The 57671-nt window shown below is 72.1% G+C and carries 21 protein-coding genes and 2 pseudogenes (2 of these 23 running past the window's edge); 15 read left to right on the top strand and 8 right to left on the bottom strand.

From position 1 onward, the window contains the following. Together AC4BEG_RS00655 and AC4BEG_RS00650 are read left to right on the top strand one after the other, a co-directional pair. A protein-coding gene (locus AC4BEG_RS00655; protein WP_490703936.1) for a class I adenylate-forming enzyme family protein crosses the window boundary here: on the top strand, positions 1 to 1344 show its 3' portion. It extends 138 nt beyond the left edge of the window; only the last 1344 of its 1482 coding nucleotides appear in the window; its start codon lies off the left edge, out of view; its stop codon occupies positions 1342 to 1344. A gap of 168 nt (positions 1345 to 1512) precedes the next feature. After that, positions 1513 to 1824: pseudogene (locus tag AC4BEG_RS00650) on the top strand (enterobactin synthetase); the annotation flags it as partial. Positions 1825 to 1985: 161 nt separating this feature from the next. Here the strand turns inward: AC4BEG_RS00650 and AC4BEG_RS00645 are convergent. The 5 genes from AC4BEG_RS00645 to AC4BEG_RS00625 all read right to left on the bottom strand — a co-directional run bounded on the left by AC4BEG_RS00645 (position 1986) and on the right by AC4BEG_RS00625 (position 29849). Beyond that, positions 1986 to 2786 carry a thioesterase II family protein gene (locus tag AC4BEG_RS00645; RefSeq protein ID WP_490703935.1) on the bottom strand — a complete coding sequence of 267 codons (801 nt, stop codon included), beginning with the start codon at positions 2784 to 2786 and terminating at the stop codon, positions 1986 to 1988. After that, positions 2783 to 3859, bottom strand: a complete 1077-nt coding sequence (locus AC4BEG_RS00640; protein WP_490703934.1) for an NAD-dependent epimerase/dehydratase family protein — start codon at positions 3857 to 3859, stop codon at positions 2783 to 2785. Before AC4BEG_RS00640 ends, AC4BEG_RS00645 begins: the two co-directional genes overlap by 4 nt. 172 nt (positions 3860 to 4031) lie before the next feature. Next, positions 4032 to 11387 carry an SDR family NAD(P)-dependent oxidoreductase gene (locus tag AC4BEG_RS00635; protein ID WP_490703933.1) on the bottom strand — a complete coding sequence of 2452 codons (7356 nt, stop codon included), beginning with the start codon at positions 11385 to 11387 and terminating at the stop codon, positions 4032 to 4034. Between the two features lie 86 nt (positions 11388 to 11473). Continuing rightward, positions 11474 to 15742: a type I polyketide synthase gene (locus AC4BEG_RS00630; RefSeq protein ID WP_490703932.1), complete on the bottom strand. Its 4269-nt coding sequence runs from the start codon at positions 15740 to 15742 to the stop codon at positions 11474 to 11476. After that, positions 15735 to 29849, bottom strand: coding sequence for an amino acid adenylation domain-containing protein (locus tag AC4BEG_RS00625; RefSeq protein WP_490703931.1), 14115 nt, complete (start codon positions 29847 to 29849; stop codon positions 15735 to 15737). Before AC4BEG_RS00625 ends, AC4BEG_RS00630 begins: the two co-directional genes overlap by 8 nt. Positions 29850 to 30307: 458 nt before the next feature. On the opposite strand from AC4BEG_RS00625, the gene AC4BEG_RS00620 reads away from it, so the two are divergent. From AC4BEG_RS00620 to AC4BEG_RS00610, 3 genes are all read left to right on the top strand, one after another. Continuing rightward, positions 30308 to 30835, top strand: coding sequence for an RNA polymerase sigma factor (locus tag AC4BEG_RS00620; protein WP_490703930.1), 528 nt, complete (start codon positions 30308 to 30310; stop codon positions 30833 to 30835). Positions 30836 to 30936: 101 nt separating this feature from the next. Further along, a complete protein-coding gene (locus tag AC4BEG_RS00615; RefSeq protein WP_490703929.1) occupies positions 30937 to 32328 on the top strand; it encodes an NsdA family TPR-like regulatory protein in 1392 nt (463 codons plus the stop codon). Between the two features lie 141 nt (positions 32329 to 32469). Beyond that, positions 32470 to 34683 carry a serine/threonine-protein kinase gene (locus AC4BEG_RS00610; RefSeq protein WP_490703928.1) on the top strand — a complete coding sequence of 738 codons (2214 nt, stop codon included), beginning with the start codon at positions 32470 to 32472 and terminating at the stop codon, positions 34681 to 34683. A 22-nt stretch (positions 34684 to 34705) separates the two neighbouring features. Here AC4BEG_RS00610 and AC4BEG_RS00605 read toward each other — a convergent pair whose 3' ends face one another. The 3 genes from AC4BEG_RS00605 to AC4BEG_RS00595 all read right to left on the bottom strand — a co-directional run bounded on the left by AC4BEG_RS00605 (position 34706) and on the right by AC4BEG_RS00595 (position 47975). Further along, positions 34706 to 35242, bottom strand: coding sequence for a hypothetical protein (locus tag AC4BEG_RS00605; RefSeq protein WP_490703927.1), 537 nt, complete (start codon positions 35240 to 35242; stop codon positions 34706 to 34708). Positions 35243 to 35386: 144 nt separating this feature from the next. Then, on the bottom strand, positions 35387 to 41236 hold the full coding sequence (locus AC4BEG_RS00600; protein WP_490703926.1) for an SDR family NAD(P)-dependent oxidoreductase: 5850 nt from the start codon (positions 41234 to 41236) through the stop codon (positions 35387 to 35389). After that, complete coding sequence (locus tag AC4BEG_RS00595; RefSeq protein ID WP_490703925.1) at positions 41229 to 47975, bottom strand: type I polyketide synthase; 6747 nt, start codon at positions 47973 to 47975, stop codon at positions 41229 to 41231. Before AC4BEG_RS00595 ends, AC4BEG_RS00600 begins: the two co-directional genes overlap by 8 nt. A 504-nt stretch (positions 47976 to 48479) precedes the next feature. On the opposite strand from AC4BEG_RS00595, the gene AC4BEG_RS00590 reads away from it, so the two are divergent. The 10 genes and pseudogenes from AC4BEG_RS00590 to AC4BEG_RS00545 all read left to right on the top strand — a co-directional run. Continuing rightward, positions 48480 to 50192: an AMP-binding protein gene (locus AC4BEG_RS00590; RefSeq protein WP_490703825.1), complete on the top strand. Its 1713-nt coding sequence runs from the start codon at positions 48480 to 48482 to the stop codon at positions 50190 to 50192. Then, a complete protein-coding gene (locus AC4BEG_RS00585; RefSeq protein WP_490703824.1) occupies positions 50189 to 51055 on the top strand; it encodes a ferritin-like domain-containing protein in 867 nt (288 codons plus the stop codon). The genes AC4BEG_RS00590 and AC4BEG_RS00585 overlap by 4 nt, the downstream gene beginning before the upstream one ends. Beyond that, positions 51052 to 51582: a PaaI family thioesterase gene (locus AC4BEG_RS00580; protein WP_490703823.1), complete on the top strand. Its 531-nt coding sequence runs from the start codon at positions 51052 to 51054 to the stop codon at positions 51580 to 51582. Before AC4BEG_RS00585 ends, AC4BEG_RS00580 begins: the two co-directional genes overlap by 4 nt. Next, the gene (locus tag AC4BEG_RS00575; RefSeq protein WP_490703822.1) at positions 51579 to 51854 is read left to right on the top strand and encodes an acyl carrier protein; all 276 of its coding nucleotides are present in this window, start codon (positions 51579 to 51581) and stop codon (positions 51852 to 51854) included. Before AC4BEG_RS00580 ends, AC4BEG_RS00575 begins: the two co-directional genes overlap by 4 nt. Next, entirely contained in the window at positions 51851 to 52720 is an 870-nt protein-coding gene (locus AC4BEG_RS00570; protein ID WP_490703821.1) for an SAM-dependent methyltransferase, read from the top strand. The genes AC4BEG_RS00575 and AC4BEG_RS00570 overlap by 4 nt, the downstream gene beginning before the upstream one ends. Further along, positions 52717 to 53586, top strand: a complete 870-nt coding sequence (locus AC4BEG_RS00565) for an acyl-ACP desaturase (RefSeq protein WP_490703820.1) — start codon at positions 52717 to 52719, stop codon at positions 53584 to 53586. The genes AC4BEG_RS00570 and AC4BEG_RS00565 overlap by 4 nt, the downstream gene beginning before the upstream one ends. Before the next feature lie 64 nt (positions 53587 to 53650). After that, a complete protein-coding gene (locus AC4BEG_RS00560; protein WP_490703819.1) occupies positions 53651 to 54847 on the top strand; it encodes a cytochrome P450 in 1197 nt (398 codons plus the stop codon). Between the two features lie 52 nt (positions 54848 to 54899). Continuing rightward, positions 54900 to 55528, top strand: a pseudogene (locus tag AC4BEG_RS00555) (methyltransferase domain-containing protein). Positions 55529 to 55879: 351 nt separating this feature from the next. Then, positions 55880 to 56542 carry a hypothetical protein gene (locus tag AC4BEG_RS00550; protein ID WP_490703924.1) on the top strand — a complete coding sequence of 221 codons (663 nt, stop codon included), beginning with the start codon at positions 55880 to 55882 and terminating at the stop codon, positions 56540 to 56542. A gap of 341 nt (positions 56543 to 56883) precedes the next feature. Beyond that, positions 56884 to 57671: the 5' portion of a DUF8017 domain-containing protein gene (locus tag AC4BEG_RS00545; protein ID WP_490703923.1), read on the top strand. It continues 49 nt past the right edge of the window; only the first 788 of its 837 coding nucleotides appear in the window; it begins with the start codon at positions 56884 to 56886; the stop codon falls past the right edge of the window.

Below are 57671 nucleotides of genomic sequence, written 5' to 3'. Positions count from 1 at the left end.
GGCGTACGGCCCGGCGACCGCGTGGCGGTGCTCTCGCTCGACCGGGTCGAGGTCCTGGAGACCTACTTCGCGCTCGCCCGGCTCGGCGCGCTGTTCGTCCCGCTCAACCACAGTCTGATGCCCGACGAGGTGACGGGCATCGCCGAGCGCACCGAACCGGCCGCGGTGGTCGGTGAGGCCGAACTCCTCGCCCGCCACCCGGACCTGCCCGCGCGCCTGCGGATCGCCCTGGACGGCGAGGAGTTCGCCGCGCTTGCCGAGGGAGACGGTGAGGGGAGGGAGGTGGAGCTGCCGGACGTCGCCGACGACGCACCGGCCGCGATCCTGCACACCTCCGCCACCACCGGCCGGGCCAAGGGCGTCACCGTCGACCACGCCTCCTTCCGGGCCATCGCCCTCGGCTGGCTCGCATCGGCCCGTCCCGCCGACGACATGGTGCTGCTCAACTGCTGTCCCCTCTACCACGGCAGCATGGTGGTGTCGCTGACCTACATGGCGGCCGGTGCCACCGTTGTCCTGCTGCCGGGCTTCAAGCCGCAGACGGCGCTGGCCGCGATCGAGGAGCACCGCGCCACGCACATCTGGCTCGTTCCGCAGATGCTGCGCTTCCTGCTCCAGGCCAAGGCCGCCGAGACGGCCGACCTGTCCTCGCTGCGCGAGGTGCTCTACGGCGCCGCGCCCATGCCCGTCGACCTCTACGCGACGGCCGTGTCCCGGCTGGGCTGCGGCTTCCGGCAGGTCTACGGCATGACCGAGGTCGGCGGCCCGTTCGTCACCCTCGGCCCCGAGGAGCACCCCGCGCCGGACGCCGTGGCCGAGCGCCTCCCCAGCGGCCGGGTCATCCCCGGCATGTCCGTGCGCGTCCTCGACACGGAGGGCCGTGCGGCCGAGCGGGGCGCCATCGGGGAGATCTGCGTACGCGGGCCCGGCGTCATGCGCGGCTACTGGCGCGACGAGCAGGCCACCGCCGAGATCACGGTGAACGGCTGGACCCGCACCGGCGACCTCGGCTTCCTCGACGCGGAGGGCCGCATCCACCTCGTCGACCGCAGCAAGGATCTGATCATCCGCGCCGGGCTGAACGTCTACCCCACGGAGATCGAACAGGCCCTGCGCGCACACCCGGCCGTGCGCGACGCCGCCGTGGTCGGCATCCCGGACGACGACTACGGCGAAGTGCCGCTGGCGTACGTCGTCGCCGACGAGGGGACGAGCGCCGCCGAACTGCTGCGGCACACCGCCGGGCAACTCGCCCCGTACAAGCGCCCCCGCCGCGTCGAGTTCATCGACCAGGTGCCGAGGAACCCCGCCGGAAAGATCCTCAAGAAGCTGCTGCGGGCCTGACCGTTGCCCAGCGCGAAGCCGTCGGGAAGCGACCGGATACGCACCGCCGTCGCTCTCCTCGCCCTCCGGTCGGCCCTCGCCGCCGATGGGGTCGGCCTCGGCATCGCCGCCGTCGGCGACCCCGCGGCACGCCCGGCCGGGCCGGACGAGCGGCGGCGGGCGGACACCATGCCGCCGGCCCGCCGCCGCGACTTCCTGGCCGGACGCCACGCCGCCCGCCGCGCCCTGGCCGCCGCCGGACAGCCGACGGGAGACATCGGCTGTGCCGGCCGGCGTCCCGTGCCGCCCGCCGGAACCACCGTCTCCATCAGCCACTCCGGCGGCCTGGCCGTGGCCCTGGCGGCCCCCGCGTCGCCGGGCCGTGCCCTCGGCTGCGACCTGGAACTGCGCGGTCTGCCGCTCCCGGCCGCGCATCTTGTGCTGCATCCCGATGAGGAGAGCTGGGTAGGTGCCGCGGGCGGTCCGGCGGCGGCCGAGGCCCGTCTGCTCGCCCTCTTCTCTGCCAAGGAGGCGGCGTTCAAGGCGTTCGGCGTGCTGCTGCCCGCCGAACGCGCGCCCACGACCCTGCTGGGCATCACCGCCGCGCCGGTGCCGGGCGGTTTCCTCGCCCGGCACCGGCCTGGTCGGCGGGAGGCAGCCGGTCAGGCGCTCCGGATCGGTGTGGTCCCGGCGGGGCCGGGCGTGTTCACCTGGACGGCCGGGGCCACGGAGCGGACCGCCGAGACGATCCGGCCGACCAGCGGCGCCGGGTCCGGCTGGAAGTAGAAGTGACCACCCGTCAGCACCTGGGCGCCGCAGAAGCGGATGCTCCGCTCGGCCCAGGTGTGCATCAGGTGCCAGGGCGCGATCGGGTCGGCGTCCCCGGCGAAGACCGACAGCGGCACCGTCAGCGGGCCCGTGCCGTACCGGGGCTCCCAGCGCTCCGCGATACGCAGGTCCGCGCGGAGGACGGGCTCGATCAGCGCCCACATCTCCGGGTCCTCCAGCACCTCGCGCGCGGTGCCGCCCATGACGGCCAGCCACGCGCGCAGTTCGTCCTCGGGCAGGTCGAAGTGCGGCTCCGCACGCGGGTGGTGCTCGGGCGGGCTGACGGCCGACAGGCCCAGCCAGCGGGGCAGCGGTAGCCCGCGGTCGCGCAGCGCGAGGGTCAGCTCATAGCCGGCGACGGCGCCCATGCTGTGCCCGAACAGGGCGTACGGCCGGTCGGCCCAGGGCTGGACGTCGGCCACGTACGCCTCGGCCAGTTCGGCCGCCGTCTCGCGGAGCGGACCGGGGCGGCCGCCCCGGCCCGGCGCCTCGACCAGGCACAGCTCCCAGTCCGCCGGCAGATGGGCGGCCCAGGGGCGGTACGGGACATGTGAAGCGCCGGAGTGGTGCAGGACGAACAGCCGCAGCGACGGCGCGTCCACGGGCCGGGGACGGATGATGGACACAGGGCTCACCGGGTGCGGCTTCCTTCGGGGCGGGCTTCCGGGGACGCTTCCGCGCTGCCGGATCCTTCGGGGCGGGACGTCGCCCACGCGTCGAGCACCGCCAGCTCCCGGGCCCGGTCCAGTGCCGGGGCGGGCTGGTCCGGGCGCTGCGGCGGGTCGGTCAGCGGGCGGAGCCAGCGCCAGGTGTCGGCGGCGGTCTCGTGCGCCGGGCGGCAGACGAGCCCGGCGCCCCGGGCCCGCTCGGTGGAGAATCCCCACACCGAGCGCTCCGGGACGCCCCCGGGCGCCCACAACGGCAGGTCCAGCCACGGCCGCAGCCCCTGGGCGAGCAGGAAGTCGTCCGGCACCCACACCGTTTCCCCGCCGCCGGTGGCATCACGGCAGGCGGTCAGCCAGGCACCGTAGTCCAGGCCCCGCGGCCCGGCCACGTTCCACGCGCCGCCCTCGGCGGCGCCCTTGACCAGGGTCAGGCCGAAGCGCGCCACGTCGCGCGCGTCGACCAGCGGCAGCGGGGCCCGGGGGCTGCCCGGGGCCAGCACCGGCCCGCCGTCCGCGAACCGGCGCAGCCAGTAGGCGCTCATCCCGGTGTCCTCGTGCGGGCCGACCACCGCCCCCGGGCGCAGCAGCTGCGTCCGGCCGGCGAAGTGCCGCCGGACGGCGCGTTCGCAGCCCGCCTTGAGCACCCCGTAGTGCCCGCCGTCGGGACCCGCGTCGTCCGGGCAGTCGTGCAGGGGCGCGCTCTCGTCGCCGTCCAGCGGGTCGAAGGGGCCGTTCCGCCGGTAGGCGGCGACGCTGGAGACGAACAGATACGTGTCCGCGAGTCCGGACAGGGCCGCCGCCGAGGCGCCCACCACCCGCGGGACGTAGCCGCAGGTGTCGACGACCGTGTCCCAACTCCCGCCCGCCGCCAGCGCGGACAGGTCGGCGGCCACCGTGCGGTCGCCGCGCACGCTCTCGACGCCGGGTATGTCCGGCCCGGTGCGGCCCCGGTTGAAGGTGGTGACGGTGTGCCCCGCGGCGAGCGCCTCGGTGGCGAAGGCGCGGCCGAGGAACGCGGTTCCGCCGAGGATCAGAAGCCTCATGCCGCCTCCCCTCGCGAACCGGGGGCGGTGTGCGCGGTGCGCCGGCCGCCCGGCACGGGCGTGAGGCCCGGCCGGGGACAGGGCTGTCCGCGGCCGTCGGCCAGGAACCGGACCTCGGGGTCCGTCCCGTCGTTCCGGTCCATGGGACTGTTCCGGTCCATGATGATGGGGGTCACGAAGATCGCCCTTCCCTGGTGGTGGGTGAGCCGCCGCCCGGGGCGAGCCGGGCGTTGAGCGGCGCGGCGATGAACGGAAGCTGCGCGGGGCGCAGGATCTCCTGGTGGAGAGAGTCCAGAACGTGGTCGGTCACCTCGCCGGTCATATGCGGCCGCCAGCGCTCGGCGGGCGGCGGCGCGTCCGCGGCGTGGCTGCGGCGCGCGGTGAAAACCAGCAGGTCGCCGTCGACCGTGCCGGGCGTGTGCCCGGCGACCAGCCCGGTGTTGTGCCGCATGACGTCCACCATGCGGCCGAGTTGGGCCTCGTCGATTCCGGCCAGGGCGCTGCCGCTGCTCCGCAGTGCGGCCACCGCGGCGGCCCGGTCCGGCGGGGCCACGCCAGGGGCGGGAGCCACCCCCGCGCCGTCCAGCAGCAGACCCAGCAGGATGCCCTCCAGTTCCTCGGGCGCGGGCAGCGACCCCAGGTCCTCCTGCCGCAGCGGGAAGCTGTCGAGGACGGCGAGGAGTTCGACGCGCTCTCCCACCCGCTGGAGCCGTTCGGCCACCGCGTGCGCGACGAACCCGCCGAGCGACCAGCCGAGCAGCGCATACGGCCCGGACGGGCGCAGCTCACGGATCCGCCGCGTGTAGTCGTCGGCCATCTCCTCGATGGAGCCCGGCAGCGCCGCCGGGTCCGTGAGGCCCGGCGACTGCACGCCGTGCACCGGAACCGCCCCGTCGAGGTGGGCGAGCAGCGGGGCGAAGGGCCAGCAGATGCCTCCGCCGGGGTGGAAGCAGAACAGCGGAGTGGCGCTGCCCTCGGGCCGCAGCGGCAGATGCGGGGCGAACGGGGACGCGCCGGTCGACCGTCCCTCCAGATGCGCCGCGAGCCCCGCCACCGTGGGGTGTTCGAAGAGGGCGGCGACGCCGACGGGGTGGCCGAGCACCGTACGGATCCGGCTGACCAGGCGGGTCGCCAGCAGTGAACGCCCGCCCAGGTCGAAGAAGTTGTCGTGGCGGCCGACCCGGTCGACGTCGAGCACGGAGCACCACAGGTCGGCGAGCGCCCGCTCGGTCCCGTCGCGCGGGGGCTCCCCGCCGCGAGCCGCGCCGCCGGGGGCCATGACGCCACCGGCCCCGGCCCGGCGCAGCCGTTCGCGGTCCACATCGCCGTCCGCGGTGAGCGGCAGGGTCTCGTGGTGCACCCGGACGCAGGAGGCGGGCGTGCCGAAGACATCCGCCGGGCCCGGCCGGTCCGCCCCCTGCCGCCCGCCCCCGGGAGCCGGTACCAGATAGGCGGTGAGGCGGTGCAGCGGATGCGCGGGACCCGTGAGATGGCTGCCCACCCAAGGGGCGCCGCCGTCCAGGCCGATCAGCAGGTGCGGCTCGTCGTGGCGGAGGGCGACGTCCAGGGAACGGACGGCCTCCCGGGGGCCGAGCGGCAGATAACCGCGGGCCCGGGTCAGCGGTTTGAGGGCGTAGCCACGGCTCATACCGCGCTCGTCCCACATGCTCCAGGCCAGGCTCACCGTCGGCATCCCGGCGTCCCGCCGCCCGGCGACAAGCGCGTCCAGGTGGGCGTTGGCGGCCGCGTAGGCGGCCGCTCCGGCGCCCCCGAAGTGGCCGTTGACGGAGGAGTAGGCGACGAACAGCGCGCCGGGCCGGTCGCCGAGCGCCTCCAGGAGGTGTTCCGTGCCCGTGGTCTTCGCGGCCAGGACACGCTCCCAGTGGTCCGCGTCCGCCTCGCCCAGAGGGCGTTCCTCCAGCACACCGGCGAGGTGGAACACCCCGTCCAGCGTCCCGCCGTGACACCCGGCCGCCTCCCGCAGCACCCGGTGGACCGCCGCGCGGTCGGTGACGTCGGCGACGGCGTACCGTACGTCGCCCAGCGCCCGCAGTTCCTCCAGCGCGGCCGCCCGGCCGGGATCCCGGCCCGGGTCGCCGCGCCCGACCAGGGTCACGGCGGCGCCGTACGCGGTGAGCAGGTGGCGGGCGGTGTCCACGCCGAGCCCGCCGAGCCCGCCGGTGAGCAGATAGTGCCCGCCCTCGCGCAGCGGCGACGCGTATCCGGGAGCGGGCAGCTGTTCCAGCCGCTGCACGTACCGGACGCCGTCCTGGTAGGCGATGTCCCCGTCGGTGACGGGGGACCGGCTCTCCGCCCACAGCAGGGCCGCGAGCCTCTCGGGTCCGCCGGCGGTGTCCACGTCGATCCACCGGCCGGTCAGCCACGGCCACTCCTGCACGGCGCTCTTGAGCACGGGAACGGCCGCGGCCCGCCCCGGCACGACAGGGCCCCGCCCGGCGAGCCCCGCCCGGCTGGAGGTGGCCACGACGTCCAGGACGAGCGCCCGTCCGGTCGCCTCCCGTACGGCGGACTGGGCGCGCAACAGGGCGGTCAGCGCGGCGAGCGGCTCCGGCTCCCGCGCGGGCGCGTCGAGCAGCCGCAGATCCAGCACGCGGTCGGCCCGGTCGAGCGCGTCGTCCCCCGTCGCCCCCGGGCCGAGGACGGTGCACCGGCCGCCCGCCGCCCGCACCAGCCCGCAGAGGGCGTCCGCCACCGCCCCGCCGGGGTCGGCGAGTACCACCGTGTGGGCCCGGTCGACGGCGGCGAGCGGTGTGCGCGGGGCTTCGGCGCGCCGCCAGACGGGCCGGTGGAACCGGTTGACGATCGTCCGCTCGTTGCCCAGCAGCAGATCGGTCCGGCGCAGCGCCGCGTCGAACTCGCCTGCCGCCAGACGCTGTTGCAGCGCCGATCGCTGGATCTTGCCGATCTCCGTCTTGGGAATGGCGGCGGGTTCGGTGAACACCAGGAACGAGGGGGACACCCCCGTCTCACGGGTGACCCGGCCGGTGATCTCGACGGCCAGCCGCCGTTCGTCGGCACCGGGCTGCGGACAGCAGAAAAGGGCGAGCCGGTCGGTGGTGTCCCCCGGTGCGCGGGCCGCGACGGCGGCGGTGAAGGAGCGCTCCACGCCGGGGACGTCCTCGGCCACGGCCTCGATGTCGTGGGACTGGAGATTGACGCCGTTGACGATGATCGTGTCCTTGGCCCGCCCGGCGAGATACAGCTCGCCGTCGCGCAGGAACGCCAGGTCGCCGGTCTCGAACCAGCCGTCCGCCGTGAAGGATTCGGCGTTCTTCGCCGGTTCCCGGTGGTAGCCGTCGGTCACGGCGGCGCCGTGCACCTGGAGCCGGCCGACGGCGCCCTCCGGCACCGGCAGTCCGTCCTCGCCCGCCACACGGACGGAGAACCCGGGGAGCGGGCGGCCGCAGCTGACGAACGTGTCGTCGTCCGTGCTGTTCTCCAGCGTCAGCACGCTATCGGCCTCGAGGGAGCAGGTCTCCGACATGCCCCAGGCAGGGTGCACGGCCGTGCCGGAGAGCCCGTACGGCGCGAGCGCGGCCAGGAAGCGGCGCACCACCCGGGCGATCACCGCCTCGCCGCCGTTGATCGCGAATCGCAGGCAGGAGAGGTCCCAGCCGCGGCCGGGTTCCTCGGCGAGCCGCTCGCCCACCAGCCCGTAGGCGAAGTTCGGCGCCCAGGTGGTGGTGGCGCGGTACCGGTCGATGCCGTCCAGCCAGCGCAGCGGGTCCTCCAGCACCCAGGACGTGGGTGCGATCACTTGCGAGGCGCCCGCCACCAGATCGCGCACATGCGTCATGAGGAGGCCGCCGACGTGGTCCAGCGGCATCCAGTTGTACGACCGGTCGGCCGGGCCGATGCCGTGCCGCTGATGGACGGCGGCGACCTGGGTGAGGATATTGCGGTGCCGCTGCTCGACGGCCTTGGGGCGTCCGGTGCTGCCCGAGGTGAGCAGCAGCAGGACGAGGTCGTCGGGCGAGGGCCGGTACCAGTCCTGGTCCTGGCCGCCCGTCAGCAGCTCGTCGACACAGGCCACGCGGGCCGTGCCGCGCCCCTGCCGGGCCAGCAGCCCCGTGATCCCGTCACGGGCCGTGGACGGTGCGAGGATCCACGGCTCGCCGAGGGTGTCCCAGGCGTCGGCCAGCCGTGCCGCCTGGGCGCTGTCCACGCCGTAGCCGCCGGGCGGGGCCGCCAGTGGCACGGCGGCGAACCCGCCGATGACACAGGCCCAGAAACCGGTCACGAAGTCCCGGGTGTCCGGCAGTTGGAGGAGCACCGGGTCGCCCGGCCGGGCGCCCAGCTGCCGCAGACCGCCCAGCACCCGGGAGGCGTCCTCGGCGAGCGCGGCGTACGACTGCTGTTCCTGCGGGCCGTCGGCCCGCAGATGTGTCATGCCGCCGTCCCCGGCCGCGGTACGGCGCAGCGCGGCCGCCAGGTCCGCCACGGGCAGCGGGTGCAGCTCGGGGCCGGTGGAGACGGAGGGCGGGGCGTCGGCCTTCGCGGGTTCCCGGGACCGCGCGGATTCCCGGTCCCTACCGGCCTGTTCGGTGCCGTGGCCGGACCCGCGGGGGCCGAGGTCGCGTGTGCCGAGGTGCAGCCGTTCGGGCTCCGGCGGCGGATCGTCGGTGATCAGCACGACGGCGGACCCGCCGTCGGCCTCGGTCGTGAGGTGCCGCTCCCAGGCGGCGGCGAGCTCCTCGTCCACCACCGGCAGCCGGTCCAGGACCGCGACGTCCACGCCCCCGTCGGTGGTGCGCGGCAGGACGGAGACGGCCACCACTCGCGCGGGCGGGGCACCGGCAGGCAGCGCGGTGCGCGCGGCGGCGGTGAGCCGTTCCCGGTCCACGGCGGCGGACGGCACCACGAACGCGACCGCTTCCAGGGCACAGTCGAGCCGTCGACGGAACGTCACCCGGCAGTCGCGGACGGCGTCGAGCGCCAGCAGCGCCCGCTCGACGCAGCCCGGGTCCACCCACTGCCCGCCCAGCACGGCGCCCTCCGCGCCACCGCCGTCCGCCGTCAGACGTCCGCCGGGGACGATCCGGCCGGTGTGGCCGACGGGCTGGAGGAGCAGCCCCGCGCCGAACGGGTCCTTGCGCTCAGGGAGTCCGGCGACCGTACCGCCGCCCGGGGCGGCCCAGACGCCGCCCGGCACCCCCCACGGGGTATGCGGCCCCTCCCCGTCCAGCACGCACACGGGAAGCAGCGGGCCGAAGTCCGCCCGCCCTTCGAGCGCCAGGGCGTACGGGCCGACGCCCGGGGCCAGCGCGACCCGGTCGGCCGCGGTCCGCGGGCCCGGTGCGGGCGGGGCGAGCAGCACGGTCCGCGCACCGGGCACGGACGTCGGCCGGTCGGCGGTGAGTACCACGGTGGGCGCGGCCATCCGGCCGCCCTGTTCGTCCTGGCCGCCCCGTTCGTCGTTGCCACCGAGCAGCAGGCGGGCGCCGGACGCGAGCGCGGCCAGCACGCCCCGCACGAAGGCCGGGGAGCCGGGCGGTGCGGCCACCGCCACCCGGTCGTCCGGGCGCAGCCCCGCGGCGTCGGCCAGCAGAGCCGTCTGCGCGGCGAGAGCGGAGGAGCCGACGCCCAGCAGGCCGTGGTCCGACCACTCCAGCAGCACCGGGCCGCCGTCGCGTACCGGCGCGGGGGGAACGTCCCCCGCGTCCGGTACGGTGCCCCCGAGCGGGATACGGGGCACGCCCCACACGCCCTCGGCGTCGGTGAGCACGGCGTGCGCCCCGCCGCGGTGGACGAGGTCCCGGTTGCGCTCCGGCGGGTCGGCCGGGTCGAGAACGACCACCGCCGCCCCGGTGCGCAGGGCGGCGAGCAGCGCCGTCACGCCGGACGCGTCCGCTCCGGCCGCGACGGCCAGTCGGCTGCCCGGGGCCGTACCGGCGGCCGCGAGCCGCGCCGTCAGCCGCGCGGCCCTGCCGTCCAGCTCCCGCCAGGTCAGCTCGTCCGGGCCGGCGACGACGGCCACGTCACCGGGACGCTCGGCGGCCGCCCGCGCGAAACGCTCCGGCAGTGCGACCGGCTCCGTCGCCTCCACGGCCTCGGCCGGGCGGGCCTGCCGCGTCAACTCGGCAGCCAGGGCGGTGTGTTCCTCCTCGGTGAGCAGGTCCAAGGCGGTCACCGGCGTGAGCGGGGCCGCCACCGCCGCCTGGAGCAGGCGGACCCAGCGCTGTGCCATCCGCCGCACGGTCGGCTCGTCGAACAGATCCGTGCCGTAGACGACCAGGACCCGCAGTGCGCCGCCGTCGTCCTGGACATGGAACTCCAGGTCGTGCCGGGTGGACTGGGCGTCGACGAGGAAGTGCGCGGCCTTCAGCCCGGCGAGTTCCGGCTCGGGGAGGGCGAAGTCCTGAAGCGCGAAGACCGCCTGGACGAGAGTGGCGCGGTCGCCCGTCCGCTCCGGGGCGACCTCCGCGACGATCTGCTCCAGCCGCGTCCGGTCGTGGGCGCGGGCGCCGAGCACGGTCTCTCCGGCCCGCGCGACGAGCTCGGTGAACGACGGAGCGCCGGTCAGCGACAGCCGCATGGGCAGTACGTTCGCGAAGTAGCCGACGACCGGCTGAACTTGGGGCTCGTCCCGGTTGGCGAACGGGGTGCCCACGATGATGTCGTCGCCGCCGGTGTGCCGGGACAGGAACGCGGCGTACCCGGCCAGGAGGGCGGTGTAGAGCGTCACCCCGCGCTCCCGGCAGAACGCGCGCAGCGCCGAGGTGAGCGGCGCGGGCAGCTGGAGCTCGCACTGCGCGCCCGCGTACGAAGGCCGGGCCGGGCGGGGGCGGTCGGCGGGCAGCTCCAGGACCGGCAGCTCGCCCGAGAGGCGTTCCCGCCAGTAGGCGAGCCCGGCCCGTGCGTCCTCGGTGTCCTGCCGCTCGCGCTGCCACTCGGACCAGTCGGCGTACTGGATGGACAGCTCGGGCAGTTCGGGGGCGCGGCCCGTGCACCGGGCCGCGTACGCGACGCCCAGTTCGCGTACCAGGATGCCGAGTGCCCAGCCGTCGACGACGATGTGGTGGACGCACAGGACGAGGATGTGCTCGTCGTCGGCCAGCCGCAGCAGCCCCGCGCGGACCGGCGGTTCGGCCGTCAGATCGAAGGGGCGCCGGGCCAGGGCGTCGAGTGCCGTGCGCAGGGCCGCACCGTGCTCCGGGGCGTCCTCGCCGGGCAGTGCGGTCACGGTGAGCGGCACCTCGGCGCGGTCCAGGACGACCTGGTGCAGCTCGTCGCCGGAGTCGTCGAAGACCGTCCGCAGCGTCTCGTGCCGGTCCACCAGGTCCGCGACGGCCGCCGCGAGCGCGTCACGGTCCAGTGTGCCGGTCAGGCGCAGGGACAGCGGGACGTTGTAATACGGGTTGTCCGGGGCGAGTTGCTGGAGGAACCACATCTGCTCCTGGGCGGAGGAGGCGGGGAAGGCCAGCCGGCCGGGCTCCTCGGAGCGGGGCGCGGGAGAGGTCTCGACAGCGGTCGCGGAGACGGGACCGTCCGCGGCGGTTGCGGGCATACGGGACTCCTGGACAGGGCGGTGCGGGCGGCTGGGGTCCGTCGTCAAAGGGGGCCCTGGGCCGACCGCACCGCCGGACGGGGGGTTCAGCCCTGCTGGCGGGCAGCGTCGCGGCGCGCGCTGCGACGGATCACGGCCGGGCCTTCGTCGGACCGGGACGACCCGGCCTCGATGTCCTGCGCGACGGCGGCCACGGTCAGCCGCTCCAGCAGCCGCTTGACCGACAGCTCCACCTTCAGCTCGTCGCGCAGCCGGGTGACCAGTTGCAGAGCCAGCAGCGAGTCGCCGCCGAGGTCGAAGAAGCCGTCCTCGACGCCCACCGGTTCGACGCCCAGCACCTCCTGCCAGTGCTCGGCGACCCGCCGCTCCAGGTCGGTGCGCGGCTCGACGTACGGCTTGGCCAGCGCCGGGCGGCGGTTGAACGTCTTCCCGGCGGACCCGGACCCGGACCCGGACCCGGCGGCCGGAGCCGGGCTCGCCGGGACCGGGTCCTGATCGGCGGGCCGCTGGCCGACGATCAGCGCGTGCGCCGTGAAGGACTTCTCCTGCGGCACCTCGGGGTAGGAGGCGACGTTGCCGAATCCGGTCTCGGCCAGCAGGCCGCGCCAGACGTCGGGCGTGACGAGCGGGGTGTGCTCGCGCAGCCCGTCCTCGAAGTACCACCAGCCCTCGAACAGACCCGCCGTGGCCACCGCGAACCGCGGTTCGCGGCTGGCCTCCAGCAGGAACAGCGCGCCACCCGGCGCGAGCAGCCCGTGCACGTTCCGCAGCGTCGCCCGCAGCTCGGGCGTGGCATGCAGCACGTTGTAGGCGATCACCATGTCCCAGGCGCCGGTCTCGATGTCCTGCCCGGCGGGGTCCCGGGAGATGTCCAGGGTGGAGAAGGACATGTGGTGCAGCCCTTCCTGCTCGGCGCGGCGCTGCGCGCCCAGGACGAAGGCGCGGCCGAGGTCGGTGAAGCGGTACTCGACCTGTGGCACGTCCTGGAGCGCTCCGGCCACGGTCCAGGTCACGCCGCCCTGCCCGCCGCCGACCTCCAGGATCCGCACCGGACGGCCGGAGACCCGCGCGGCGAGCCGCGCGACGGTCTCGGCGATCAGATCGCGGTAGACCCCGATGTCGCTGGCCTCCACCCACTTCTCGGCGACCGGCCGGCTGATGTCGGAGCGCCCGTCGGGCAGCAGCACTTCGGTGCCCGCGAGCTCCCCGCTGACCACCTGCCCGTAGCGGGCCCGGCAGTGCTCGATCAGGTCCAGTTCGGCGAGGTACTCGGGGTGGTTCTCGCGGATCGTCCGCTCGACCTTGGCGATCTCCTCGTCGTCGCCCGCGTCACCGGTGAAGCGCAGCCGGTCGCCCTCGCTCTCGGCGATGCCGTCCACCTCGAGGATGTGCAGCAGGGCTTCGACGAACTTGCGGTAGGCGGGCACCGTCCGCAGCGTCCGATGGATATCGGCGCGCTCATGGACGGCGTCGGGCTCGGTGGAGACACCCTGCGAGCGCAGATAGGCCGTCACATGCAGGGCGCACAGCCGGTCGAGGAGTTCGCGGACGTCCACGGGCACCGCGTCGACCGGCATGCTCGCGCGCAGGCGCTCCTCGGCGGCGCGCAGCTGGGCGTCCTCGGCCGCGAGGTTCACGGGGAAGACCCGCGGGGCCGGCGGTGCGGCCGCGGGCTCGGCCGTGCCCCGGGCCGCGCGCTCGATCCAGTGCCGGGTGCGGGCGAAGGGGTAGCCGGGCAGCGGCACCCGCCGGGCGTCGTCCGGGGACGTGCTCGGCCCGGCCGCGACGCCGAGCGCCCACAGTCCGCCGACCGCCTCCAACAGCGCTTGCTCATCGTCCACTTGGGCCGCCTTGGCATGCCGCATCGCGGGCACGACGGTGGCGGGGGCGCCGGGCCGGGCCACCGCGTAGCCGGCCAGGGTACGGCCGGGGCCGCATTCGAGCAGCACGGGGTCGCCCGCCTCGGCGAGGGCGGCCAGACCGTCGGTGAACCGGACGGTGCCGCGCATGTGCCGCACCCAGTAGGCGGGGTCGGTCGCCTGCTCCGCGGTGATCCAGGTGCCGGTGAGGTTGGAGACGTACGGGATGGCGGGGGCGTTGAGGGTGACCGCGCGGACCGCCGTGGCGAACTCCTCCAGCACCGGGTCGAGCAGCCGCGAATGCGGTGCGGCGGCCAGCCGGACCCGGGAGCACTCCACACCGTCGGCGGTCAGCCGCCGTTCCATCTCGCCCACGGCGTCCTCGGTGCCGGACACCGTGCACGCGCCGGGGGAGTTGACCGTCGCCAGGTCCAGGGCGAGCCCGTCGGCGAGATACGGGCGCAGCGCGGCCTCGCCGAGCCAGACGCTCAGCGTGGCGCCACCGGCCCGCAGCATCAGCCGCTCCCGCAGGCTCACCAGGCCGAGCGCGTCCTCCAGGGACATCACTCCGGCCAGTACGGCGGCGGTGTACTCGCCGAGCGAGAACCCGAGCAGCGCGGAGGGCCGTACGCCCCGCTCGGCGAGGAGCGCGGCCAGCGCGTGTTCGACCGCGACCAGCGCGGGGAAGTCGAAGGGGACGTCGCTCGGGAGGTCCGCCGGGTCCCGGTGGTAGAGCAGATCGGTCAGTTCATGGCCGAGCAGGGGCCGCAAACCGGCGGAGGCGCGGTCCATGGCGTCCCGGAACACCGGCTCCGAGCGGTAGAGCCCCGCGCCCATGCCGGGGTACTGCGCACCGCCGCCGGGCAGCAGGAAGGCAAGCTGCCGACCCTCGGCCGGGACCGGGCCCGCGACCCCGCCCGGGTGCCGCAGCGCCTCGGCGGCCTCGGCCGTCTCGTTGCACACCACGGTGCGGCGGTAGGGAAGTTCACGGCGTCCGGTCCGCAGCGTGTGCGCGACGTCGGCGAGCGGCGGCGCCTGCTCGGCGGCCAACTGGCCCGCCAGACCGGCGGAGAGCTGGTCCAGCGCCTCGGGGGTCCGGGCCGACAACCGCAGCAGCTGCCAGGAGCCGTCGTCCCCGGCGCGCGGCGCGGACCGCGGCGGTTCCTCGACGATCACATGGGCGTTGGTGCCGCCCACGCCGAAGGCGCTGATCCCGGCGCGCAGCGGGGCGTCCTGGGGCGGCTCCCAGTCGATGGTCTCGCCGTGCACACGGAACGGCGTGGCGGGAAAGTCGATGGCGGGGTTGGGCGTGCGGAACCCCACGGTGCCGGGTATCCGGCGGTTCCGCATCGACAGCACCACTTTGATCAGCCCGGTGACACCGGCGGCCGTGTCGGTGTGGCCCACGTTGGACTTCACCGAGCCCAGGGCGCAGAACCCGGTGCGGTCGGTCTTCTCCCGGAAGGCCGCCGTCAGCGCCGCGACCTCGATGGGGTCGCCGACCGGTGTGCCGGTGCCGTGGGCCTCCACATAGGTGATGGTGTCCGCGGGGACGTCCGCGGCCGCGATCGCCTCCCTGATGACCTCCGTCTGGCCCTGTGGGCTGGGGGCGCTGAACGCGGGTTTGCGTGTGCCGTCGTTGTTGATCGCCGAGCCCTTGATGACGGCCCAGATCCGGTCGCCGTCGGCGAGCGCGTCCTCCAGCCGGCGCAGCACGACGGCCGCGACGGCGTCGCCGCGGATGGTGCCCCGGGCGTCCGCGTCGAAGGCGCGGGTGTGACCGTCGGGGGAGAGGATGCCCTGCTCGACATAGCGATAGCCGCGGTACGCCACCGGGTTGAGCGAGGAGCCGCCCGCCAGGGCGGTGTCGCAGCGGAAGTTCAGCAGCTCCTGGCAGGCCATGTGCACGGCCACCAGCGAGGTGGAGCAGGTGGTCTGCACGCATACGCTCGGCCCGGTCAGGCCCAGCTTGTACGACACGCGCATGGTCAGGGCGTCGGGCACGTTGCCGGCCTTGGCGGCGAGCAGCTCCAGGGAGCCGGGGGTGTCGCCGTAGCGGGGGTGGATGTGGTCGAGGAAGTACTCGCTCTGGCTGACGCCCGCGTACACACCGATCTGCCCGCCGCCGCGCGCCGGGTCGTAACCGGCGTTCTCCAGGGCGTGGTGGCACACCTCCAGGAACATACGCTGCTGGGGGTCGACGAGCTGGGCCTCGCCCGGCACATAGCCGAAGAAGTCCGCGTCGAACAGCTCGATGTCGTCGATGGTGGACGCGAGGCGGATGCGGTTCGGGTCGGTCAGCCCGGCCTCGTCGCCGCCCGCCGCGCGGTACTTGTCGTCCGGGATGGGTTTGGTGCTGTGGTGCCCGGCGGCCACATTGCGCCAGAACGTCTCGATGTCGGGCGCGTCGGGCCACCGCCCGGCCATGCCGACGATCGCTATGCTGCCGAACTCGTCCGCCTCGCCGGGGGTCTGCGGGTCGATGGGCTCAGCCATGGTCAGGGGTGTCCTTCCGGATCGAGGCGGCCCGGCGGCGGGCCTGGTGCTCACGCCGCTGCCGGGTGCGCTGATCGGCTTCCGATGAGGTGGCCGCGGTGCGCTCCCGGCCCGCCAGATGGGCGGCCAGGGCGGCGGGGGTGGGGTGGGTGAACAGGTCGGCGATCTCCGGCTGGTGGCCCAGCCGGCGTTCGATGAGGGTGCGCAGGGTGACCAGGAGGATGGAGTGCCCGCCGCGCGCGAAGAAGTCGTCGTGCGGTCCGAGGCCGTCGGTCTCCAGGACCTCGCCCCACAGGGCGACGAGCGCGGGTACGAGCTCTGCCCCCGCCCCGCCGGGCCGTGTTCCGTTCGCATCGCCGAGCGCCGCCGCGGTGGTGCTCGAGGCCGTCTCCGCGCCGTCGCCGGGCAGTGCCTCCACGGGTACGACCGTGCAGGGTACGGGGGTGCCGAAGCGGTCCGGCAGGCTGTCCGGCCGGGTCCCGGCCGGATGCGGTGCGGCGTCCTCGCGCGGTGTGGTGTAACCCGTGAGCCGCAGCAGCGGCCGGACGGGGGCGGCCAGCCGGGCCCGGACGAAGGGCGCCGCCGGGTCCAGGCCCACGAGCGTATGCGGCTCGGCGAGACTGAGCGCCACCGGCAGGGAGCCGAGGGCCTCGCGCGGCGCGAGCGGGCGGTAGCCCTTCGCGGCGGTGAGCGCCTTGAGGGGGTAGTTGTGGCTGATGCCGGTGTTGTCCCACATGCTCCAGGCGATGGTGTGGGCGTGGAGGCCGAGTTGGCGTTGGTGGGTGGTGAGGGTGTCGAGGTAGGCGTTGGCGGCGGAGTAGGCGGCGGCCATGGCGCCGCCGAAGTGTCCGTTGACGGAGGAGAAGGTGATGAAGAGGGTGCCGGGTCGGTCGCGGAGGGCGTCGGTGAGGATGGTGGCGCCGGTGGTCTTGGCGGCGAGCACCTCCGCCCACTGCCGCTCCGTCGTCCCGGCCACCGGCAGGTCGGCGCTACGCCCCGCCAGATGCCAGACGCCGTCCACCGGCCCCGCCTCCGCCAGCGCGCCGCGCACCGCTTCCGGGTCGGTGACGTCCACGACGCGGTACCGCACCTCGCCCAGCGCCGCCAGTTCCCGGAGCACCGCGGCGCGGGCGGGGTCGTCCGCCACCGGCGTCCGGCCGAACAGGGTGAGCCGGGCCCGGTGACGGGTCAGCAGATGCCGGGCCAGCTCGGCGCCGACCCCGCCCAGACCGCCGGTGACCAGATGGTGCCCGCCCTCGCGGACGGGCGGCTCGACCGCCGCGCCGCCCCGCGCGGGAGGCTCCGCCTCCGCCAGGCGGCGAACGTGGCGCTCACCGCCGCGCAGTACGACGTCGGACTCCGCCGACACCGTGGACAGCTCCCGGAACAGCGCCTCGGCCATGCCGTCGCCGGGCCCGACGTCCGTCCATCGCGCGGTCAGCCAGGGGAGTTCCTGGGCCGCGCTGCGCAGCACCGCGGCGGCCGCGGCGCCGCACGGGGCGGCGGGCTCCTCTCCGGACAGGGCCGCACTGCCGGTCGCGACGATCTCCAGCTCCACCGGGCTGTTGGTTTCGTGCCGGGCGGCCAGCGCGCTCACCAGGTCGCCCACGGCGCGGACCTGACGGAGCGCAGCCCCGGCGTCCAGCGGATCCGCGGGTGCGGCACCGACCCGGGTGAGGTCGACGACCCGGCGCACCGCGCCGGCGGCCGCCGCGAACAGCGCGGGGTCCTCCAGGACCGTGCACCGGCCCCCGGCCCCGGTGATCAGGGCGGCGAGCCGGCCCGCCACGGAGCGGCCGGGGTCGGCGAGCACCAGGGTGTGACCCTCGGCGAACCGGTCCGGGTCCCCGGCCGGGGCACCGGCCCGCTGCCAGACCGGCTGGTGGAACCAGTGGGGCACCGTCCGCTCGTTGCCCAGCAGCAGATCGGTCTCCCGGATCACCTCCGCGTACGCCCCGGCGGCGAAGCGGGAACGCAGCGCCGCCCGCTGGATCTTGCCGATCTCGGTCTTGGGGATGTCGCCGGAGGCCACCGGCACGAGATGGCCGGGCCGCACTCCGGTCTGCGCGGTGACCTTCCCCGCGATCTCCGCCAGGGTCCCGGCCCGGTCGGTGCCGGGCCGCAGCGAGAGGAAGATCGCGAGCCGGTCGGTGGTGTCGGCCGGGGTGCGCACGGCGACGGCGGCGGTGAACGAGCGCTCCACGGCGGGGTGTTCCTCGACCACCGCCTCGATGTCGTGCGGGTGCAGATTGTGGCCGTTGACGATGATGGTGTCCTTGGCCCGCCCGGTCAGCGTCAGCTCACCGCCGCGCAGGAAGCCCAGATCGCCGGAGTCGTACCAGCCGTCCTCGGTGAACGCCTCGGCGTTGTGCTCGGGAGCGCGGTGGTAGCCGTCGGTGACGGCGGGGCCGCGCAGCTGGAAATGGCCGACCGTGCCCTCGGGTACGACGCGGCCGTCCTCGCCGGTGATCCGGATGGAGCAGCCGGGGTAGGGACGGCCGAGGTTGACCAGGGTGTCGTCGTCCGTGGTGTTCTCCATGGTCAGGACGGCGTGGGTCTGACCGGAGCAGGTCTCCGCCGCTCCCCACACCGGCTGCACGGCGTCGCCGTGGAGTCCGTGCGGTGCGAGGGCCGTCAGGAAGCGCCGCACGACGCGCGGCACCACGGCCTCTCCCGCGTTGAGGCACATCCGCAGCCGTGACAGGTCCCAGGCGCGGTCCGGGGCCGCGGCGGCGAGGTGGTCCACGACCAGCCCGTAGGCGAAGTTCGGCGCCCAGGTGGAAGCCGCGCGGTAGCGGGAGAGGGCGTCGAGCCAGCGCAGCGGGTCCTCCAGGACCCAGGGCGTCGGGGCATGCACCTGACGGGCGCCCAGTACCAGATCCCGGATGTGTACGTGCACCACGCCGCCGACGTGGTCCAGGGGCATCCAGTTGAACGACGGGTCCTCCGCCGTGAGCCCGTTGAGGTCGATCACCCCGGCGGTGCGGGCCAGGATGTTGCGGTGCCGGAGCTCGACGGCCTTGGGCTGCCCGGTGCTGCCGGAGGTGAGCATGAGCAGGACCAGCTCGTCCGGGTCGGCGGTGTGCCAGTCCTCGTCGGCGGGGCCGTCCAGCAGCGTGCCCAACTCGGCCACCCGGTCCGTGCCGAGCAGCCCGGCGATGGCATCGCCGGAACCTGTGGAGCCCAGCACCAGCGGCCGGCCGAGGGCCTCCCAGGCACCGGCCAGCCGGGTGGCCTGGGCGCTGCCCGGGGTGTGGCCGCCCGGTGGCACGGCGAGCGGCACCGCGACCATGCCGCCCAGCGCGCAGGCCCAGAATCCGGTCACGAAGTCGCGGGTGGAGGCCAGTTGCAGGACGACCTTGTCGCCCGTGCCCAGGCCCAGGGCCCGCAGCCCGTGCAGGCCGCGCGAGGCCTCGCGCGCCAGCTCCGCGTACGTCTGCCGGTCCTCGGAGCCGTCGGCCCGCAGGTGCAGCAGGTCGCCCGGTCCGGCGGCGGCCCGCCGCATGGCGGTCACCAGGTCCGTCACGTCCAGGGGGACGAGCTCGGGCCCGTGCACGATCGAGGGCGTGCCCGCGGCCGGTTGGCCGGTGTCCGCCGCCGCGTCCGTCCCGGACGCCCCGGTGGGCACCGAACCGGCGGCCAGCCCGCCGGGGATGTCGCCCAGATGCACCCGGCGCGGTGCCGGGGCCGGGGCGTCCTCGATCCGTACGGCCACCTCTCCCACCCGCGGATCGGCGGTGAGCCGGGCCTGCCAGGCGGCAGCGGCCTCCTCGTCGAGCACCGGAAGGGACTCCAGGACGGCCGTGTCCACCGCGCCCTCTGCCGTGCGCGGCAGGACGGACACCAGCACGGTGTGCACTGGCAGCGCAGCCGGGACGGCCCGCCGCGCCGCCTCCGTCACCTGCCGGTCCGTCAATGGCCCCTCGGGCACGACACACACCATCAGACCGCTGTCACGGACGAGCACGGCGCAGTCGTGCACCGAGCCCAGCGCCCGTACCGCCGTCTCGGCACGCGCCGCCGCCTGCCCGGCGCGGGCGGAGCCGCCGCCCAGGGCGGACAGCCGCAGTTCCGGGCCGTCCGCCGCGGACTCGGCGATCCGGCACATCAGATCGGCGAGATCTTCCGCCGTCCCCGCGTCGAACAGGTCCGTGCTGTACTCCAGGGCGACGTCCAGCCCGCCGGGAGCGCCGTCCGGCTCCTGCCGCTCGGAGACGTTGAGGATCAGGTCGAACTTGGCGGCGCCGGCGTGCGGCCGCTCGGGCAGCACCTCCTCGCCACCCATCCGCACCGCCGCGCCCGCCGCACCCTGGAGGGCCATCGCCACCTGGAACAGCGGGTGACGGCCCGCGGCCCGGGGCGGGTTGAGGTGCTCCACGACCCGGTCGAACGGCACGTCCTGGTGGGCCTGGGCGGCGACGTCCGTCTCCCGGACGCGGTCGAGCAGTTCGGTGAAGGCGGGGTCGCCGGAGGTGTCGGTGCGCAGCACCAGGGTGTTGACGAAGAAGCCGACCAGATCCGCCAGGGCCTCGTCGTCCCGGCCCGCCCAGGGCGTGCCGAGCGGGATGTCCGTACCGGCCCCGGCCCGGGTCAGCGCGGCGGCCCAGGCGGCCTGGAGCGCCATGAACAGCGTCGCGCCGCGCTGCCGCGCCAGATCGGTCAGCGCCCGGTGCGTATCGGCGCCGAGTCGGCGGTGCACCAGCCGTCCCTCGCCGCTGGGCTGGGTGGGGCGGGGGTGGTCGTAGGGGAGGGGGAGTTGGTCGGGGAGGCTTGTGAGGGTGGTGTGCCAGTAGTGGAGTTGGCGGGCGGTGGTGCTGGTGGGGTCGTTTTCGTCGCCGAGGAGGGCGCGCTGCCAGAGGGTGTAATCGGGGTATTGGACGGGGAGCGGGGTCCAGTTCGGGCTGTGGCCGTCTGCGCGGGTGGTGTAGGCGTGGGCGAGATCGCGGCCGAGGGGGGTGAGGGACCAGCCGTCGGCGGCGATGTGGTGGACGACCAGGACGAGCACGCTACCGGCGTCGGTCAGGTGGAACAGGTGGGCACGCAGCGGCAGTTCCGCGCCCAGGTCGAACCCGATGCGGGAGGCCGAGCGGATCTGCTCCTCCAGCCAGCGGGCCGGGATCTCGGAGGTGAGCAGGTCCGGCCGGGCCTGCCCGGTCTCCATCACCTGCTGGCGCGGACGGCCCTCGTCGTCGGGGAAGAGCGTGCGCAGTGCCTCATGCCGGGCGGCGACGTCGGCGAGCGCCGCGCGCAGCACCTCCGCGTCGAGCCGCCCCTCGAAACGGAGCACCAGCGGGATGTTGTAGGTGGGGCTCGGCCCCTCCATCCGGTTGAGGAACCACATCCGGGACTGGGCCAGGGACAGCGGAACGGACTCCGGCCGCTCGACGGGCACCAGCGGCGGCCGTGCGGGGATGTCGTCCTCGGCCTGTGCGCCCTGCCGTTTGGCGCGTGCGGCCAGACCGGCCACCGTCGGCGCGGTGAACAGGTCCGAGACGGCGAGCTCCAGGCCGAGGACGGAGCGCAGCCGCCCCACGAGCCGGGTGGCCAGCAGCGAGTGGCCGCCCAGGGCGAAGAAGTCGTCGTCGCGGCCGACGCCGTCGACGCCGAGGACCTTGCACCAGACACCGGCGATCGCCTGCTCGGTTTCCGTCGCGGGGCGCTCACCGGCCCCGGCACCGGTCCGGAAGCGGCCCGCGAGCCGTTCCCGGTCGGGCCGTCCGTCCGGGGTGAGCGGCAGCGCGTCCAGGGTCTCCACGGCGCAGGGCACCGGTGTGCCGAAGCGGTCCGGCAGAGCGTCCGGCAGGGCCGTGTCCGGGCTACCGCTCGTGTCCGGCGTACCGGCGGTCACGTGGTAGCCGGTCAGCTGCTGGAGAGGCTCGGCCGGGGCGGCGAGGTGGCTGCGCACCCAGGGCGCGGTGGGGTCCAGCCCGACCAGCACGTGGGGCAGCCCGTGGCGCAGCGCGAGCGCCAGCGAGCGCACGCCGTGCCGACGGCCCAGGATCCGGAAGCCCCGGGCGCGGGTGAGCGCCTGGTGCGGGTAGTTGTGGCTGATGCCGGTGTTGTCCCACATGCTCCAGGCGATGGTGTGGGCGTGGAGGCCGAGTTGGCGTTGGTGGGTGGTGAGGGTGTCGAGGTAGGCGTTGGCGGCGGAGTAGGCGGCGGCCATGGCGCCGCCGAAGTGTCCGTTGACGGAGGAGAAGGCGATGAAGAGGGTGCCGGGTCGGTCGCGGAGGGCGTCGGTGAGGATGGTGGCGCCGGTGGTCTTGGCGGCGAGCACCTCCGCCCACTGCCGCTGTGTCGTCTCGGTGAGCGGGCTCTCGACGAAGCGCCCGGCCAGGTGCAGGACACCCGCGAGTTCGCCGTACGCCGTCCGCGCCTCGTCCAGCGCGCGGCGTACGGCCTCCGGGTCGGTGATGTCGGCGACGGCGTACCGCACGTCCCCGAGCGCGCCCAGTTCGCGCATCACGGCGGCGCGGGCGGGGTCGTCCGCCACCGGCGTACGGCCGAGCAGGGTGAGCCGGGCACCGCACTCGCCCAGCAGATGGCGGGCCAGCTCGGTGCCGATACCGCCCAGACCACCCGTCAGCAGATAGTGGCCGCCCGGGGTGAACACCGGTGCGTCCGGGCCGTCCCCGGCCTCGGGCGCGGGCAGCGGGGCGAGCCGGCGGATCCAGCGCGCCCCGTCCCGCAGGGCCACTTCCGGGTCGGTGGCCGGGCGGGCGATCTCGGCGTACAGGCTCCGGGCCGTCCGGGCGGCGTCCTCCGGGACGTCCGCCGCTTCGTCCGCGGGACCGAGGTCGGTCCAGCGCCCGTCGAGCCACGGCAGCTCCTGCACCGCGCTCTTGAGCACGGCGAGCGCCGCCCCCCGCTCCGGGCGCACCGGCTCGCCGTCGTGGACCGCGGCGCTGTGCCGGGCGACGACCTCGACGGACACCCGCCGCTCCTCGTCGGCGCGGGGAGCGAGGGCCGCGACGATCCCCGCCAGGCGGGAGACGGCCGCCGTCGTCCCGTCGGGACGCGGCAGCTCACCGCCGTCGGCCGGGACGTCGAGCAGGCTCAGGTCGATGACCCGGTCGACCACCCGGTCCGACTGCCCGGCGCCGAGGTCCTCCGGCCCGGCGGTCACGGTGACGTGGCAGCCGTCCGTGGTGAGCAGCGCCTCCAGTCCCTTGGCGACCGTGCCGTCCGCGTCGGCCAGGACCACGGTGTGCCCGCCCGCCGGCGCGGCGGCGTGGACGGCGTCCTCCCGCTGCCAGACCGGCCGGTGGAACCAGTCCGGGATGGTGCGGTCGCCGCCCAGCAGCAGATCGGTGCGGCGGATGACGTCGTTGAACCGCCCTTCCTCCAGCCGCTGCCGCAGCAGCGTCCGCTGCACCTTGCCGATCTCGGTCTTGGGGATGTCGGCGGGGGCGACCGGCAGGACGAAGGAGGGGGCGGCGCCGAACTCGCGTGTCACCCGCCCCGCGATCTCCGTGAGCAGCTGCCGCTCGTCGGCCCCCGGCGCCGGGCAGAAGATCACCGCGATGTCGTCCGTCCCGGCCGCCGCCGATGTGCGGACCGCGACGGCCGCCGTGTACGAGCGCCGCACCCCCGCGGTCTCCTCCACCACGGCCTCGATCTCGTGGCTGGGGTGGTTGACGCCGTTGACGATGATGACGTCCTTGGCCCGCCCGGTCAGGTACAGCTCGCCGTCGCGCAGGAACGCGAGGTCTCCGGTGCGGAACCAGCCGTCCTCGGTGAAGGACTCGGCGTTCTTCTCCGGGGCGTTGTGGTAGCCGGGCGTCACGGAGGGGCCGCGCACCTGGAAGTGGCCCACATGTCCCTCGGGTACCACCCGGTCCCGGTCGTCCACCACGCGGATCGAGAACCCGGGGTAGGGCTTGCCGCAGCTCACGTACACGTCCTCGGCGCCCGCCGCGGCCGAGAAGGCGGTGTCGGTGACCGCCGATGAGGTCTCCGACATGCCCCAGGCGGGGTGCATCACGTCCGGGCGGACACCGAACGGCTCCAGCTGGGCGAGCCACTGGCGCGCCACCCGGGGCACGACGGCCTCGCCCGCGTTCATGGCGAGCTTGAGCGCCGACAGATCCCAGGAGCGCTCCGTTTCCTCGGCCACCCGCGCGCGCACCAGCCCGTAGGCGAAGTTCGGCGCCCAGGTGACCGTCACCCGGTTCCGGTCCATCACATCGAGCCAGCGCAGCGGCTCCTCGGTGACCCACGAGGGAAGGGCGTGGATCTGACGGCAGCCCAGGAACACATCCCTGATGTGGAACATCACCACCCCGCCGACGTGGTCCAGCGGCATCCAGTTGAAGCTGGTCTCCCGCTCGGTGAGCCCGTTGTGCTGCGCGGTGCCCGCCGCGCGGCTCAGCACCATCCGGTGGGTGACGGGCACGGCCTTGGGCAGCCCGGTGCTGCCGGAGGTCAGCATCATCAGCGCTGCCTCGCCGGGGTCCGGCTGGTGCCAGTCCGTGGCGGCCGGGGCATCGCGCAACTCGTCGACGGGGAGCACCTCCAGCCCGGACCAGCCCTCGTGGGCGGCCCGTTCCCGCAGTTCCGCGGCCGGGCGGGGCCCGGCGGCGATCCGGGGACGGCCGAGCGCCCGCCAGACGTTCGCCAGCTTCTCCAGTTGCGGTGAGGCATCCCGGTACGAGCCGGGCACGCTCATCGGCACCACGGTGACGCCGCCCGCGACGCAGCCCCACAGCGCGGTCAGGAAGTCCTCGGTGGCATCGAACTGGAAGATCACCGTCTCCCCGGGCCGGACCCCGTGCGCCCGCAGCCCGCCGAGGACCCGCGACGCCTCCTCGGCCAGCGCGGTGTACGACTGCCGGTGCTCGGAGCCGTCCTCGCGGATGTGGACGATCTCGCCGTCACCCTGCGCGGCGGCCCGCAGAGCCTCGCCGAGACGGGCGTACGGCGGCGGGTCCAGCCGTGGGCCCTCGCTCACCGAGGGAACCGCACCGGGCAGGTCCGCGCCGTCCGGAACGGTCTGCGACTCCTCCTCCCGCGGCTCTTCTTCGGGGACGGGGGTCCCGGCGGCCGGTCCGGCACCGGGCAGGCCCCCGAGGTGCAGATGGCCCACGGCCGGCGGTGCGGTGTCGCGCACGACGACAGCCGCGGCGGTGGTGTCGAGAGCCTGGCCCAGGGCCCGTTCCCAGGTGGCGGCCAGCCCCTCGTCGAGCACCGGAAGGCGGTCCAGCGCCCCGGTGTCCAGCGCGCCGCCGGGCGTCCGCGGCAGCGACGCGACCAGGACGACGTGGAGCGGGCCCGCGGCGCGGGGCAGCGCGGGCCGCGCGGCGGCCGCCAGACGGCCGTGGTCCACGGCAGCGCCCGGCACGACGTGGGCGACCGCCTCCAGAGCACCGGCGACCGAACGGCGCACCCGTACCACGCAGTCGCGCACTCCGTCGGCGGCGAGCAGGGCCCGCTCCACGGCGGGCGCGCACGCCTCCCACTCGGCCTCCTCGGCCGCGTCCAGCAGGGGCAGCCGGGACAGCGGCTGCTCCGGTGCCCGCACCGCACCGGTGAGCAGCCGCACCAGCCGCGCGACCAGCCGCTCGACGGTGCTCCGCTCGAACAGCTCGGTGCTGTACTCCACCGTTCCCTCGAGTCCGTCGGCCGCGCCGTCCGGCGTCCACCGCTCGGTGAGGGACACCATCAGGTCGAACCGGGCGGTGCCGATGCCCCCGGGATCCAGGCGCACCCGGCTGCCCGCCATCTCCACCTCGGTGTGCGCGTCCTCGGCGTTCTGGAGCGCGAGCATCACCTGGAACAGCGGATGACGCCCCACGGCGCGGGGCGGGTTGAGGTGCTCCACGACCCGGTCGAACGGCAGTCGGCTGTGCGCATGCGCCGCCAGGTCCGTGTCCCGGACGCGGTCGAGCAGTTCGGCGAAGGCGGGGTCGCCGGAGGTGTCGGTGCGCAGTACCAGGGTGTTGACGAAGTATCCGACGAGGTCGGTCAGCGCCTCGTCCTCGCGGCCCGCCGTGGGCGTGCCGAGGGGGATGTCCGTGCCCGCGCCGCAGCGGGTGAGGGTGGCGGCCCAGGCGGCCTGGAGCACCATGAACGGCGTCGCCCTGTGCTGCTGGGCCAGCTCCGCGAGGCGACGGTGGAGTGCGGCGTCGATGCGGAAGTGGGCGGTGTCCCCGGCATGACCGGGCTGGGTGGGGCGGGGGTGGTCGTAGGGGAGGGGGAGTTGGTCGGGGAGGTGTGCGAGGGTGGTGTGCCAGTAGTGGAGTTGGCGGGCGGTGGTGCTGGTGGGGTCGTTTTCGTTGCCGAGGAGGGTGTGCTGCCAGAGGGTGTAGTCGGGGTATTGGACGGGGAGCGGGGTCCAGTTGGGGGTGTGGCCGTCGGTGCGGGTGGTGTAGGCGTGGGCGAGGTCGCGGCCGAGGGGGGTGAGGGACCAGCCGTCGGCGGCGATGTGGTGGACGACCAGGACGAGCACGCTGCCTGCATCGGCGTCGGCATCGGTGAGGTGGAACAGGTGGGCGCGCAGCGGCAGTTCGGAGACCAGGTCGAAGGCGTACCGGACGGCCTCCTGCCGTAGCCGGGGCAGGTCCGCCTCGGTGGCCTCCGCCACGTGCAGGACGGGCCGGGCGGCCGGAGCGTCCGCGGCCAGCACCTCCTGGCGCGGCTCGCCGTCCTCGTGCGGGAAGAGGGTGCGCAGCGCCTCGTGCCGGGCGACGACGTCGGCGAGCGCCGCGCGCAGTGCCTCCGCGTCGACCGGCCCGGCGAAGCGCATCACCAGCGGGATGTTGTAGGTGGGGCTCGGGCCTTCCAGCCGGTTGAGGAACCACAGACCGGCCTGGGAGGGGGTGAGTGGGATGCGCGTGGGCCGCCGCTCGGGCGGCACGGCGACGAGCGCCGGACGGTCCGCCGTCCCCGGGGCGCTCTCCGGCAGGAGCGCGGCGATCTCCGCCGGGGTGGGCGTGGTGAAGACGGCGGCCATCGGCACATCGGCGCCGGTGGCCGCGCGCAGCCGGGTCAGCAGCCGGGTGGCGAGCAGCGAGTGGCCACCGAGGGCGAAGAAGTCGTCGTGGGCGCCGACCGTCCCCTCCGGCAGCCGCAGCACCTCCTCGTAGAGCCGGCACAGGAGGGCCTGGGCCTCGGTGACCGGGGCGTGGCCGTGCGCGGCGGCGGCGAAGTCCGGTGCGGGCAGTGCCTCGGCGTCCAGCTTGCCGTTGGCGGTCAGCGGCAGGGCATCCAGGAGGACGCAGGCACCGGGCACCATGTGCGCGGGCAGCCGCTCGGCCAGATACGCGCGCAGATCCGACGGATCAGGGGCGCTGCCCGGTGCGGGCACGGCGTAGGCGACGAGCATCCGCTCACCGTCACCGGCGGGCCGGGCGACGACGGCGGCGCGGGCGACATCCCCGAGCCCGGTCAGCGCCGCCTCGATCTCGCCCGGCTCGATCCGGAAGCCGCGGATCTTCACCTGCTGGTCGGCGCGCCCGGCGTACTCCAGCGTGCCGTCCGGCAGCCGCCGGGCCAGGTCGCCGGTGCGGTACATGCGCATGCCGTCCGGGCCGAACGGGTCGGCCACGAACCGCTCGTCCGTCAGATCAGGCCGGCCCAGATAGCCGTCCGCCAGACCGGGCCCGGAGACGTACATCTCGCCCGTCCAGCCGGGCGGGACCGGCCGCAGGGAGTGGTCGAGGAGGTAGACGCGCAGATCCGGCAGGGGGGTGCCGATGATGCTGCGCGGCCGGTCCTCCCCGATGAGCGCGAGGGTGACGCGCTGGAAGGTGACATGCACGGTCGTCTCGGTGATGCCGTACATGTTGACCAGCACCGGCGCCTCGTCGCCGTACCGCTCGGCCCACGGGCGCAGTTGGGCGGGCTCCAGTGCCTCGCCGCCGAAGACGACATACCGCAGGGCGAGGGGTTCCCCCGGGGCCTCGCGGTCGGCCTGGATCAGCTGCTGGAAGGCGGACGGAGTCTGGTTGAGGACGGTGACACGCTCACGGCGCAGCAGCGAGAGGAACTCGTCCGGCGCGCGGGTGACCGGTTGCGGGACGACGACCAACCGGCCGCCGTGCAGCAGTGGACCCCAGATCTCCCAGACGGAGAAGTCGAAGGCGTAGGAGTGGAACAGCGTCCACACGTCGTCCGGGCCGAAGGAGAACAGCCCGGCGGAGGTCTCGAAGAGCCGGATGACATTGGCATGCGGGATCACCACGCCCTTCGGGCGGCCGGTGGAGCCCGAGGTGTGGATGATGTACGCGGTGTCGTGCGGGGTCAGCGGGGCGCGGAGGTCGCCGTCGGCGAGATCGGCGGGTGAGTGGCCGGCGAGGTCCCGTTCGGTGTCCGGGTCGCCGAGGACGATCGTGTCGGCAGCGGTGTCCGGCAGCGCGGACGCGGTTCCGGCATCCGTCACCAGCAGCGCCGGTCGTGCGTCCTCGGTCACGGTGCGGATCCGCTCGGCGGGGTAGCCGGGGTCCAACGGCAGGTAGGCGGCGCCTGACTTGAGGACGGCCAGCAGGGCGGTGACCAGCTCGGCGGAGCGCGGCAGGGCCAGGGCCACCACACCGCCCGGCCCGGCACCGCGCGCCACCAGAAGCCGGGCGATGCGGTTGGCGCGGGCGTTCAGCTCGGCGTACGTCAGGGCGGTGCCCTCGTAGGTGACGGCGGTCGCGCCGGGCGTCCGGGCCGCCTGGGCCTCGAACCGTGCGGGGAGGGTCGCGTCGCGCGCGGGGGAGGGGTCCGGGGCGGCGGCGTACCCCGGGTCCTCGCCGGGCAGCAGCAGGGAGAGACCGGCGACGTCGGGCTCAGGAGCCGTGCCTTCGGCGTCCTGGGCCATGCCCGCGGCATCGGTGAACTGCCGCAGCAGGGAGAGGAATCGGGCCTGGTGCCCGGCGAGCTCCTCCGCGGTGTAGAGCCTCGGGTTCGCGGCGAAGGCGATATGCAGTCCGCTGCCACCGCGGCCCGGCCGCAGGGTGACGGTCAGGTCCTCGACCGGGCCGCCGGACAGGTGGTGGAAGGTCGAGCGGTACGCGCCGAAGTGCGGTTCGTTGTCGAACGGCACGAGGTTGACGACCGGCCCGTACAGCCGCCGGTCGCCCCTCAGTAGATTCAGATCGCGGCGCAGTTCCTCCGCCCGGTAGCGCTGATGCGCGCGGACGGCGCGCAACTCGGCGGCCACGTCCCCGATGAGCCGCGCGAGGCTCGTACCGGGCCGCACGGTCACGCGCAGCGGCAGCACGTTGGAGACCACGCCGGGTGTCCGCAGCGCCGCCGAGCCGGACCGGTTCATGCAGGGCACGCCGAGCACGATGTCCTCGGCACCGGTGACCCGGTGGACATACGCGGCGGCCGCGGCGAGGAACAGCTCGGCCCGGCCGGCGCCCAGTTGGGCCGCGGTGGCCGCGAGCCGTTCGGCGTCGGCCGCGGAGAGGGCGGTGGCGCCGCGCAGGGCGGCGTCCGATGGCGGCGCGGTGCCCTCGGTCAGGCTCACGGGCCGGGGGGCGTCCTTGAACCGTGCGGTCCAGAAGGCACGGTCCGCCGTGAGCCGCCCGGAGTCGCGGTAGGCGGTCTCCTCCTTCAACAGCCGGTTCAGCGAGGGGAATCCGCGCCCGGGGTCCTGCCCGGCCTCCAGCGCGCTGTAGATCTCGGCGACGCGCCGGGCGACGAGGGTGTAGCCGTAGCCGTCGAGCAGGATGTGGTGCGCCCGCTGATACCACAGGAGCCGGTCAGGCGCAATGGTGAAGAGGGCCTCGGTGAACAATGGTCCCTCGGTGAGACCGATGGGGGTGGTGAGATCGGCGCGCATCCACGCCTCGGCCGCGGCGCGGGGGTCCGGTTCCGCGCTGACGTCCACGCGGTGCAGTGGCCAGATATGGCCGTCCGAGCCCGCGTCGCGGTCGCTCGCGGGGGCGAGGTGGGCGCGGGGCCCCTCCTCGGTCTCGGTGAAGCGCAGACCGAAGGTCTCCGCCTCCGCTATCGCGCGCCGCAGTGCGGTCTCGAACAGCGCGGTGTCCACGGGACCGTGTATCTCCGTGTACTCACCGGTGTTGTAGGCCGCGTTCGCGGGGTCGAGCCGCTGGGCGAACCAGATGCCCTCCTGCGCACCCGACAGCGGACGGACGGAGTCCTCGGGAACAGACATGTCACCAACCCTCAATAGGCGGGGAAATGTTCACATCAAACTCCGGTTCGAACGAGAGCCGGAGAAGTACAAAGGAAGTCGGGAGACGTTTTTCGAGGGCGGCTTCACGAGTGCCGCCGTGACGGGGTGATCCGTCCACGGCTAACCCTGCATGAGGGGAACTCGGGCAGTCAAGCGCAAACTTGCTCGCCGCGCGCCCTTACGCTGCGCCTACTTCCTTGAATGCAGCTTGAATCCAAGTCATCAGCCGAAGCACGTCCGAGGCACACTGCGTTCCTCTTGAAAGCACGCACCATTCCGGCTTCACTGAAAGCGCGATTCCGCTTCAATGCTGTGCCGGTCCTCCGGCGCATCCATGTTTTTGGCCACCACCGATCCGTCCGAGCAGGGTGCATGACTGAGTTCGAAGCCGCAGCGCATCGGCATCACGGCCCTCCGACTACAGGAGTGCCAACACCGTGAGAACAGCGAACGAACCCTGCCTTCCCACCGTTTCGGCTCTGCTGCCGCGCGCCCAGGCCGGTGACCGCCGGGCCATGAACGACCTGCTCCTGCACATCGCGCCCTTCGTCCGCCGACTGTGCTTCTCGATCTCCCGGTGGCACGGTTCCGACGCCGCGCAGGAGGCGATGCTAGCCATATACCGCGGCGTCGCGGGGCTGCGCGAGCCGTCCGCGTTCTACGGTTGGGTACGGGCCGTCACGGTGCGGGAGGCGGTACGCACATCCAAGCGGCTGGGCCAGGGCCCGGCCGGTGAACTACCCGAACTCGCCCAGGACGGCAACCCGTTGGCGGTTGTCCACATCTCCGATGTGATGGATCGGCTGCCCAACCAGCACCGCCAGATCCTCACCCTGCGCGCCGTCTACGGCCTGAATGAACAGGAGATGGCGGACACGCTCTCGGTGCCGGTCGGCACCGTCCGGTCCCGGCTGTACCGTGCCCGCCGCCATTTCCAGGACGCCTGGCATCAGCGGTCCGCCTGACCATCAGGTCCTTACGCGGCCGGTATGAGACGTTATCTACAGTTTTCACTAGGGCGGCGGACACCACACTCATGATCATTAGGCGATAAGGAGGTTGCTCCATGGCACGGCCCCGGCATCCCCTGACCCTGCTGCGCGCCATGACCGGTGACACCCAGCTTTCCTACGCGGAACTGGTGGCCGACACCCACGAGGCCCTGGGATTCGGGAAACTGCAAAGGCGCCGCGAGAAGGTGTCCCGTTGGGAAACGCAGGGTATTCCGCCCGACCACAGCACGCAGCTCGCCATCGCCCATATCCACCATGTGCCCGAGGAAGAGGTGCAGCGCCTGGGATGGCCCCACTGGCTGCGTCTCGGCAAACCCGCCGCACCGCGCGCCACACGCGCGGGCTTACGTGAGGAAAGCCGCGGAGGGGCGGGTGCCGCGAGCGGCAACAGGAAACGCCCCGGCTTTTATCCTGGCCAGTCCCGCATCGCCGTCTCCGGAACGGCACTCGATTCCTTCGTGCGGGAAACGCTGGCGATGGTCTCTGCGCCACCGGTGCCGGGCAGTGTACGTGCCCACAGCGTCACCCCGGAAACCGCCGACCTGTTGGAGAGACGCACGGTCTCGCTCAACACATTGTTTTCGGCCATCAATCCCGTCACCCTGTACCGGGTGGCTCGTGCCGAATTCGATTTGGCCCGAACATTGCTGACGGACAACGGATACGACTCCGCGACCGGATCGCGGATCTTCCTCGTCGTCGCCCGCCTCGGACAACTGTGCGGGCTCGTCGGCAAGGCCACTGGGGACGACGCGCGGGCCGAGCGCTACTACCTCGCCGCCGTCCGCGCCGCCGCCCGGGCGGGCGACCGCCTCACGACAGCCGTCTATCTGGCGGATCTGGCCTGGTGCCATATCGAAGCGGGCGACCCCGCCGATGTGCTCTCCCTCGTCAGCGCCGCACGCTCACTCACCCCCGAGCCCCCACCCTCGGTCACCGTCGTCCTGCACAGCAGAGAGGCCCGCGCCCACGCCCGGCGCGGTGAGCTCATCTCCAGCGCCCGGGCCCTGGACCGCACCACCGGACTCCTGGCCCGAAGCACGCAAGGCGGCTCCGGCGCCGCGGACCCCTACCGGAACGTCGGGGACGCATGGCTGTCCATAGCCACCGCCCGTGCCTGGCTCGACGCGGGCCAGCCCAAACGGGCCCTGGAACACTTCACCCCTTTACTGCCGGGCGCGCGGTGGACGCCGCCACGGGACGGCGGCGGCGACCCGGAGCAGCCGCCGCTGCTGGTCGCCCGCGACCTGCTGGCCGTGGCCGACGCGCAGTTGGCGCTCCGGGACATCGACGCGGCCGTGGACAGCGCCCGCCGGGCCGTGTCCCAGTTCGACCGGGTCCCCGCCGGTATCCTCGGCCGCTGCCGCGGCGCCTTCACCTCCCACACGGGCACCCCGGCGGTGCGGGACCTCCTCGACTTCCTCGCGGAGACCCCGGCGGCCTGAACGGCCGACGGACCGCATGTCCGGTCGCCTCCGTGCCTCACTCGATTCTTCTTCCGCAACTCCCTTTGCTGTGACACAGTGTGACGGTGAAGCGCCACACTGTGGGCGACGGGGGACGCACAGGGGGAGTAGTGATGCCGCATGGCCGGGATGAAGCTCTATTCGCTGGACTCCGGTGATCCCAGGCAGCTCGGCCCTTACCGGCTGCTGCGACGCATCGCCACCGGTGGAATGGGCCGGATCTATCTCGCGCGGCGGGAGGCACCGGGGAGCCCCGCGAGCGCCGCCGGGCCCACCGGGACGGTGGTGGACCCCGGGATCGTCGCGGTCAAGACGCTGCTCGCACAGGGCTTTGTGAGCAGGCCGGACCGGGCTCGGTTCGCCCGCGAGGTGGAGTTGGCGGGGCGGGTCGACAGCGAGTACACCGCCACGGTGCTCGAAGCCGACGCGAAAGCCGAGCGGCCGTGGCTCGCCATCGAGTTCATTCCCGCGCCCAGTCTGGCCGACCTCGTCGACGCCGCCGGGACGTTGCCCGCGGACGGGGTGCGGTGGGTCGCGGCCGGGGCCGCGCGGGCGCTGGTCGAGCTGCACGCCCTGGGGGTTGTGCACCGGGACATCAAACCGCTGAACGTCCTGCTGCCCCACGAGGGCCCCCGCCTCATCGACTTCGGCATCTCGCACGCCCACGATCACACCAGTTCGACGACGACCATCGGCACCTTCGCGTTCACCTCGCCGGAGCAGGCGAGCGGCAGGAAGTCCACCGCCGCCTCCGACATGTACTCGCTGGGCGCCACGCTCTTCTTCCTCGCGGTCGGCCGCCCGCCGTACGAGCAGACCGACCACTCCATCGGGGTCCTCGCCCTCGTCCAGCGCGGTGAGACCGACACGAGCGGGCTCCCGCCGGAACTGACGCCGCTGATCCTGCCGCTCCTTGAACCCGACCCCGAGCGGCGGCCTGCCCCGTCCGACGTACTGCGGGACTGTCTCGACCGCCTCGACGGCCTCGACAGCCTCGACGGGGAGAGGACGGCCCGCGACGTGGGGCGGTGGCTGCCCGAGCGGTGGACGGAGCTCATCGGCGCGTACGCGGAGCAGGGGCGGCAACTCGTCGACGGCTCACTGGACTTGGCCGCCGCCGAGGCGCTGACGGAGGTACGGTCCGAGTCCGGTGAGGAGGGCGCGGACGAGGCGCTCAGTGAGATGCGCGAGCAGCTGGAGGCCCTGCGGTTGCAGCGGGACGCCCTGGTGCGGGCGCAGGCCGAGGAGCGGGCGGAGGCCGAGGCGCGGGATCGGGCGCGCCAGGAGGAAGAGGAGCGCAAGCGCCGGGAACGGGCGAGGAAAGAGGAGGCGGAGCGGAGGGAGCGGGAGCGGAAGGAACAGGCCCGGCTGGAACGGGAGCGCAAGGAAGGCGAACGCAAGGAGAAGGCGCGGAAGGAAGCGGAGCTCAAGGAGAAGCAGCGCAGGGAGCGCGAGCGCCTGGCGCGGGAGAAGACCGCGACCGCCGGCAAGAGCGCCGGTACGACCTCCACCCCCAAGTCGACGGCGTCCGGCGCGGCCACGTCCGGCGCGGCCAAGAAGCGTCCCGCGAAGAAGTCGGACCCCATGGAGAGCTGGGGCGGCCTCCTCGTGGGGGCGCTCGTCATCGGGCTCCTGATCTGGCAGCCGTGGAACAAGAAGGACGACAACAGTCCGTCCAGCAGCCCTACCCCGCGCTACAGTCAGCCCTTGTCCAGCGGCGACGGCGGCACCGGTGGGCTCGATGACGACGAAAGCCTCGGTGGCGGTGACAGTGACACGTCCTCCGGCTTGTCCAGCTCCTCCAGCGGCGGCTCCGAGCCCGACCCGGAAACCAGCTCCCCCGAGCCCGATCCCACCGAAGAGGCGTTCAAGGCGGTCTCGCACGGGGAGTGCCTGGACGTCGTCGACACCGGGTACGGCGGCCAGTCCACATACGACTGGAGCGAGGAGAAGCCGAACACCACCTCTTGCAGTGTCGCGCGGGTGAGGGTCACCAGCACGACCGGGGACTGCACGAAGCGCAACGACCAGACGTCGTGGTCGTACTACTCCGCCAGCAGCGGTGAGCGCACCGAGCTCTGCCTCACCGGCGAGTACCACGTGGGGGACTGCGTGCTCGCCAACCGCCAGGGCGACAGCGCCTCCGTGGCGCTGCTGTCTTCCGTGAACTGCACGGACCGGAAGGTTCCCAGCGGGTACAACGACATCTTCGTCATCACGGCCATCTACTCCGGCTCTTCCAACTGTTCCGCCGGACAGTACGACTCGAACACGTACTGGTCCTGGAAGGTGGGCGGCGGGTCGACGCAGCTGTGCATGAGGGCGTACGACTGACCCGGTTCCGGAGCGGGGATGGTTACGCGGGGGCGGCAAGCTTCGTGCACATGAATGGTTCGTCGATCCAGTAGGTGTCGTGCTGCTCGTCGTAGACGATCGGGTACCGCGTGTTCGGGTCGCAGAGTTTCTCGATCTGGGCTCGATCAGCCGAACTGATGGTGAACCAGTACGTGTTGGTGTCCCGGGCAATCCGCTGGCATCTGTAGAAGAACCCCTTCACGCCCGGACCGAACACATCGCTGCGGAAATCGGCGGCCAGTTTCTTGTTGAGGTTGATGTTCTCGCAGTCGGCCTTCATGCCCTCGACGTTGGTGGTCTCCGCCGCCTCGGTCGTATATCCCTTGGCGGTGTGGGTTCCCCACACCGTCCAGGTCCGCTTCGGCAGGGCGACCTGTTCGGCGACCTCGGCGAGGAACGGGCTGCGGGGTGCGGGCTTCTCGGAGGGTGTGGTGGCGGCGCCCACCTGCGCGGAGCCTCCGGCCACGGTGATGCCCAGCGCCGCGAGCAGAAGAAGGGAGGTCCGGATTCGGTTGCGGGTCGTGGACGAAGAAGACATGGTGCGCTCCATTCCGGTCCGGTCCAGCGGGCCGACTGGCGTCTGACGGCCGGATCGCACGCTAACGGCTCGGACGAGTGATCCACGGGATCGACAGGGCCGTCCGAAGCTCTTCGCCCCCACTTCCGACCGGACAGACGTTGTTCAGCCGAAGGTCGCGCGCATCCAGTCCCGTATCAGGGCCGCGGTGTGCGGGGCGTGCTCCTCCAGCATGGTGAAGTGGTTGCCGCGGGTGGTGACGGCAGTGTGGTCGCACGGCCAGATGGGTTCCCAGTCCGCGGGCCAGCCCTCCAGCGGCATCCCCGCGCGCACGAACAGCTCAGGGACCGGCAGATCAGTGGGCGTCCAGTCGAATGTCCCGTAGCGCGTCATGGCGGTGATCCAGCCGTTGTCACCGGGCGTCGCGTAGTCCGGGTCGTCCAGCCGTTGCTCCATTTCGCCGCTCAGACCTTGGATCAGCTGCTTCAGCCGTCCGTACTGGCTGGGGGCATAGGTGTCCAGCAGGACAACACCGGCCGGTGGGGTGCCCTGCTCGCAGAGGTGCCGGGCGAGCGTATGAGCGACCAGGCCGCCGGAGGAGGAGCCGGCGAGGACGAAGGGCTGGTTCCCGAGTGCCGTGCCCAGACCGGCCGCATGCGTCTGAAGCAGCACATCCCGCGTGTCGGGGAGGGCGTCGCGCTGACGGAAACCCGGCTGTCGGAGTGCCCAGACGTCCCGTTCGCCCTGGAAGGGCTTCGCCAGGCGAGCGTATTGCACCGGATCGGACATGCCTACGACCGCGGTGACGCACACCAGGGCCGGTCCTTCCGGGCCACGGGCCAGCCGGATCGGCTGGGGGATCTGCGGCAGCTCGTCCACTGAGGCGTAGGAGCTGCGTTCCTTCTCCCATTCGTTGGCCCTTGCCTCGACGACCAGTTGGCTGACGGTCCGGGTGCCGTCCTCCGGGGCCGGTTCGTCCTCGCCCTGGGCCAGCAGCTCCTTCAGCCTCCGGAGCAGCAACGGCGGTGTCGGATGGTCGAAGACGACGGTCGGCCGCAGCCGTAGGCCGAGTGCTTCACCGAGGTGGTTGCGGATACGGACCGCGGCCAGTGAGTCGACCCCCATCTCCAGGAACCCGGCCTGCGGGCTGAGTTCGCCCGTGCCGTCGTGCCCGAGGGTCACCGCGGTCTTTTCGAGGATCAGGTCGAGCAGTGCCTGTTCGAGTTCCGGCTCGTCCAGGAGGTCGAGCCGCTGACGCGGATTCCCCTCCGGGGTCTGCGGCCGGCGCACCAGTTCCCGCAGCAGGGGGCTCTTTCCGTGCAGGTCGAGCCGGGTGGGCACCAATACCGGGTCGGGGAGCGCGACCGCGGCGTCGAACAGCGCCAGCGCCTCCAGCGTGGACAGCGATTCGGCCGTCGAGTCGAGATGGCGGGTCATGTCACTGCGTTCCGCCCACTGGCCCCAGGCGAGCGAGAGCGCGGGAAGTCCTCGCGCGCGCCGGTGCTGGGCCAGCGCGTCGAGCACGGCGTTCGCGGCGGCGTAGTTCGACTGGCCCGCGCTGCCCATGGTGGCGGCAGCCGAGGAGAACAGCACGAACGACTTCAGCGGCAGGTGCTGCGTCAGCTCGTGCAGGACGAGCGCGGCCTCCGCCTTCGGTCGCAGGACGGTATCGAGGCGGTCCTCGGTCATGGCCATCACCACGCCGTCGTCGAGCACCCCGGCCGCGTGGACGACGATCGTCGGCTGGTGTGCGTCGAGCAGCTTGGCCACGTCCCCCCGGTCCGCGACATCGCAGGCGGCCACGGTGACGGTGGCTCCCAGCGCGGTGAGTTCGTCCCGCAGTCGGGGGGCGTGGCCCCGGCGACTGACCAGGACCAGCCGTCGCACCCCGTGCGACGAGACCAGGTGCCGGGCCAGCAGCCCCCCGAGCGTGCCGGTGCCACCGGTGATCAGCACCGTGTCCTCGGCCCCGGCGAACTTCGCCGATCCCCGCGGGAAGGCCCGCAGCAGGCGGCGTGCCAGCACCCGTCCGCCCCGCAAAGCGATCTCCGGCTCATCCGCTGCCAGGGCGGCGTTGATCGTCAGCGGAGTGATCTTGTCGGCATCCAGGAGGACGAACCGGCCGGGTTCCTCGGTCTGCGCCGACCGAACCAAGCCGATGACGGCCGCGCCGGCCAGGTCGCGGACCTCATCGCCGGTCCTGGCCGCCACCGCGCCCGAGGTGAGGAACACCAGCCTGGACCCGGCGAACTGCGGACTCGTGCTCCACCGCTGGACCAGCCGCAGTGCGCGGTGCGCGGATTCCCGCACCGAACCGCTGAAACCGGCGACGAGTACCGCGCCCGGGGCCGGCAGACCCGCACGGACCGCGTCCTCCAGCGCTGCCAGATCCGGAAGAACGGGGAAGTGGTCCGTCTCCAGACCCACGGCCGCGATGGTGTGCGGTGCGACACTGCTCGCTGACCGTACCTCCACCCACGTGTCCCGGAAGAGCGCGTCCGGTGGCACATCGCTTTGTGCGGCAGCCGGTCGCAGCACCAGCGAGTCCACCGACAACATCGGCGTGCCCCGGCCGTCGGTCACGGTCAGCCGTACACCGTCGTGCACGGTCCCGCGCAGCCGTACGCGCAGCGTCGCCGACTGGGCCGTGTGCGCGGTCACACCTGTCCACGCGAACGGGAGCACAGGTCCTTCGGTGCCTCCAGTTCCTTCGGCTCCTTCGGTTCCCGCGACCTCGGCACCGAATCCGATGGCGTGCAGAGCGGAATCCAGCAGCGCCGGATGGACCGTGTAGCCGCGCGGGTCCACCGGGCAGTTCACTTCGGCGAAGACCTCGTCGCCACGCCGCCACACGGTCCGCAACCCCTGGAACGTGGGGCCGTAACCCAGCCCGCGGCCGACCAGCGCGGAGTAGAGGCCGGTGTGCGGGACCACCTCGGCGCCGACGGGTGGCCACTGCTCGAGCGTCTCGGGCTCGGGGTGCTCGGGGCTGAGCACGCCTTCACCATGACGGATCCAGCCCGCACCCTCCACCTGCGCGTGGAGGATCAGTCTGCGCCGCCCGGTGTCGTCCGGTGCGCCGACGCGTAGCTGCACCGTGGCCGCACCGTCGTCCGGCAGCACCAGCGGCCGTTCCAGGGTGAGTTCCTCCACCGTGGGGCAGCTCGCGGCGGCGCCGGCGCGCAGCGCGAACTCCAGCCAGGCGGTTCCGGGCAGGATCACCTCGCCCAGCACCCGGTGATCGGCCAGCCATGGATGCGACGCCGTCGACAGACGTCCGGTCAGCACCAGTTCGCCGCTGTCCGCCAGCTCCACCGTCGTAGCCAGGACAGGATGGCCACCGCTTCTGGGTTCACCCGGTGTCGGCCAGAACCGCTTGCGTTCGAACGGATAGGTCGGCAGCTCGGTGAATGCGGGCGCGTCCGGTCCTGCCCAGGCCGTCCATCGCGGATGCAGACCACGCACATACAGTTCGGCGAGCGAGGCGAGGAGCGCTTTGCGCCCGTTCTCCCCGCGGCGCAGCGATCCCACCACCACGGCCTTGTCGCCGACGGTCTCGAGTAGCGCTGAGCCGAGCACGGGATGCGGGCCGACCTCCACGAAGAACGAGTGTTCCGGCACCGGGAGCCCGGCGACGGCCTCGTCGAACCTCACCGGCATGCGCAGGTTCCGGTACCAGTACCCGGCGTCCAACTCGGTCCCGGCGAGCACGGCGCCGGTGACCGCGGAATGGAAGGGGATGTCCGTGGGCTTCGGTGACACCGGCGCCAACTCGGCGAGGATATGGTCGCGGACGCTCTCCACCTGAGGCGAATGGGACGCGTAGTCCACGGCCAGCTTCCGTACCCGGACACCTGACTCGGCCAGGTCCGTCAGCAGGACGTCGAGCGCGTCGGTATCTCCGGCGATCACCGCTGACCCGGGTCCGTTGACCGTCGCGATGGACAGCCGCTCACCCAGTCGGGGCCGCAGTTCATCCGCGGGCATGCTCACCGAAGCCATACCGCCACGGCCGGACAGCGCCGTCAGCGCCTTCGAGCGCCGGGCGGCCACCAACGCCGCGTGATCGAGGGAGAGCGCACCGGCGACATGGGCGGCGGCGATCTCCCCCTGGCTGTGTCCCACCACGGCATCCGGCTCGATGCCGCAGGATTGCCAGAGGCGGGCGAGCGAGACCATGACCGCGAACAACACCGGCTGCACCACGTCCACACGCTCCAGCGAGGGTGCGTCCGGCTGCTGTCGCAGCACCGCGAGCAGGTCCCAGTCGACATGCGGCGCCAGCGCCTGCGCGCAGCGGTGGATGGACTCACCGAACACCGGCGACTCCTCCAGCAGGTCGCCGGCCATTCCCGCCCACTGACCGCCTTGGCCGGGGAAGACGAACACCACCTTGCCCGAGAGGTCGGCCGTACCCGTGACCAGGCCCGGTACGGCGCTGCCCCGGCTCAATGCGTTGAGCGCGGGCCGGGGATCCGTGTCGAGTACGACGGCACGATGGTCGAACGTACTGCGGGAGGTGACCAGCGCGTGCGCGACGGTTGCCGGATCGCTGCCGCCGGCGTGCGGCAGAAGCTGTGCCGCCCTGGCCCGTAGCGCGGAATCGGTCCGTGCCGAGAGCACCCACGGCAGCGGCTGTACCGCGCCGGGCGTCCGGGCTTCGACGGGTGGCGCCTCTTCGAGGATCACATGGGCGTTGGTGCCACTGATACCGAACGAGGACACTCCCGCACGCCGGGGCCGGCCCTCGCTCGCCCGCCAGTGGCGGCTTTCGGTGAGCAGCTCCACCGCGCCCGCGTCCCAGTCCACATGCGACGACGGGCTGTCCACGTGCAGTGTCCTCGGGAGGGTCCGGTACTTCAGCGCCAGCACCGTCTTCAGCACTCCGGCGATACCGGCCGCGGCCTGCGTGTGCCCGATGTTGGACTTCACCGACCCGAGCGCCAGTGGGGTTTCTCGGTCGCGGCCGTACACCGCCTGCACCGCGGACGCCTCGATCGGGTCGCCGAGCCGGGTACCGGTGCCGTGTGCCTCGACGGCGTCCACGTCCTGGGCGCGCAGCTGTGCGTCGGCCAGCGCGTCGCGGATGACCCGCTGCTGCGCGAGCCCGTTGGGTGCGGTCAGCCCGTTGGAGGCGCCGTCGGAGTTGACGGCGGTGCCCCGGATCACGGCCAGCACCGGGTGGCCGTGGTCGAGGGCGTCCTTGAGCCGCTCGACGACCACGACCCCGGCACCCTCACCCCAGCCCAGGCCGTCCGCTGATTCGGCGAACGCCTTGCAGCGGCCGTCCGCGGCCAGCGCGCCCTGGTGTTGGAAGATGGTGAACAGCGTGGGGGTGGACAGCACGGTCACACCTCCGGCCAGCGCGAGATCGCATTCCCTCGCGCGCAGCGACCGGACCGCCAGGTGCAGGGTCACCAGAGAGGACGAGCAGGCGGTGTCGACCGAGGCCGACGGGCCTTCCAGTCCGAACAGGTAGGAGATCCGCCCTGACAGCACGCTCGCCGCGGTGGCGGTTGCCAGGTGGTCCCGGTGCTCGTTGTGGCTGCTGATCTCGCCCAGCAGCCTGGTGTAATCCTGCTGGCTGGTCCCGGTGAACACGCCGGTGCGGGTGGCGCGCAGGGACACCGGGTCGATGCCGGCCCGCTCCACAGCCTCCCAGGACACCTCCAGCATCAGCCGCTGTTGCGGGTCCATCGGCAGTGCCTCACGGGGACCGATCCCGAAGAAGCCCGCGTCGAACCAGGCCGGATCGGAGAGGAACGACCCCGTACCGGTGAACTCGTGCGACCAGCCGCGGTCGGTGGGAAACGGAGTGACCGTGTCCCGGCCCGCGTCGATCAGCTGCCAGAACCCGTCCGGGTCGGTCACCCCGCCGGGGAACCGGCAGCCCATACCCACAATGGCGATCGGCTCGTGGGCGTCGGCCTCGGCTTCCCGCAGCCGTTGCCTGGTGTTCTTCAGCGCGGTGGTGAGGCGCTGCACGGTCTCGAGCATCTTGCTGTCGTCAGTCATCGAGGCCGCCCTCCGCTTCCAGAGAAAGTTCTTGTTCGGCGAGCCTGAGGACGGTGTCGAGATCCGCCACCCCGGTCTCGGCCCCCGCCGGGAGTTCAGGTGATGTGGCGGCCGGGGCCGGGGCGAGTTCGGCGTCGAGCCAGTCGCCCAGCGCGCTGGGCGTGGGATGGTCGAACAACGTGCTCGCGGACACCTTCAGTCCCGTCACCGCACTTAAGCGGTTGCGCAACTCCACCACACCCAGGGAAGAGAGCCCCTGCTCATGGAAGGGCTTCCCGGGCCGCACCGAGCCGACCGTGTCGTGTCCGAGCACCTGCGCGGTCTGCCCGCACACCAGATCGCGCAGGGTACGGACACGTTCGGCCCGCGGCATTCCGGCCAGCCTCCGTACGAGCGAGGAAACCTCCTCGGACGGTGCGGCGGCCGTGCTCTGCTGTGCTTCGGGCAGGTCCGAGAGCAAGGGGCTGTACCGGGTGGTGGCGAACACCGAAAGGAACCGCGCCCAGTCGACGTCCGCGATGACCAGCCCGGACTCGTCCTTGGCGAAGGCCAGGGTCAGCGCGTCGATCGCCAGGTCCGGGTCGAGTACCGTCATGCCGTTGCGGTGCAGTCGTGCGCTCACGATCTGCGCGTTCGCGCCGTCCACCGCCATGCCGCCCGCCCCCCAGGGCCCCCAGGCCACCGATGTGGCCGTGAGCCCGTCGGCGCGACGTTGTTCGGCCAGTGCGTCGAGATAGGTATTGGCTGCCGCGTAGTTGGCCTGGCCCGCGTTGCCGACCGCGCCGGTGGCGGAGGAGAACAGTACGAACGCCTGTAGCTCACCCGCGAGTTCGTGGAGGTTCCTGGCGCCCGCGACCTTGGCCCGCAGGACCCGGGCGAGCCGCCCGGGGTCCAGGGAGCCGATCACGCCGTCGTCGAGCACACCGGCCGCGTGCGCGACGGCGGTCAGCGGGCGGTCGTCGGGGATGGTGGCGAGCAAGGCCGCCACCGCGTCGCGGTCGGCCACATCGCAGGCGGCGACGTCGACATCGGCTCCGAGCGCGGTCAGTTCGGCGACCAGCTCGGGGTCGTTCGCATGTCTGCCGGTCAGGAGCAGCCGTTCGACGCCCTCGGCGGCCAGCCGGCGGGCAAGGTGCCTGCCCAGTGCGCCGAACGCTCCCGTGATGAGGGTGGTACCGCGCAGCGGCCAGTCGCGTCGGGGGCCGGGTCCGACGGGCGCGTGCAGCAGGCGCCGGACGAACACTCCGCGGGTGCGTACGGCGACCTGGTCCTCCTCCGAGACGAGCACACCGGCGAGTCGCTCGGCCGCCAGGGAGTCCACCGCGGGGGGAAGGTCGACCAACCCGCCCCACCGCCCCGGGTGTTCCAGCGCCGCGACTCGGCCGAGTCCCCACACCATGGCCTGCACCGGGCTGCTGAGCCGGTCGTCGTGGCCCGTGGACACCGCTCCCTGCGTCGCGCACCACAACGGCACGTCCACACCGGCATCCCCAAGGGCCTGGATGAGCGCGGTGGTCAGCGCGAGCCCGGCGGGTACCCCGGCCGTTCCCGGATGCTCCCGCTCGTCCAGGCCCAGCAGGGACAACACCCCGTCGACCGGTTCGCCGTCCGTCACGGACGCAAGGCGCTCGGCGATCTCGGCGCGGCCCGCGCCGATACCGATGGGCAGCGTCCGGGCGCCCAGCGCACCGCCGAGCGGTTCCGGCACCGGTAGGTCCTCGCAGTGGGCGATCAGCCAGTTCCGCCCCCGGGCGACCTGGTCCGCGGCCGGTTGCCAGGCTGCCCGGTACCGCAGCCGGTCCATCGCGGCTTCCCGGTCGTGGCTGCGCCGCCACCGTGCCATCGCGGGCAGCACCTCACTGAACCGCCCGTCGGTGCTTGTGCCCAGCAGATCGTTCAGGAGCGAGAGGTCTCCGCGCTCCACGGCCTCCCAGAACGCCGAGTCCGTGCGCTGGGAGGGTTTCCCGGCCGCGTCGGGCATCAGCCAGAACCGCTTGCGCTGGAAGGCGTACGTGGGCAGGTCCACTCGTCGCGCCCCGCTCCCGGCGTACCACGCCGACCAGTTGGGCCCGTGGCCGCGGACATGCAGCGCCGCGACGGCGCCGAGCACGTCGTCGTGGCGCAGGACGGGGATCACCGCCGCGTCATCGGTTTCGGTGAGGCAGTCGGCGGCCATCTCGGTGAGTGTCGTCTCGGGTCCCAGTTCCAGGAACGTGGTGACGCCCTCGTCCTGGAGCGTCCGTATTCCGTCGGAGAACCTGACCGTGCCCCGTAGGTGGCGGACCCAGTAGTCGGGGGAGCACAGCTCCTCGGTGGTGGCCAGGCGTCCTGTCAGGTCGGACACGACGGGGATCTCGGGCGGTTGGTAGCTCAGGCTCTCCGCGATCGCGCGGAACTCCTCGAGTACGGGATCCATCAAGGAGGAGTGGAAGGCGTGGCTGACCCGCAGACGCTTGGTCCTGCGTCCCCGGGCACGCAACCGCTCCGCCAGCGCGACCACCGCGTCCTCGGTCCCGGAGATCACCATCGACCGGGGTCCGTTCACCGCCGCCAGGGACACGCCTGGAGGGAGCTGCGCGACGTCCTCCTCCGACGTCGCCACCGCGTACATCGCGCCCTCCTCGGGCAACGCCTGCATGAGCGAGGCGCGCGCGGCGACCAGCGTGCACGCGTCCTTCAGGGACAGCACCCTGGCCAGATGGGCGGCGGTCAGGCCACCGATGGAGTGCCCGAGCAGCAGGTCCGGGCGGACACCCCAGCTCTCGAACAGCCGGAACAGCGCCACCTCCAGGGCGAACAGACCGGTCTGGGCGAACTCGGTCCGGTCGAGGCGTTGCTGATCCGCGCCGAACACCGTCTCCTTCACCGGCAGCCCCAGCCCGGCGCACACCTCGTCGAACGCGGCGGCGAAGACGGGGTAGGCGGTGTACAGCGCGTGTCCCATGCCCACGCGCTGGCTGCCCTGACCGGTCAGCAGGAAGGCCACGCCGCCCTCGGCCACCGCGCCGACCGTGAGGTCGGGGTCGGCTCTGTCCGCTGCCAGCGCGGTCAGCGACCGCCGCAGCCGATCCCGGTCACCGCCGGTGAGCACGGCCCGGTGCGCCAGCGCCGACCGCGTCGTGGCGAGCGAGAAACCGATGTCGCGCTCGCTGAGACGGGGGTGGGCGTCCCAGTGCGCGGCCAGCCGTCCGGCCTGGGCGCGCAGAGCCGCTTGCGAGTCGCCCGAGAGCGTCCACAGCGGCGGGACGGACTCCTCGGGCTCCGCCGGAGTCTCCGCCTCGGCGGGGGCCTGTTCGAGGATCATGTGGGCGTTGGTCCCGCCGATCCCGAACGACGACACCCCTGCCCGCCGGAGAGGGCCGTGATCGGGCCACGGCGTCCGCTCGGTCACCAGGCGCAGCCCCCCGTCCCAATCCACATGGGAGCTGGGCCGGTCGACGTTCAGGGTGGCAGGTACCCATCCGTGCCGCATGGCCATGGCCATCTTGATCACCCCTGCCGCGCCGGCCGCGGCCTGGGGGTGGCCCAGGTTGGACTTCACCGAGCCCACCAGCAGCGGCCGGTCCGGCGGCCGGTGCGCCCCGTAGGCCTCCAGCAGCGCGCCTGCCTCGATCGGGTCACCGAGCTTCGTGCCCGTGCCGTGCGCCTCCACGACGTCCACGTCCGACGGCCGCAGCCGGGCATCGGCGAGTGCGGAGAGCAGCAGCCGATGCTGTGCCGCGCCGTTGGGCGCCATGAGCCCGTTGCTCGCGCCGTCCGAGTTGACGGCCGACCCCCTGATCAGAGCGAGGACCGGATGGCCGTTGCGGCGCGCGTCGGAGTACCGCTCCAGGACGAACATCCCACCGCCCTCGCCCCAGACGGTGCCGTCGGCGCCCTCGGCGAACGGTTTCGCCCGTGCGTCCGGCGCGAGCCCGCCCTGGCGGCTGAACTCCACGAAGACCATCGGTGAGGACAGCACGGTCACCGCGCCCGCCAGGGCCAGCGAGCACTCGCCACGGCGCAGCGCGCCGGCGGCGAGGTGCAGCCCGACCAGCGACGAGGAGCAGGCCGTGTCGATGGACACGGTGGGCCCCTGCAACCCGAAGGTGTACGAGATCCGGCCGGAGGCCACGCTGACCGCGGTCCCGACCGCCAAGTGCGGTCGCTCGGTCTCAGCGGCGTCCGGGTACCCGGGGCCGGTGCCGTACTCGGTGTGGGTCAACCCAGTGTAGACGCCGGTGTCGCTGCCGCGCAGGGCGACCGGGTCGATGCCGGCCCGTTCGAGCGCTTCCCAGGACAGTTCGAGCAGGAGCCGCTGCTGCGGGTCCATTTCGAGGGCCTCGTGCCCGCCGATGTTGAAGAACGCGGGGTCGAACTCGGCGGCGTCGTGGAGGAATCCACCCTTGCGCACATAGCTTGTGCCCGGCCGCTGCCGCTGCGGGTCGTACAGCGTGGCCAGGTCCCAGCCGCGGTCTTCCGGCATCGACGAAATGACGTCATGCCCCGCGGCGGTCAACTGCCACAGATCCTCGGGCGACCGTACCCCGCCGGGGAAGCGGCAGCTCATCGCCACGATGGCGATCGGCTCGTCCGAACCGCCACGGCGCGGGACGACGGCGACCGGCTGGGGTGCGCGGTTCTCCAGATATGCGGCCAGCCGGTTCGGGGTCGGGTGGTCGAACAGCGCGGCCGTGGGGATCTTCATCCCGGTCCGCTTGCGTAATCGGTTCACCAGTGCCACAGCCGCCAGGGAGTCCAGTCCGAGTTCGAAGAACGACCGGTCGGGCGCGTAGCCGTCGTCGATTGCCGCCTCGACCTCGGTCCGGATCAACCGCGCCAGATCCGTCGGCCGGGAGACGGCATGGGCGGGCCGGACCACTTCGGTGGGCAGATGGGTGCGTGCACCGCCCCAGCCGCGGAAGACCTTGGGCCAGTCCACCGGGATGCCATGGGTGTGCAACTCGCCCAGTGTGCCGATCATGGCGTGCAGATCGGATTCGCCGCCGCGCAGCGCGGTGGTGACGAGTGCGTTCTCGGCGGTGGACTCCGGCAGTGTTTCCTCGGTCAGCGCGGCGAGCACTCCGTTCGCGCTGATGTCCACGTACGTGTCCACGCCGGCCGCGTCGAGGCTGTTCACGCAGTTGAGGAAGTGCCCGGTGCCGCGCACCTGCGCGCCCCAGTACTCGGGCAGGCAGACCACACCGGGGTCCGATCCGAGCGATGGGTGCACCGGGATGAGCGGAATGCGCGGTGGTTGGGGCGACAGGCCACCGGCGAACTGCTCGAAGTCGCTGGCCATCGCGGCCATATGGGGGGAGTGGAAGGCCCGGTCGACCGGCAGTTGCTTCACCTTCCGGCCACGGTCCGACCACAGCCGGGCGATCCGCAGCACGGTTTCCCGGTCCCCGGAGACGACGACGGAGTTGGGGGCGTTCACCGCGGAGATTCCGGCCAGGTGCTCGAGCCCGGCCAGCGACTCCAGCGCTTCGGCCTCGGAGACACGCATCGCGATCATGGTGCCGCCGACGGGTGTCTTCTCCCGGAACAGCCTGATCCGTTCGGCCAGCAACGCGCATACGTCGGGCAGGGAGTAGACCCCGGCCACCGTCGCCGCGGCCAGTTCGCCGACCGAGTGCCCGACCACGAAGTCCGGGTGCACACCCCAGTCCTCGAACTGCCGGAACAGCGCCACCTGGAGGGCGAACAGCGCGTCCTGGGTGTACATCGCCTCGTCGACGGGCGCGACCTCGGTGCGGGGGCCGTCACCGAGCAGCAGATCACGCACCGACCAGGTGGACACCGCGTCCAGGTGGTGGCACACCTCGTCGAGAGCGTCGGCGAACACGTCGAACAGCGGGTACAACTCCCGTCCCATGCCTGGCCGTTGCCCGCCCTCGCCGGGAAAGAGGAAAGCCACTTTGCGCCCGGTACCGGCCTCCGCCGCGCCGCCCGCGCCCGCCGCGAGTTCACCGAGCCCGTCGGCGAGCTCCGCGCGGTCACCGGCGAGGACCACGGCCCGGTGCGGCAGGTGCGGCCGTGCGAGGGCCAGGGTGTGCGCGGTGTCCAGCAGGTCCGGGCTGTCGGGTCCGGACAGGTGGACGCGCAGGCCTTCCGCCTTGCCGCGTAAGGTCTCTTCGCTGTCGGCCGACAGCAGTAACGGCAGCGTCCGGGGCACGGCCCTCGTTGCCGACCGCGGGCGCGCCGGTGGTTCCGACAGCACCAGCGCGCAGGCCGTTCCGGCATCGTCCGCGGAGCTGAGCACGGCGGTCAACCGGCGGTCCGGGTCGAGCGCGGCGCCGGCGACCGGAACCTGCCTCCGGCTGAGCAGCACCGGCATGTCCAGCAGAGCCGTCACCGCGTCGTCCTCGCCACCCGGCTCGGCGCCGTCGAACAGGCCGTCCCGCGCCTCCTCGCCCGCGTGGTACCCACGCCGCCACAGGAACTGAATGCCGTCGCGGTCCACTTCGGCTCGCGCACAAGCCTGCCGTACGACGTCCCCCCTGCCCAGCGCGCTGCCGCCGATCACGCAGTGGATCGGGTCGCCGTCGGCCATCGCGGCCGGAAGCGGCTTCAGGACGAGGAAACCGCTGCTTCCGTCGGGTGAGACCACCCCCGCGAGCGCGAGCGCGGACTCACCGGCGTGGATGCTCTGGCAGGCCACGTGGACCACCCCGGCGGGCAGGATGTCCAGGGTCAGGGCAGGCCCGAGAACACCCAGCCGGGTGGCGACAAGGCCGGCCTCCGCCGTGGCGAACACACCGGCCACTGTGTTCCGCAGCCGCTCCGGAACAACGGCGGCATTTTCCACTGCCCGTAGTGCTGCTTCGTCCGGAGGAATTGCCGAGGAACTGCGCGACAAGCCGATGACGGCGACTGCCGCCGGACGAACAGTGCTGCTGGGCTCCATGTGACCCCTGTCCTGTCATGGTCGACGGGAATCGTTCCGAACGCGGGCTGCATAAATATTCTCCTGGGCCACTGGCGCCGAATGCCACGACCTGCCCAGGAAGAGTCTGCAGGGCAGATCAGCGTATTCAGTTCCGGACAAGCGCCGTCAACCCCCACCGGCGATTGGCTATGGAGTCACCTAGCTTTCGGCAGGGTTTCCTTGAATCACACGAGATGTCCACGCTACGGTGCGATCTCCGGATTTGGAGTTGACTGGCTCAAGTCCAGTATTGAGCACCTGAAGTCGCCTTACCCGCCCTTACAAGGGTTGACCACCGAACCCTTACAAGGGTTGACCACCGAAGGGAATCAAGTGCAGCGACTCATGCGACCTGCCCTGCTGGACGGGGAGACCCTGGGGGAAAGCCTGGCCCGGTCGGCGAAGGCATCACCGGATTCCCGCGCACGATTCCCGACCGCCGGAGACGAGATCACCGCGGCAGAACTCGACTCCGCCGCAGCGGCGGCCGCACACGAGTTATTACGCGCCGGGGTGCAACCCGGTGACATCGTGGGCATGTTGGTGCCCACCGCCGCCACGTTCCTGACCACGGCCTTCGGGCTCTGGCGGGCCGGGGCGGCGATCAGCGTGCTGCCCGTCCAGGCCGGTTTCGGTGATGTGCGGGGCACCGCGCGCAGGATCGCGCGCATCGCCGCCGTCGCGGGCATGCGCCACCTTGTCCTGGACCCCGGCCACGACGACCTCGGCCGCGAACTCGCCGCGGTACGCCCCGATCTGACCCTGCTGGCCCCGCCTTCGTCCAGCGGCACCGGCAGCGCACTCACGCTGCCCACCATCGATCCCGAGGCACTGGCCGTCGTCCAGTTCACCTCCGGCAGCACAAGCCTGCCCAAGGGCGTGATGCTGCCCCATCGGACCACCATGGCCGGTCTGCAAGCCTGCGCGGTCTCGGGCCACTTCAGCCCGGACGACGTGTTCGTCCAGTGGGTGCCGACCTTCCACGACATGGGCCTGATCGGCCTGCTGTCGCACTGGCTCAACGGCGCCGACGTCCACGTCTTCCCCCCGACCACCTTCCTCCGCCGGCCGGGCGCGGTGCTCGAACACTTCGCCGCACACGGCGGAACCGTGATGACCGGCCCCAACTTCTCCTACGACTACCTGCTCGACAAGGTGCCCGCCGAACGCCTGGCCACACTGGACCTGTCCAGCTGGCGGCTGGCGTTCAACGGCGCCGAACCGGTCAGCGCGGCCACCGTCCGGCGCTTCACCGAGGCACTGGCGCCCAGCGGCGTCGCCCCATCGGTGATGTACCCGGTGTACGGCATGGCCGAGGCCACCCTGTCGATCAGTTACCCCACCCCCGGCGACACCCCGAAGATCCGCGCGGTGGACCGCGATGAACTGGCCAGGACCGGTGAAGTGCGCCCGGTCGAGGAGTTCTCGCCCGCGGCCAAGCCGGTCGTCGGGGTGGGCCGCGCCGTACACGGCATCGGACTCCGGATCGTCGGCAAGGACGGGGAGGCGGCCGCCGACGGCACGCTCGGGGAGATTCAGATCTCCGGGGAGCCGGTGACCACCGGGTACTTCCGCGACCCCGAGGCGACAGCGGCGGCGTTCGACAACGGCTGGCTGCGCACCGGCGACCTCGGTTTCCTTCTCGACGGCGAGCTGTACGTCACCGGCCGGCACAAAGAGATGATCGTGGTGCACGGCCAGAACTTCTTCCCCGACGACGTCGAGGAGGTCGCGCGCACCGTACCGGGCGTGTACCGCCGCCGCTGCGTCGCCTTCTCCGACACCGACACCGAGGGCGGTGAGCGGATCGGCGTCATCGTGGAGACCGGTGCGGACGCCGCCGAGGTGCGCGAGGAAGTCCGCAGGCGGGTGGCCGCCGAGCTGGACCTGTCCACGGTGGAGGTCTACGCGGTCAAGCCCCACTGGATCCCCCGTACCACCAGCGGCAAGTGGCAACGCGTGCTGGCCGCTCGACGCGTCACCGCCGATGACGCCGACGGGGTGTTACCCGCCATCGACAGTCCAGACCGAGGAGAACGGGTGTGAAGGTCAGAACGACATCGCCTGCCGGTGTGCCCCTGCTCGACGACGATCAGCTGCACAGCGCCCAGGTCTTCGCTGGCTATCAGCACGCGACCTGGGAAATGCACCACATACCGTGGAGTGAATTCCGGGCCGACCTGGTGCTGCCCGAGCACATCGTGTTCGCCAAGGGCGCCATCGTGGGCGAGTCCAACGTCATCGCCGCCACCCACGGCCTGCTCAACGAGTTCGACACGGACTACGATTTCTCGCAGTTCGCGTGCATCTGGGGTTACCAGGAGATCCAGCACCACCTCGCCTTCCAGACCTGGCTGCAACTGGCGGGACACAGCATCGAACACCGCACGATCGCCTCGATGCGCGAGGCGTACCCGCCGGGGGTGACCAGGGCGGCCACCCTGGCCACCAACGTCATCTGCGAGGTACTGGCCACCCACGCCTACAAATGCGTCGCCCGCAGCATGCAGGAGCCGGTGCTCGCCGCGATCCTGAAGAAGGCCAGCGGCGACGAAGCCCGGCACGCACGGGAGTTCGCCCACTACACCGGGCGGCAACTGGCCGAGCGGCCGAAGGAATGCCTGTCGGTACTGGAAACCCTGTACATCTACATGGGCACCACACGCGATCTGTACCGCCATCCGGTCAGCCGGTTCAAGGGGAACCTGCCCGAGCTGGAGAACCACGAGACCATCGACGAGATGTTCGCCTACTTCGCCGAGGTGGACGAAGGCGGCACGGAATGGGCGAAGTGCTGTGAGCAGCTGTTCAAGTACTTCTCCACGCTCACCGGCTACCAGCTCACCAAGATGTCCGACGTACGACGGGCGATCGCCGAGGAGTCGCTGAAGGAAGCGGCCTCCGTATGAGCGCCGCTCAGCAGGGCATCGGCGAGGAGATCGAATTCCCCTGGCACTCGGAGCCCTCCTTCAACTGCTTCGGTTGCTCCCCGCGCAATCCGATCGGGCTCAAGCTGCGCATGCGGCGGCTGCCGAACGGTGATTACGCCACCGAGACGACGTTCTCGGAGAACTACGCCTCCTACCCGGGGATCGTGCACGGCGGCATCGTGAACGTGCTCTTGGACGAGGCGATGGGCGACACCCTCGCGCTGGTCCACGGCATGCTCGCGTTCACCGTGACCCTGCGCAGCAAGATGCTGCTCCCCCTCGTGGTGGGCACGCCGTATCTGACGTCCGCGCGGATCAGCGGCCAGGGCAACGGGGTGCTGCACACCGAGGCGGAGATCACCGGCCCCGGCGGCGAGTTGCACGTCATGGCCACCGGCACCTATCAGCCGATCCGCTCCGAGCAGGCAAGACAACTGATGAAGCTGGACGACACCGCCTTCGGCCGCGTCCGGCACTACTTCGACCACGGAACAGGAGAATCATGACCAACGAGTCCGCCACCCGCGAAGAAATCGCCGCGGTCACCACCGAGTTGCTCGCCACCGAGCTGAACATCTCCGCCGCCGGGATCCATGGCGACGACGTGCTCAAGAACCTGCCCGCCGCCGACTCGCTGAAGCTGGTGCGCGTGGTGGCCAAACTCGAGCGCCGGTGGGACATCGAATTAAGCGACGAGGCCGTCTTCGCCGCGATAACCGTCGACGACCTGGTCACCCTGATCGAGAAGTACGTCAGCGGGGAACTGGCGGGGTCATGAGCACACTGCCCCCGCAGGAGGCGGTCCAGGCCACCAACCAGCACTACGAGTTGCCCGCCGAACTGTTCGCCATCTACCTCGACCAGCGGCTCAAGTACAGCTCCGGGCTGTTCACCGATGAGCACACCGATCTCGACCAGGCGCAGACGGACAAGCTGCACTTCGTCGCGCGGCAGCTCGGCATCACCGGCGGTGAGCGACTGCTCGACGTCGGATGCGGCTGGGGCAGCCTGATCCTGTTCATGGCGCAGGAGTACGGCTGCCACGCCACCGGAGTCACCCCGTCGCGGCCCCAGGCCGAGTACATCCGGGCGCAGGCGGAGAAGGCGGGCGTGGCCGAGTTGATCACGCTGGAGCTCGGTTCGTTCTCCGACGTCGAGCCGGCCGGACCGTTCGACGCGGCCACCATGCTCGGCTCGATCGTCCATATGCCGAACCGGACGGCTGTACTGCGCAAGGTGTACGGGCTGTTGCGGCGCGGCGGTTCGCTGTACCTGTCGGAAAGCTGTTTCCGGGACCACGACGCCTACGCGGAGTTCTCGCGGCGGCCCGGAACCCGACACGTCACCGAGGGCATTTTCGGGTTCGCCGACATGGTGCCGTTCTCGGTGCTGGTGGAGGCGGTGGAATCAGCCAAGTTCAGTCTCACGGCGTTCACCGATCTCACCGCGCACTACCACCGCACCATCGAGGAGTGGGAAAAGCGGGTCGAGGCCGCGCGTGACCGCGTCGAACTGGTGGCACCGGGTATGAGCGAGCCACTCATCCGCTATCTCCAAACGGCCAACGCCGGCTGGGGCTACACCACCAAGCACTACGCGCTGAGTGCGGTGAAATCGCGGATGGGCCGGACGGAGGTCCCGTGACCGAAAACCTGCCCGAGTCCGCTGCGCAGCGGTCGGGACGGTTCATCGCCCCCGAGGAAATCGGCGCGCTCACCCGTAAAGCGGTGGGCCGTGCCGAGGCGCGGCATTGGTCCATCGACGAGCTGCCCTGGGCGACGCTGCGGCCGGAGGAACTCACCGACACCGACCGGTCGGTGGTCCGGTTCATCACCTTCATCGAGGACCACATCCCCGGGTATCTCACCTACTTCCTGGATGCCTTCCCGGTGTCCGGCGAGGATCTGGCGATCGAGGAGTTCTGTTTCAACCGGGAGTACTTCCGGTTCCTGATCTCCTGGGCGAACGAGGAGGAACGGCACGCCTCGGTGCTGACCAGGTACCAGATCGAGGCCGGCATCAGCAGCCCCGAGGCACTGATGCGGGAGCTGGCCGAGGAGGGCCGCAAGAAGTTCGCACTGCCCTACGAGAACCCGGTGCAGGCTTTCACCTACACGCTGGTCCAGGAGAAGGCCACACAGCTCTTCTACCAACGGTTCAAAGCGGTGGCCACGGAGCCGGTGCTGCGTGACCTGCTGCACCGGCTGGCCAGGGATGAGGCGCGGCATTTCGCCTTCTACACCGAGCTCGTCGGCGCCTACATCAAGCGGCACGGGCTCGCGGCGACCGTACCGGATCTCAAAGACGTGCTGTCCACCTTTCGCATGCCACTGGCGGACACGCTGAACGGGTACTGGCGCTGGTCCCTGAACGTCATCGACGCCACGTCCTACGACCACACCGAGGCATACGAAGCGCTGGTCCGCCTCGTCAACGACTTCGCCACCTCGCGAGGCAATGCGTCAGCCGAAGACCTGGCCGAGTTCGTGGACCGCATTCGCGGGATCTGACCGGCACGTCCGCTTGCGCCGCCGAGGTGTGGCGGAAGCACACGGCCAGAGGGACAGGATGGACATGACGATTATTTTCGATCCACGAGATCCAGCGATCCGTACGGACCCCTACCCCATCTATCGACGCCTGATAGAGACCGACCCGATTCACCGGTCACACTTCGGGTACTGGGTTCTCTCACGCTATGACGATGTCGATGCCGTACTGCGCGCACCAGGGGTTTCCAGCGAGTTCTACCGGAACGCGACATGGGCCGACCGCCGCGGTGGCCTGGACAGCCCGCTCGTCCAGAGTGTGCGCAGCTGGATGCTCATGCTCGACGGACCCGCGCACCGGCGGATCCGCAGCGTGATCAGCAAGGTATTCACCCGTGGCTCCGTAGAGCGACTTCGGCCGCGTATAGCCGCTGAGACCCACCGCCTCCTCGACGCCGTGGGCGACGGCGAGACCGACCTGATCGACAGTCTCGCGTTACCCCTGCCTGTCACCGTGACCTGCGAACTTCTGGGCCTCCCCACGGATGACCGAGACCAGTGCCGTCGCTGGACGGAACACATAAGCCGGGTGATCGATCCCTCGATAACCATCGAGGACACGGCCGACATGAATGCCGCAGAAGTAGAGTTTCGAGAATATGTCACCGACCAACTCGAACAGCGCAGGTCCGCACCGCGAGAAGACATTCTGTCCCTCCTCGTGCACACCGAGGTGGACGGCGTCCGGCTGACCGACCACGAGATCATCGCCAATGTTCTGTTTCTCTTCGTCGCAGGCCATGAGACAACGGTCAATCTGATCGGAAACGGTCTGCTGGCCTTGCTCCGCCATCCCGACCAGTTGCGGATGCTGCGCGAGAACCCCGAGATGATCACTGACTCCATGGACGAGATCACTCGATACGACCCACCCGTGCAGATCGTCTCCAGACTCCTGACCGACAACGTCGCCCTTCAGGACGTCACGCTTCCCGAGGGGGCCAAGGTGATGTTGCTCTTCGGAGCGGCCAGTCGCGATCCGGCACGCTATTCCGACCCCGACCGCCTCGACTTGACGCGGACCGGCACCAGAACGCTGGCTTTCAGTGGCGGCCCCCACTACTGCATCGGCGCCGCCCTCGGAAAGCTGGAGACCGCCATGGTGCTGACGGAACTGCTGCGACGCTACTCCACGATCGAGCTGACCGGCGAGAAGCTGACCTGGCGACCGAACGTCAGCTTCCGCGGCCTACAGGAGCTGCCGCTCAGACTGACGCGCTGATATGGATCGAGCGAATCGAGCGATGCGAAGCAGGTGATCCGTCACCAGTTCAATCGCGGTCAGGCAACCGTGGCATGATCGGCTCGTCGGCATCGACGAGGGCTGGCGGTGCTGGGAGGTGGGGGCCGGCGGTCCGACGGTCCCCGCGTGGCTTGCCGAGCGTGTCGGGCCACGCGGGCGCGTGCTGGCCACCGACATCGACGTGTCCTGGACCGAGACGGCCGCCGCCGCGGGGGTCGAGGTGCTCCGCCATGACGTTGCCGTCGACGAACCCCCGGCCGGTCCCTTCGACCTGATCCACGCCCGCCTCGTCCTGGTTCACGTCGTCTACCGCGATGCCGCGCTGCGCTCGTTGGCAAATCGGCTGCGCCACGGCTTCCGTCAGCTGCTGCGGCAGCGCGGCGCCGACCTCGCCTATGGACGCAAGCTGCCGCGGCTGCTGCGCGAGGTGGGCCGCACGGAGGTCGAGGCCGACGCCTACTTCCCGATCACCTCGCCCCAGTGCGACGTCCTCAAGGCGGCCACCGTCCGTCAGGTACGTGACAAGCTCACCGCCGCGGGCCTCGCCACGGATGAGGAGATCGAGCGGCATCTCGCCAATGTCGCGGCCGGGCGGCTTGATCTCGCCCTCTCGCCGATGATCTCGGCTGGGGTCGCCGTCCCTTTGCCGAGGAACTCTGAAGCGTGCTGGGATGCGTTTGCCCCGGCCGTTTGAGCGGTGGTACGCACCCGGGGTCGAGGCTCTGACGTTCTCTTTTCAATCCTTCAGGTGCATGCATCGTTGAATGCTCATTTAAAGGAGCTGGTCTCCGTGGAGCCACCTGACTGGGAGGCGGAGGCGGCAAGTTGACGGACCTTCAACTCTGAACGCGACTGCCGCGATTCCGCAGTTTATGGTAGAAACTCTTTTCGCGCGGAGGGGCTTCTTCCGCGGTCTCCGTCTTTCATCTGAGGACATACGGCCTCCCACCCTGTTGGTCGGGGTGGTCCGTTGGTGTGCCATCAGATGACAAGAGAGAAAGGTGCGTTCACATGGCCCTGCGCCGTATCAGGCGGAACGCAAGCCGGATCCTGGTGATATCCCTGGCGACGTGCGGACTCGCGGCGGCGGGTACGGCTGCCGCGTCCGCGGCTGACGAGCCGACGCGTGAGCAGCTCCTGGCGGACTGCGAATCCGGGGAGGGTAAGTGCACGTTCAACGACCCTCAGATCGGTGAGCCGTACCTCGGTAATTTCCAGCAGGTCTCGGACACGCTCTACAACTGCAGTACCTCGGACAGCACCAAGAAGCTCAGCTGGTCGCAGAAGGTCGGTTCGACCGACTCCGTCGGAGTCTCCGTCACCGTCGGCGGAAAGATCATGGACATCGTCGACCTCAGCGTGACGGCGAGCTACGGTCACACCTGGACCAGGGAGTCCACGGAGTCGGACGAGCAGAACGTGACGGCAAAGCCCGGGGAAGTGGCGTGGATCTCCCGTGCTCAGCTGATGCGTGATGTCTCCGGTACGTGGCAGACGCATTACGACAGCCCCAAGTGGGATCACTACTTCTGGTTCGTCCCGGACACCATTTCCAGCCCGGCGGAAAACGGAACGGGCGGCAAGAACAGCGCCGTTGTGGTCCGGAGCCGTCCGATGACCGACGCGGAAAAGGCGTCCTGCGAGGGCGGCGAAAAAGCGGTGTTCGCCAAGTAGGGGTGACCCACTGGCAGCACGGCAGATGATGCCGGTCACCGGAGGATCCCGGTCGGTCCGGCACTGGCGGTCAGCGGTCGTTCGGGATTGACCAGCCCGGCGTCCGGCGGCCGCCCATGGGGGAGAGACCGGGGGAAACAGCCCCGGGGGACGGACATCATGCGGTCCGTGCTGAGCGCGATCGCGCCCAACACGGCCCGCACTTCATCCCCCCGGTATGGGCACGGGGGTGCGGATCGTGTGAGTCCTTTGTGCTGTGCGTGTCACGAGCAGGTATCCGTCTCGCGGCGGGCGTCCTCCTGGTGAATGAGGGGGAGTGCGGTTCACATAGAGTGCCGATCATGTCTCAGTCAAAGATCATCGAGCACATCGCTCAGCACCGGCAGTCCACCCGGATGCCGTCCCGACGACAGAAGAAGACCCTGATCGCGGCCATTGGCATCGGCATGGCCGTCGCTCTGAGCGGGTGCAACGACGACACCGGCAGTGCCACGGACAAAAACACCGACGCCGCGGCGTCGAAGGCACCCTCGGCAGGGACGTCCCAGTCCTCTGCCCCGGCGAGTCCCTCGGGTGATCAGCCGTCGGTTCCGGGATGGCAGACCCAGATCGCGCAGAAGCACCACTTCGCCTACGACGTGCCCGCCAAGGCCAAGAAGTGGAACGTCCTCGACAAGGACGTGTCCCTCTCCTACACGGACAAGACCGGCAAGCCGATCGTCATCATGACGAGCACGGCCAACTACCGTCAGGGCGGCTGCGAGTCCAGCCCCAACCCCAAGGCAATGGGTGAGGCGGGCAAGGGGCAGCTGGCCACCGTTGGCACCACGGGCGGCGGCAAGGACGGCACCCTCCAGGAGAATGCCCGTAACTGGGCGGGCAACTGGGGCTTCGCCGCGTACGGGGGCGAGGACCACAAGCCCAAGATCAAGGTCAGTGAGGCCAAGCCGTGGAAGCACGGCGGTATCGACGGCTACACCGCGACCGCCCAGGTGACCGTCACCAACCGCCCGAGCTCGTGTGTCCCGCCGAAGGCCGTTGTGTACAGCATCGCGCAGAAGCTCCCTGATGGCACCATGCATGGCTGGGTGATCTACGCGGACCAGGGAGTGCCGAATGCGCTGACCTC

This window comes from Streptomyces sp. JLBJ103 (genome assembly GCF_058215575.1).
The sequence above is the reverse complement of the archived record's forward strand: the minus strand, read 5'-3'. Positions and strand labels throughout refer to the sequence as shown.

Coding starts and splice junctions, on each gene's coding strand:
- AC4BEG_RS00640 (WP_490703934.1), bottom strand. CDS start 3,859: ATGAGGCTTCTGATCCTCGGCGGAACCGCGTTCCTCGGCCGCGCCTTC.
- AC4BEG_RS00635 (WP_490703933.1), bottom strand. CDS start 11,387: ATGCCCGCAACCGCCGCGGACGGTCCCGTCTCCGCGACCGCTGTCGAG.
- AC4BEG_RS00630 (WP_490703932.1), bottom strand. CDS start 15,742: ATGGCTGAGCCCATCGACCCGCAGACCCCCGGCGAGGCGGACGAGTTC.
- AC4BEG_RS00625 (WP_490703931.1), bottom strand. CDS start 29,849: ATGTCTGTTCCCGAGGACTCCGTCCGTCCGCTGTCGGGTGCGCAGGAG.
- AC4BEG_RS00615 (WP_490703929.1), top strand. CDS start 30,937: ATGGCACGGCCCCGGCATCCCCTGACCCTGCTGCGCGCCATGACCGGT.
- AC4BEG_RS00610 (WP_490703928.1), top strand. CDS start 32,470: ATGGCCGGGATGAAGCTCTATTCGCTGGACTCCGGTGATCCCAGGCAG.
- AC4BEG_RS00605 (WP_490703927.1), bottom strand. CDS start 35,242: ATGTCTTCTTCGTCCACGACCCGCAACCGAATCCGGACCTCCCTTCTT.
- AC4BEG_RS00600 (WP_490703926.1), bottom strand. CDS start 41,236: ATGACTGACGACAGCAAGATGCTCGAGACCGTGCAGCGCCTCACCACC.
- AC4BEG_RS00580 (WP_490703823.1), top strand. CDS start 51,052: ATGAGCGCCGCTCAGCAGGGCATCGGCGAGGAGATCGAATTCCCCTGG.
- AC4BEG_RS00575 (WP_490703822.1), top strand. CDS start 51,579: ATGACCAACGAGTCCGCCACCCGCGAAGAAATCGCCGCGGTCACCACC.
- AC4BEG_RS00570 (WP_490703821.1), top strand. CDS start 51,851: ATGAGCACACTGCCCCCGCAGGAGGCGGTCCAGGCCACCAACCAGCAC.
- AC4BEG_RS00560 (WP_490703819.1), top strand. CDS start 53,651: ATGACGATTATTTTCGATCCACGAGATCCAGCGATCCGTACGGACCCC.
- AC4BEG_RS00550 (WP_490703924.1), top strand. CDS start 55,880: ATGGCCCTGCGCCGTATCAGGCGGAACGCAAGCCGGATCCTGGTGATA.